The 57,671-nt window shown below is 44.3% G+C and carries 57 protein-coding genes (2 of these 57 running past the window's edge); 2 read left to right on the top strand and 55 right to left on the bottom strand.

The annotated features are described in order from the left end of the window. The 5 genes from infB to rimP form a co-directional block, all read right to left on the bottom strand. Positions 1-1,882: the 5' portion of a translation initiation factor IF-2 gene (gene infB, locus ACOJUR_RS07700; protein ID WP_420950521.1), read on the bottom strand. 980 nt of this gene lie to the left of the window's left edge; only the first 1,882 of its 2,862 coding nucleotides appear in the window; it begins with the start codon at positions 1,880-1,882; its stop codon lies beyond the left edge, outside the window. A 19-nt stretch (positions 1,883-1,901) separates the two neighbouring features. After that, complete coding sequence (locus ACOJUR_RS07695) at positions 1,902-2,261, bottom strand: L7Ae/L30e/S12e/Gadd45 family ribosomal protein (protein ID WP_420949647.1); 360 nt, start codon at positions 2,259-2,261, stop codon at positions 1,902-1,904. Further along, complete coding sequence (rnpM, locus tag ACOJUR_RS07690) at positions 2,242-2,535, bottom strand: RNase P modulator RnpM (protein ID WP_072874088.1); 294 nt, start codon at positions 2,533-2,535, stop codon at positions 2,242-2,244. Before rnpM ends, ACOJUR_RS07695 begins: the two co-directional genes overlap by 20 nt. A 78-nt stretch (positions 2,536-2,613) precedes the next feature. After that, positions 2,614-3,723: a transcription termination factor NusA gene (gene nusA / locus ACOJUR_RS07685; RefSeq protein WP_072874089.1), complete on the bottom strand. Its 1,110-nt coding sequence runs from the start codon at positions 3,721-3,723 to the stop codon at positions 2,614-2,616. Positions 3,724-3,831: 108 nt separating this feature from the next. After that, the gene (gene rimP, locus ACOJUR_RS07680; protein ID WP_306954589.1) at positions 3,832-4,305 is read right to left on the bottom strand and encodes a ribosome maturation factor RimP; all 474 of its coding nucleotides are present in this window, start codon (positions 4,303-4,305) and stop codon (positions 3,832-3,834) included. 232 nt (positions 4,306-4,537) lie between these two features. Here rimP and typA point away from each other — a divergent pair, with 232 nt between their 5' ends. Continuing rightward, positions 4,538-6,379, top strand: coding sequence for a translational GTPase TypA (typA, locus tag ACOJUR_RS07675; RefSeq protein WP_420949646.1), 1,842 nt, complete (start codon positions 4,538-4,540; stop codon positions 6,377-6,379). Between the two features lie 24 nt (positions 6,380-6,403). On the opposite strand, the gene ACOJUR_RS07670 is transcribed toward typA, so the two are convergent. From ACOJUR_RS07670 to ACOJUR_RS07425, 50 genes are all read right to left on the bottom strand, one after another. After that, a complete protein-coding gene (locus ACOJUR_RS07670) occupies positions 6,404-7,369 on the bottom strand; it encodes a prephenate dehydratase (RefSeq protein ID WP_420949645.1) in 966 nt (321 codons plus the stop codon). 71 nt (positions 7,370-7,440) lie between these two features. Further along, on the bottom strand, positions 7,441-11,871 hold the full coding sequence (locus tag ACOJUR_RS07665) for a PolC-type DNA polymerase III (protein WP_420949644.1): 4,431 nt from the start codon (positions 11,869-11,871) through the stop codon (positions 7,441-7,443). Positions 11,872-11,959: 88 nt separating this feature from the next. Beyond that, positions 11,960-13,225 carry an RIP metalloprotease RseP gene (gene rseP, locus ACOJUR_RS07660; RefSeq protein ID WP_129583567.1) on the bottom strand — a complete coding sequence of 422 codons (1,266 nt, stop codon included), beginning with the start codon at positions 13,223-13,225 and terminating at the stop codon, positions 11,960-11,962. 21 nt (positions 13,226-13,246) lie between these two features. Continuing rightward, entirely contained in the window at positions 13,247-14,419 is a 1,173-nt protein-coding gene (gene dxr / locus ACOJUR_RS07655; RefSeq protein WP_203114312.1) for a 1-deoxy-D-xylulose-5-phosphate reductoisomerase, read from the bottom strand. A gap of 37 nt (positions 14,420-14,456) precedes the next feature. Continuing rightward, positions 14,457-15,254: a phosphatidate cytidylyltransferase gene (locus tag ACOJUR_RS07650; RefSeq protein ID WP_420949643.1), complete on the bottom strand. Its 798-nt coding sequence runs from the start codon at positions 15,252-15,254 to the stop codon at positions 14,457-14,459. A gap of 4 nt (positions 15,255-15,258) precedes the next feature. Then, the gene (locus ACOJUR_RS07645; RefSeq protein WP_072874095.1) at positions 15,259-16,020 is read right to left on the bottom strand and encodes an isoprenyl transferase; all 762 of its coding nucleotides are present in this window, start codon (positions 16,018-16,020) and stop codon (positions 15,259-15,261) included. Between the two features lie 59 nt (positions 16,021-16,079). Then, positions 16,080-16,637 (bottom strand): ribosome recycling factor, encoded by a 558-nt coding sequence (frr, locus tag ACOJUR_RS07640; protein ID WP_072874096.1) that lies wholly within the window; start codon positions 16,635-16,637, stop codon positions 16,080-16,082. Continuing rightward, on the bottom strand, positions 16,634-17,368 hold the full coding sequence (gene pyrH / locus ACOJUR_RS07635; protein ID WP_072874097.1) for a UMP kinase: 735 nt from the start codon (positions 17,366-17,368) through the stop codon (positions 16,634-16,636). The genes frr and pyrH overlap by 4 nt, the downstream gene beginning before the upstream one ends. A gap of 156 nt (positions 17,369-17,524) precedes the next feature. Beyond that, positions 17,525-18,175 (bottom strand): translation elongation factor Ts, encoded by a 651-nt coding sequence (gene tsf / locus ACOJUR_RS07630; protein WP_306954581.1) that lies wholly within the window; start codon positions 18,173-18,175, stop codon positions 17,525-17,527. Between the two features lie 132 nt (positions 18,176-18,307). Next, positions 18,308-19,012 carry a 30S ribosomal protein S2 gene (rpsB, locus tag ACOJUR_RS07625; protein ID WP_072874099.1) on the bottom strand — a complete coding sequence of 235 codons (705 nt, stop codon included), beginning with the start codon at positions 19,010-19,012 and terminating at the stop codon, positions 18,308-18,310. A gap of 164 nt (positions 19,013-19,176) precedes the next feature. Beyond that, positions 19,177-19,830 (bottom strand): hypothetical protein, encoded by a 654-nt coding sequence (locus tag ACOJUR_RS07620; RefSeq protein ID WP_420949642.1) that lies wholly within the window; start codon positions 19,828-19,830, stop codon positions 19,177-19,179. A 445-nt stretch (positions 19,831-20,275) separates the two neighbouring features. Beyond that, the gene (locus ACOJUR_RS07615) at positions 20,276-20,788 is read right to left on the bottom strand and encodes a chemotaxis protein CheD (RefSeq protein WP_072874103.1); all 513 of its coding nucleotides are present in this window, start codon (positions 20,786-20,788) and stop codon (positions 20,276-20,278) included. Next, positions 20,781-21,401: a chemotaxis protein CheC gene (locus tag ACOJUR_RS07610; protein WP_072874104.1), complete on the bottom strand. Its 621-nt coding sequence runs from the start codon at positions 21,399-21,401 to the stop codon at positions 20,781-20,783. The genes ACOJUR_RS07615 and ACOJUR_RS07610 overlap by 8 nt, the downstream gene beginning before the upstream one ends. 5 nt (positions 21,402-21,406) lie before the next feature. Further along, positions 21,407-21,871, bottom strand: coding sequence for a chemotaxis protein CheW (locus ACOJUR_RS07605; RefSeq protein ID WP_420949641.1), 465 nt, complete (start codon positions 21,869-21,871; stop codon positions 21,407-21,409). A 77-nt stretch (positions 21,872-21,948) separates the two neighbouring features. Then, positions 21,949-23,991 (bottom strand): chemotaxis protein CheW, encoded by a 2,043-nt coding sequence (locus tag ACOJUR_RS07600; RefSeq protein WP_420949640.1) that lies wholly within the window; start codon positions 23,989-23,991, stop codon positions 21,949-21,951. 45 nt (positions 23,992-24,036) lie between these two features. Next, positions 24,037-24,924, bottom strand: coding sequence for a MinD/ParA family protein (locus tag ACOJUR_RS07595; RefSeq protein ID WP_420949639.1), 888 nt, complete (start codon positions 24,922-24,924; stop codon positions 24,037-24,039). After that, positions 24,921-26,189 carry a flagellar biosynthesis GTPase FlhF gene (gene flhF, locus ACOJUR_RS07590; RefSeq protein ID WP_420949638.1) on the bottom strand — a complete coding sequence of 423 codons (1,269 nt, stop codon included), beginning with the start codon at positions 26,187-26,189 and terminating at the stop codon, positions 24,921-24,923. Before flhF ends, ACOJUR_RS07595 begins: the two co-directional genes overlap by 4 nt. Beyond that, entirely contained in the window at positions 26,186-28,195 is a 2,010-nt protein-coding gene (gene flhA / locus ACOJUR_RS07585) for a flagellar biosynthesis protein FlhA (RefSeq protein ID WP_238413745.1), read from the bottom strand. Before flhA ends, flhF begins: the two co-directional genes overlap by 4 nt. 20 nt (positions 28,196-28,215) lie before the next feature. Continuing rightward, positions 28,216-29,331, bottom strand: coding sequence for a flagellar biosynthesis protein FlhB (gene flhB / locus ACOJUR_RS07580; RefSeq protein WP_420949637.1), 1,116 nt, complete (start codon positions 29,329-29,331; stop codon positions 28,216-28,218). A gap of 95 nt (positions 29,332-29,426) precedes the next feature. After that, positions 29,427-30,191, bottom strand: coding sequence for a flagellar biosynthetic protein FliR (fliR, locus tag ACOJUR_RS07575; protein ID WP_420949636.1), 765 nt, complete (start codon positions 30,189-30,191; stop codon positions 29,427-29,429). A 13-nt stretch (positions 30,192-30,204) separates the two neighbouring features. Further along, entirely contained in the window at positions 30,205-30,474 is a 270-nt protein-coding gene (gene fliQ, locus ACOJUR_RS07570) for a flagellar biosynthesis protein FliQ (protein WP_072874111.1), read from the bottom strand. A gap of 52 nt (positions 30,475-30,526) precedes the next feature. Then, a complete protein-coding gene (gene fliP, locus ACOJUR_RS07565; RefSeq protein ID WP_203114322.1) occupies positions 30,527-31,312 on the bottom strand; it encodes a flagellar type III secretion system pore protein FliP in 786 nt (261 codons plus the stop codon). Beyond that, complete coding sequence (locus tag ACOJUR_RS07560) at positions 31,309-31,806, bottom strand: FliO/MopB family protein (RefSeq protein WP_203114323.1); 498 nt, start codon at positions 31,804-31,806, stop codon at positions 31,309-31,311. Before ACOJUR_RS07560 ends, fliP begins: the two co-directional genes overlap by 4 nt. Further along, on the bottom strand, positions 31,799-32,161 hold the full coding sequence (locus ACOJUR_RS07555) for a response regulator (RefSeq protein ID WP_420949635.1): 363 nt from the start codon (positions 32,159-32,161) through the stop codon (positions 31,799-31,801). The genes ACOJUR_RS07560 and ACOJUR_RS07555 overlap by 8 nt, the downstream gene beginning before the upstream one ends. A 31-nt stretch (positions 32,162-32,192) precedes the next feature. Beyond that, complete coding sequence (gene fliY / locus ACOJUR_RS07550) at positions 32,193-33,329, bottom strand: flagellar motor switch phosphatase FliY (RefSeq protein ID WP_420949634.1); 1,137 nt, start codon at positions 33,327-33,329, stop codon at positions 32,193-32,195. Next, positions 33,292-34,308 (bottom strand): flagellar motor switch protein FliM, encoded by a 1,017-nt coding sequence (gene fliM, locus ACOJUR_RS07545; RefSeq protein WP_238413746.1) that lies wholly within the window; start codon positions 34,306-34,308, stop codon positions 33,292-33,294. Before fliM ends, fliY begins: the two co-directional genes overlap by 38 nt. 25 nt (positions 34,309-34,333) lie before the next feature. After that, positions 34,334-34,765: a flagellar basal body-associated FliL family protein gene (locus tag ACOJUR_RS07540; protein WP_072874117.1), complete on the bottom strand. Its 432-nt coding sequence runs from the start codon at positions 34,763-34,765 to the stop codon at positions 34,334-34,336. Then, entirely contained in the window at positions 34,762-34,992 is a 231-nt protein-coding gene (locus tag ACOJUR_RS07535) for a flagellar FlbD family protein (protein WP_129583568.1), read from the bottom strand. Before ACOJUR_RS07535 ends, ACOJUR_RS07540 begins: the two co-directional genes overlap by 4 nt. 38 nt (positions 34,993-35,030) lie before the next feature. After that, positions 35,031-35,993 carry a flagellar hook-basal body complex protein gene (locus ACOJUR_RS07530; RefSeq protein WP_420949633.1) on the bottom strand — a complete coding sequence of 321 codons (963 nt, stop codon included), beginning with the start codon at positions 35,991-35,993 and terminating at the stop codon, positions 35,031-35,033. A 91-nt stretch (positions 35,994-36,084) separates the two neighbouring features. After that, on the bottom strand, positions 36,085-36,537 hold the full coding sequence (locus tag ACOJUR_RS07525) for a hypothetical protein (RefSeq protein ID WP_420949632.1): 453 nt from the start codon (positions 36,535-36,537) through the stop codon (positions 36,085-36,087). Continuing rightward, positions 36,538-36,930, bottom strand: a complete 393-nt coding sequence (locus ACOJUR_RS07520; RefSeq protein ID WP_072874119.1) for a flagellar hook assembly protein FlgD — start codon at positions 36,928-36,930, stop codon at positions 36,538-36,540. 12 nt (positions 36,931-36,942) lie between these two features. Continuing rightward, complete coding sequence (locus tag ACOJUR_RS07515; protein WP_420949631.1) at positions 36,943-38,388, bottom strand: flagellar hook-length control protein FliK; 1,446 nt, start codon at positions 38,386-38,388, stop codon at positions 36,943-36,945. Positions 38,389-38,463: 75 nt separating this feature from the next. Next, positions 38,464-39,030 (bottom strand): magnesium transporter MgtE N-terminal domain-containing protein, encoded by a 567-nt coding sequence (locus tag ACOJUR_RS07510; RefSeq protein WP_072874121.1) that lies wholly within the window; start codon positions 39,028-39,030, stop codon positions 38,464-38,466. Then, the gene (locus ACOJUR_RS07505) at positions 39,023-39,466 is read right to left on the bottom strand and encodes a flagellar FliJ family protein (RefSeq protein ID WP_420949630.1); all 444 of its coding nucleotides are present in this window, start codon (positions 39,464-39,466) and stop codon (positions 39,023-39,025) included. The genes ACOJUR_RS07510 and ACOJUR_RS07505 overlap by 8 nt, the downstream gene beginning before the upstream one ends. Next, positions 39,463-40,782: a FliI/YscN family ATPase gene (locus ACOJUR_RS07500; RefSeq protein ID WP_072874123.1), complete on the bottom strand. Its 1,320-nt coding sequence runs from the start codon at positions 40,780-40,782 to the stop codon at positions 39,463-39,465. Before ACOJUR_RS07500 ends, ACOJUR_RS07505 begins: the two co-directional genes overlap by 4 nt. Then, the gene (locus tag ACOJUR_RS07495; protein WP_420949629.1) at positions 40,779-41,549 is read right to left on the bottom strand and encodes a FliH/SctL family protein; all 771 of its coding nucleotides are present in this window, start codon (positions 41,547-41,549) and stop codon (positions 40,779-40,781) included. Before ACOJUR_RS07495 ends, ACOJUR_RS07500 begins: the two co-directional genes overlap by 4 nt. Next, positions 41,542-42,552: a flagellar motor switch protein FliG gene (gene fliG / locus ACOJUR_RS07490; RefSeq protein WP_420949628.1), complete on the bottom strand. Its 1,011-nt coding sequence runs from the start codon at positions 42,550-42,552 to the stop codon at positions 41,542-41,544. The genes ACOJUR_RS07495 and fliG overlap by 8 nt, the downstream gene beginning before the upstream one ends. 21 nt (positions 42,553-42,573) lie before the next feature. Next, complete coding sequence (gene fliF, locus ACOJUR_RS07485; RefSeq protein ID WP_420949627.1) at positions 42,574-44,103, bottom strand: flagellar basal-body MS-ring/collar protein FliF; 1,530 nt, start codon at positions 44,101-44,103, stop codon at positions 42,574-42,576. 71 nt (positions 44,104-44,174) lie between these two features. Continuing rightward, positions 44,175-44,480, bottom strand: a complete 306-nt coding sequence (gene fliE / locus ACOJUR_RS07480; RefSeq protein WP_072874127.1) for a flagellar hook-basal body complex protein FliE — start codon at positions 44,478-44,480, stop codon at positions 44,175-44,177. A 31-nt stretch (positions 44,481-44,511) separates the two neighbouring features. Beyond that, complete coding sequence (gene flgC / locus ACOJUR_RS07475; protein ID WP_420949626.1) at positions 44,512-44,961, bottom strand: flagellar basal body rod protein FlgC; 450 nt, start codon at positions 44,959-44,961, stop codon at positions 44,512-44,514. A gap of 5 nt (positions 44,962-44,966) precedes the next feature. Beyond that, the gene (flgB, locus tag ACOJUR_RS07470) at positions 44,967-45,362 is read right to left on the bottom strand and encodes a flagellar basal body rod protein FlgB (RefSeq protein WP_083574205.1); all 396 of its coding nucleotides are present in this window, start codon (positions 45,360-45,362) and stop codon (positions 44,967-44,969) included. 296 nt (positions 45,363-45,658) lie between these two features. Next, complete coding sequence (gene hslU, locus ACOJUR_RS07465; protein WP_083574206.1) at positions 45,659-47,104, bottom strand: ATP-dependent protease ATPase subunit HslU; 1,446 nt, start codon at positions 47,102-47,104, stop codon at positions 45,659-45,661. After that, positions 47,070-47,609, bottom strand: a complete 540-nt coding sequence (gene hslV, locus ACOJUR_RS07460; protein WP_072874128.1) for an ATP-dependent protease subunit HslV — start codon at positions 47,607-47,609, stop codon at positions 47,070-47,072. The genes hslU and hslV overlap by 35 nt, the downstream gene beginning before the upstream one ends. 6 nt (positions 47,610-47,615) lie before the next feature. Continuing rightward, a complete protein-coding gene (xerA, locus tag ACOJUR_RS07455) occupies positions 47,616-48,539 on the bottom strand; it encodes a site-specific tyrosine recombinase/integron integrase (protein ID WP_072874129.1) in 924 nt (307 codons plus the stop codon). Continuing rightward, positions 48,532-49,854: a methylenetetrahydrofolate--tRNA-(uracil(54)-C(5))-methyltransferase (FADH(2)-oxidizing) TrmFO gene (trmFO, locus tag ACOJUR_RS07450; protein ID WP_072874130.1), complete on the bottom strand. Its 1,323-nt coding sequence runs from the start codon at positions 49,852-49,854 to the stop codon at positions 48,532-48,534. Before trmFO ends, xerA begins: the two co-directional genes overlap by 8 nt. A gap of 62 nt (positions 49,855-49,916) precedes the next feature. Next, positions 49,917-52,004 carry a type I DNA topoisomerase gene (gene topA, locus ACOJUR_RS07445; protein ID WP_420949625.1) on the bottom strand — a complete coding sequence of 696 codons (2,088 nt, stop codon included), beginning with the start codon at positions 52,002-52,004 and terminating at the stop codon, positions 49,917-49,919. Positions 52,005-52,250: 246 nt separating this feature from the next. After that, a complete protein-coding gene (gene dprA / locus ACOJUR_RS07440) occupies positions 52,251-53,324 on the bottom strand; it encodes a DNA-processing protein DprA (RefSeq protein WP_420949624.1) in 1,074 nt (357 codons plus the stop codon). 115 nt (positions 53,325-53,439) lie between these two features. Further along, positions 53,440-54,345, bottom strand: a complete 906-nt coding sequence (gene sucD, locus ACOJUR_RS07435) for a succinate--CoA ligase subunit alpha (RefSeq protein WP_420949623.1) — start codon at positions 54,343-54,345, stop codon at positions 53,440-53,442. Positions 54,346-54,357: 12 nt separating this feature from the next. Then, positions 54,358-55,512 carry an ADP-forming succinate--CoA ligase subunit beta gene (gene sucC / locus ACOJUR_RS07430; RefSeq protein WP_072874134.1) on the bottom strand — a complete coding sequence of 385 codons (1,155 nt, stop codon included), beginning with the start codon at positions 55,510-55,512 and terminating at the stop codon, positions 54,358-54,360. Positions 55,513-55,752: 240 nt separating this feature from the next. Next, positions 55,753-56,136 (bottom strand): hypothetical protein, encoded by a 384-nt coding sequence (locus tag ACOJUR_RS07425; protein ID WP_203114337.1) that lies wholly within the window; start codon positions 56,134-56,136, stop codon positions 55,753-55,755. Between the two features lie 197 nt (positions 56,137-56,333). Between ACOJUR_RS07425 and ACOJUR_RS07420 the strand changes: the two genes are divergently transcribed. Further along, on the top strand, positions 56,334-57,671 hold the 5' portion of the coding sequence (locus tag ACOJUR_RS07420; protein WP_420950520.1) for a YifB family Mg chelatase-like AAA ATPase. 99 nt of this gene lie beyond the right edge of the window; 1,338 of the gene's 1,437 nt are visible here — the first part of the coding sequence; it begins with the start codon at positions 56,334-56,336; its stop codon lies off the right edge, out of view.

Genomic DNA, 57,671 nt, shown 5'->3' with positions numbered 1-57,671 from the left:
CTTCCGGATTGGCTTTCAAATCCTGCATATCAGCAACAAGCAGGACCATTTCAAGCAAATCGTCAAGACCTTCTTTTTTCAAAGCGGAGATGTTGACAAAAATCGTATCGCCGCCCCATTCCTCAGAGACCAAACCGTACTGCGTCAACTCTTGTTTAATGCGATCAGGATTAGCATCCGGTTTGTCAATCTTATTGATGGCCACCATTATGGGCACATTGGCAGCTTTGGCGTGATCGATAGCTTCAATCGTCTGCGGCATGACACCATCGTCTGCTGCTACAACCAAGATGGTAATATCCGTGACCTGCGCCCCGCGAGCACGCATGGTTGTAAAAGCTGCGTGACCAGGGGTATCCAGGAACGTGATGAGCCTATTGTTAATTTCCACTTGATAGGCACCAATATGCTGTGTAATACCGCCAGATTCGGTTGCTGTTACACGACTTTGACGAATCGCATCCAGCAATGTGGTCTTACCGTGATCGACATGACCCATGATGGTGACAACCGGAGGACGGGTAATCAGATTTTCCGGTTTTTCTTCTTCCATCAGCATATCCAATGCTTCTTCATCTACTGGTTCAACCACACTGAGTTTAATCTGATATTCATCAGCAATCAGTTCCATAGCGTCTGTGTCAATTTCCTGGTTGATGGTAGCCATAATTCCCAGGAAGAGCAATTTCTTAATGATTTCAGACGCCTCACGACGAATCAATTTGGCAAAATCACCAACTGTCATTGGACCTTCTACCGTTACCTCGGTAGGAAGTTCCACCTTGCGCTGTTCGCGCTGACCTGTTTTGCGGCGCGCGCGCAATTTCTCCTCATTAAACTGTTCTTTTCGATCGCGATTAAAATCTGGACGATTTTTTTCCCGCTCTTTACGAGAAGGCGCCGCGCCTTTCTGAGGAGCAACTGCTGCTACTGTTGCGCTACCACCTGAACGGCCACCGCCAAATCCTCCACTGGGTCGACCAGCACCTGCAAAAGCACCAGGACGATCGGAACGATTGCCAGGACGAGCAGTTCCGCCTCCTGGAGAACGCCGATCGCTCGCAGAACGCTGATCTTTGTCGCGGCCAAACCCACCGGAGCGGTTGCCGCCACCGTCTCGCTGGCCGCCATAACCACCAGAGCGGTTGCCGCCGCCGTCTCGCTGACCTCCATAGCCACCAGAGCGGTTGCCGCCGCCGTCTCGCTGACCTCCATAGCCACCAGAGCGGTTGCCGCCACCGTCTCGCTGGCCGCCATAGCCACCAGAGCGGTTGCCACCTCCGTCTCGCTGACCACCATAGCCACTAGAACGATGTTCACTACGCGATGGAGCCGATTGGTTTTCAGAACTTTGAGCAGATCGCGAGGCAACTGCATTCCCATTCCTGTCGGAACGTTGTTCAGATTTCTCAGAGTTGTACGTATCGGTTGTCAAATCTCTACCTCTTGTTCCAGCATTTGCATTCCTGCCTTCGACACTGCGCTGAACGTCAGCGGATTGCCCACTTGCTTCAGTCGATAGCTCTCTTACAGTAGATTTAGCCACTGTTCCCGATTCAGCGTTAGGAGCATCTTTGTTGCTTGATTTTGGACGATCTGCACCAGAGATATGGGCAGAAGTGGATGTATGCTGATGCCTTTCATCCATGCGTTCCCTGCCCATTTCATTGGCAGAACTCGATTCCGCAGCGTGTTCTCGCTGTTTCTGCTTATCACGCAATTCTTTCTCAACTTCCGAAGCATGCCGTTTCGCAGCTCTCTGCTTGACATCCTGGAAGAATTGTTCTACTTTTTGCACCATTTGATCGTCCATCACACTCATGTGATTAGCAACCGGCTCGCCAACGCGTGATAGTATCGTTAAAATTTCCTTACTCGACATATTTAATTGTTTTGCATATTCATACACTCTCAGTTTTGTCAAACAATACACCCCCGTCTGATTCCCCTAACGCATTTTGTAAAGATGCTGCAAACCCGGGGTTGGTTACAGCAACGACAACAACTTGTGAACGCCCGAGCGCCTCGCCTAACTCTTTGCGACTTAACGATTGAACTAACGGTTTATGATAAAACGCGCATTTATCGCGTATTTTCTTTGTTACATTTGTTCCTGCGTCAACAGCCATCCAAACTTGCAAAGCGGAGCCCGCTGCCAAACCGGCAAGTACAGCATCCGTACCTACCAGAAGCGCACTTGCTCGTCTTGCAAGCCCTAATTGTTGTAAACAGCGATTACGGTCAAACGTCCGGTTTGGCAACAGACCCCGCCTCCCTGGGCATGCTTTCCTCTAACTTCTCGTATACATCGTCGGGAATGGAGGTTTTCAGCGCCCGTTCCAGCGATTTTCGTTTGCGAGCCGTTTGCAGGCAACTGAGCTGTCGACAGAGATATGCTCCTCGTCCATTCATTTTCCCACGCATATCAAGTTCGATATGACCTTCAGGCGTTAAAACCACACGCAATAAATCAGCTTTGGGAAAACTCTCCTGACAACCTACGCATTTTCGCAGTGGAACTTTCCGCACTTTCATCCACCATCACCTCGCGACTATTCCGACTTCTCTCGCATTTCTGCCCTTAAAAAATTATCCGCACCAAGCAGTTGGGCATCAGGGTTCTGTCAACCAATCATCGGACAGCGTAACCACAGATTCTTCTTCATCCAGTTCTGAAAAGAGACCGATATCAGAAGCCTGTTGCTCACTCTTAATATCGATTTTCCAGCCTGTCAATTTGGCGGCTAATCGAGCGTTTTGCCCCTCTTTGCCAATGGCCAAAGATAGTTGATAATCCGGAACAATAGTCCGGGCAACTTTTTCTTCTTCGATAATCTGAACATCCAACACCTTGGCAGGCGCTAATGAATTGGCCACAAACTCAGCTGGATCTTCACTCCATTTGACGATATCAATTTTTTCTCCATGCAGTTCATTGACTACTGCCTGCACACGCGAACCGCGGCTGCCAACACAGGCTCCTACTGGATCCACTTCAGGATTGCGGGAGTGAACCGCAATTTTCGAACGGTAACCAGCCTCACGTGAAATCGCACGAATCTCTACAATTCCCTCAAAAATTTCGGGAACTTCCAATTCAAAAAGCCGTTTCAGTAAACCTGGATGAATACGGGAGAGAACAATCTGCGGTCCTTTCGTCGTACGCTCTACACGAGCGATAAAAGCACGCACTCGATCTCCTTGTTTGAACTGGTCGGTTGGCATCACTTCTGTATGTGGCAATACTGCCTCTGTCTCGCCAAGATTAACATAAAAATTGCGAGCGTCTTGACGCTGTATGATTCCATTCACAATCTCTTCTTCTTTATCAGCAAATTTCCCGTAAAGGACAGTCCGCTCTGCCTCACGAATGCGTTGCGTAACTACCTGCTTGGCTGTCTGGGCAGCAATGCGTCCAAAATCCCGAGGTGTTACTTCAATCTCGACCACGTCACCCACTTGATAGTTGGGATTCATATCACGGGCAGCTTCAAGCGAAATTTCTAATCGACTATCCGTTGGTGATTCCACAACTTCCTTGCGAGCAAAAACACGAACTGTTCCTAATTCACGATGAATATCGACTCGAGCATTGGGAGCAGAATTAAAATTACGCTTATATCCAGAAATCAAAGCCGCCTCAATGGCCTCCAACAATATTTCTTTGTCAATCCCTTTTTCTTTGGCTAACTGATTCAACGCTTCTATAAACTCAGCATTCATTTGACACCAATCTCCCCCTGATTCGACCGCTTTGAGCCAACCAGTTCACATTCTCTTCATTTCCGGTATGGAGAGCGTTTATTGATACACTCACAGCAGCGGAATAAATTATAGCCAGACAGAAAGTCTGGCTGACGCCACTTTGGAAACCGGCAAAATAACACGTTTTGCTGCAGTTTTATCCATGTATTCCACTTCTAGTTCCTGCTCATTGTATGAAAGCAAGGTGCCGTCAAATGTTTTTTGACCTAGAAGAGGTTCGTATAGGCGAATATGCACACGCTCTCCAACAGCTTTATAAAAGTCGGCTGGCTTTTTTAAAGGACGCTCGGCACCTGGCGACGACACTTCCAAGAAGTACGAGTTAGGAATCGGATCAACCCTATCCAATTCATCCGAAAGCTGCTCGCTAACATGGCTACAGTCATCAATATCCACGCCGCCTTCTTTGTCGATATAGACGCGCAGGTACCAATTGGAACCTTCTTTACGGTACTCTACTTCCACGAGTTCCACGCCCGCTTGTTCCACAATCGGCAGCGCCAACCGCTCCACAATGTCGGTTACGCGTTCATTCGCCACATCATTTCCTCCTCCATCACGTCACCTGTGACGGTCACGCAAAAAGCCCGTTGCATAAGTCAGAGAGTGGGTTGCCCCACTCTCCGCACGAAAGCCTATACGAAGCCTAACATTCGCATTATATCACCCGTCAAATAATGCCGCAAGCCATTTTCATTGCAGTAAGTCACAGAGCATGGTATGTTGGAGAGCGGCAGAGACAGGAGTATGTATTAAGGAGAGAAATTTTAAAATGACGATACGTAACATTGAACATTTGCGAAATGTTGCCATTGTAGCTCACGTCGACCACGGCAAAACATCCTTGGTGGATCAGTTACTGAAACAGTCTGGACTGTTCCGGGCCAATGAGCATATGGCGGAACGTGCCATGGACTCCGGAGATTTGGAGCGCGAACGAGGCATCACGATTCTGGCCAAAAACACGGCTATTCCCTATCGAGATATACGTATTAATATTGTCGACACTCCCGGTCACGCTGATTTTAGCGGCGAAGTTGAACGCATTGTGCGGATGGTAGACGGTGTGCTATTGGTAGTAGATGCTTTTGAAGGTGTCATGCCGCAGACCAAATTTGTCCTGCAGAAAGCTTTGGAAGCTGGTTTGGCGCCCATTGTTGTTGTCAATAAAATGGATCGTGAAAATGCCCGCCCCGTTGAAGTCATAGATGAAGTCCTGGACTTGTTTATTGAACTTGGAGCTAGCGAAGAACAATGTGATTTTCCAGTCGTTTATACATCTGCGTTGCGAGGGACAGCAAGCGAGAGCATCGACCACCCAGGCGAAAACTTGCAGCCACTTTTTGAAGCAATTATTCAGCATATACCTGCTCCCTCGGGAGATCCTGAGGCTCCATTACAATGGCAGGTAACGATGTTGGATTACAACGAATTTTTAGGACGGATTGGTATTGGACGTGTAGCCCGCGGCCAAATTCATGTAGGTGACGCGGTCAGTGTGGTGCGCCGAAGTGGAGATGTTTCCAGGGCAAGAGTCGTGAAACTGTTCTCCTTCCAAGGATTGAAACGCATGGAAGTAGAAACCGCAGGCGTAGGGGATATTGTAGCTGTAGCTGGAATTCCAGAGCTGACAGTAGGAGAAACAATTTGTCCTGTAGACGCTCCTGAAGGACTGCCCACATTGCATATTGATGAACCAACTTTACAAATGACTTTTCGTGTCAACGATTCGCCGTTTGCTGGACGTGAAGGACAGTTTGTTACGTCACGCAAGCTTCGTGAACGCCTGTTTGCAGAATTAGAGTCGGACGTTTCACTGCGGGTAGAAGAAACTGAGGATACAGATGCTTTTTTGGTTTCCAGCCGCGGAGAGTTGCATTTGTCTATTTTGATTGAAACCATGCGTCGTGAAGGATATGAATTACAGGTTTCCAAGCCACGCGTTATTCTGCGAGAACAAAACGGTAAAATTCAGGAACCTATTGAACATCTGGTGGCCGACGTACCAAGCGATGCTGTAGGTTCTGTAATTGAAGCACTTGGATACCGCAAAGGCGAAATGGTCCACATGTTGACTTCGCCTTCTGGAGAATCTACACGCCTTGAGTTCCACGTTCCGGCGCGCGGCTTAATCGGCTTTCGCACAGAATTTTTAACACTGACACGGGGTTATGGCACCATGCACCATCGATTTTTGCAATATGATGAGTGGAAAGGTGACGTCATCACCCGACGACAGGGTGTCCTTGTAGCTAGCGAAAGCGGCACTGCGACAGCATATAGCATTCAAAACTTGGAAGATAGAGGTATTCTATTCATCACACCTGGTACAGAAGTCTATGAAGGAATGATTGTTGGCGAACATACACGTGAGAATGATTTGACCGTCAATGTCACCAAAGCCAAGCATATGACCAATGTTCGCTCCGCAACCAAAGAAGAAACGGTCCGGTTGAAAGCACCCCGCTTGCTCTCTTTGGAACAGGCTATGACCTATATCGAGGATGACGAGTTGTGTGAGATCACGCCTCAAAGCGTTCGCTTACGCAAACGCTATTTAAACAAGTCAGAACGCGATAAGATGGCCAAGCGAGGAAAAGAAGTCATGCAATAACAGCCTTGTCAGAACGGCAAACTATCAGGTTGAATGGTTTTCCAATAGACCAAATTGCAAATACTCACCAAGTATTTTTAACTGTATTCCGCGAGAGGCGAGCATGGAACAGACTATCCGCCAATTTTCCTGTACTTGCTCTGTCGACTCGCCCAGCGGAAAATCAACATCCATATAGAAATGATATTCACCGAGAATTCGACCTGCTGGCCTTGACTCAATACGTGAGAGATTGAGCCCAAAATAATGAAATGGTGTTAGTGCGCTCCACAAGCCACCAGGTTCATTGTGCACTCCTATTAAACATAAAGAAATGGTGCGCTCCTCAGGGCGGAAAGCTCCAGCAAATAAGCTTTCTGCCTTGTTTTTTGAAAGCAGCCCAAAACGCGTTTGGTTACCTGACGCATCTTCCACAGCACGTTTCGCAATGTGTAAACCATATAGTTCAGCAGCAATTTCATTGCCGAGCGCAATCTGAGGCTGTAACGAATGTTCAGAAACCATTCTCGCTGCTTGAGCTGAACTCGAAACTGGAATACATTCCGCCTTAGGCAATTCTCTTTGTATAAAATGCCGACACTGAGCAAGCACTTGCGGATGAGAGTAGACTTTTTCAGCAAGCGTCCAATCGCTCCCCGGGCTGCTTAACACATGATGATGAATAGGTAAGGTCCATGCTGCTACCAGTCGAGGATAATCCGTCTCTGCATTCGTGTCTTCAATCTCATCAGCTAACTTTTCTTGCGCAATCACCATTTCAATGAGTCCATCCCAAGCATAGGTGACTGAACCTTGAATACTATTTTCAAGCGGAAGACATCCGTGTACAGACCTGTCTTCCGCATGGAACACGGTATGAATAATTTCTGCTATGGAATCAAGCGGCCGCAAAATGGCGTTTTCCCATCCGACTCGTTTACAAAATGTGCGCAACGCAATATCGGAATGAGTTCCTTGGGGACCAAGAAAATAGATTGTCGGTTGAGCCATCCTATGCACGCTCCTTCGGTATGTTAAAAAGAACCAACTAACCATATACAATGGAATGGTAAGAGAGAAACTTAAATATTGAAAAGCGACAGCTGATTGGACTCTGGCATGCCTTGCAAACAACCTAATTGCTGCAAAATTTCTATGACGGTTTTCGAAACTCGGCTACGTTCTTGCAAATCTTCTATAGAAAGAAATGGACCATCCAATCTCGCTTGCGCCAAATTGCGGGCTGCAGCATCACCTACTCCAGGAATTGCGGCAAACGGTGGCAGAAGCGAACCATTCTGTTCATTCATCAGGAAGCGAGTGGCGTCAGATTGATAGAGTGAGATGCGCTCAAAGCGAAATCCACGTTCTACCATCTCCAAAGCAACTTCAAGTACGGTCAAGAGACTTTTTTCTTTCGGTTGAGCCGCGTTTCCTTTTTCTTCGATTTCTTCAATTCTTCTACGTATCGCATCTGAGCCTTTGATCATCAACTCTACATCAAAGTCATCAGCACGCACCGTAAAGTACGTAGCATAGAAAGCGAGTGGATAATGTACTTTAAACCAGGCTATACGAACAGCCATAATCACATAGGCAGTAGCATGAGCCTTAGGAAACATATATTTGATTTTTTTTCCTGATTCTATATACCAATCCGGTACGCCAAATTCGCGCATATACGCCTCATCATCGGGCTTGACTCCCTTGCCTTTCCGAATCGATTCCATGATTTTAAATGCGCGCGCTGGTTCAAGTCCTTTGTATATCAAATAGACCATGATATCATCGCGAGCACAAATAACTTCTGAAAGCGTCGCTACCTGGTTACGAATTAAAGTTTGCGCGTTATTTAACCATACATCTGTCCCGTGAGACAAACCGGAAATACGCACTAACTCGGAAAATGTGGTTGGCTTCGTATCTTCCAACATTTGTCGAACAAACTTGGTGCCAAACTCAGGAATGGCAAACGTCCCAGTATTGGAGCGAATCTGTTCCGCAGTAACACCCAGAGATTGCGTTCCACTAAACAGAGCCAAAACTTGCGGGTCATCAAAAGGAATGGTTTTAGGATCGACACCAGTTAAATCCTGAAGCATGCGAATCACCGTCGGATCGTCATGACCCAAGATATCTAGTTTCAACAAACAGTTTTCCAACCCTGAGTGATAATCAAAGTGAGTCGTCAGCGTCTCCGATTGTTTATCATCTGCAGGGTACTGAACTGGTGAAAAATCATATATGGAAACATGACTTGGCACAACCACTTGTCCGCCCGGATGCTGTCCAGTTGTTCTTTTTACACCCGTACATCCTTGTACAAGCCTTTCAATTTCGGCATTGCGCAGTACCAACCCTCGTTCTTCTGCAAATTTGCGGACATATCCATAAGCTGTTTTCTCAGCCACAGCTGAAATCGTACCCGCCCGAAAAACGTGATCGCGCCCAAAAAGCTCCTCTGTATAACGATGAGCACGCGGTTGATATTCGCCAGAAAAATTCAAGTCAATATCAGGAACTTTATCTCCTTCAAAGCCTAGAAACGTTTCAAAAGGAATGTCTTGTCCATCTCGTTCCATGGGTTCGGCACAATGTGGACAATCTTTCTTTGGCAAATCAAAGCCGGAACCAACACTTCCATCATCAAGAAATTCGCTGTGTTTGCAGTTTTGGCAGCGGTAATGGGGTGGCAAAGGATTCACTTCAGTAATATCCATCATGGTTGCAACCAACGAGCTCCCCACCGAACCGCGGCTTCCTACAAGATAACCATCCTGCAAAGACTTGGTGACCAACTTATGAGCAATCAAGTATATGACTGCAAAACCATGCGAAATAATGGAATGCAATTCTTTCTCCAGTCGTTCAGCAACGATTTGCGGCAGCTCTTCACCGTATAAATGTTTTGCTTTACTGTAAGTCAATTGCCGCACTTCATCCTCCGCCCCATCGATAATAGGCGTATATAGTTCATTGGGAATTGGCGGTACATCTTCAATTTGTTCAGCAATTTTAGCCGGAGCTTCTACCACCACTTCTATGGCAGCATCACCAAGAAATGAAAATTCTTCCAACATCTCCTCTGTGGTTCGAAAGTGCAATGGCGGCTGACGCTCAGCGTTCGATCCGTTATTTTGCGACTGCAGGAAAACCTCCCGGAAGATACCGTCCTGTGGATAAAGATAATGGACATCACCTGTAGCCACAACAGGCTTGCCGAGCCGTTGCCCTAATTCGACAATCTGCTGATGCACCTTTTTGAGACTGTTTGTCTGCCATATCCCTTCGCGAATGAGATTGTCATAGTGACTCAGCGGTTGAATTTCTAAATAATCATAAAAGCTGCATATTTCTTCAATTTCTTCAATAGATTTGCCGCGAATAAAACTCTCAATCAATTCACCTTGCTGACAGGCTGTACCAATCAACAAACCATCCCGCAAACGAGCCAATTCACTTTTGGGAATCCTCGGCGTTCGATAAAGATACTTGGTATGGGCAAGAGAAACCAACTCGTAGAGATTGCGTAGACCCTGGCGATTTTTAACAAGCACGGTCGCATGAAATGGACGCACTTTGCTCATATCGGCTGTAGATGAAAGATCATTTAACTCGACAAGATTCGTAATCCCATTGGTGCGAAGCGCCTTCTGCATATGAGCAAACAAACGTGCAGTTGCTTCAGAATCAGCCAAGGCGCGATGATGATTGACCAGCTCAATCTGAAGTTTTTGCGTCAACGTCTTTAAACGATAATTTTTTTCTCCTGGAAAAAGAATGCGGGCCAAAGCAAGCGTGTCAATAATGGGCTGCTCCCATTGCGGCATATCAATCCGCAGTGCGCACTGATTGAGAAAGCCGCTGTCAAACTCAGCATTGTGCGCTACCAATACCGCATCACCAACAAATTCTCGAAAACGCGGTAAAGCATCTGCCAATACAGGCTGTCCTTCCAACATTTCTGGTGTAATTCCAGTCAACTCCGCCACTTTCTGTGAATACGCACGCTCGGGCTGGATGAGCGTCGAGAATGTATCCACAATTTCAGTTCCCCGCATGCGCACGGCAGCAATTTCAATTAAAGTGTCTTCACGCGCATTCAGGCCTGTAGTTTCTGTATCAAACACCACAAATTCGCATGTATCGTCAAGCTCTATCGACTGTGGGCGAATGACCACGCGCGCTCCATCATCAATCACATAAGCTTCAACACCCAGTATTGCTCGAATACCGTGTTTCTTGGCCGCCCCATATGCTTCTGGAAACGCCTGCACTCCACCGTGATCGGTCACAGCTATGGCCTTGTGACCAAGCCTCGCTGCTTCAGCGATCAACTTGTCCACAGGAATGACTCCATCGAGCGGAGACATATTGGTGTGCGCATGAAGTTCAATACGTTTCTTCTCTGCAAAATCCATTGGCAACTGAGCTTCAATTGGCTGCATATCAGAAACCATAAAAACGATTTCTTTACTGAAAGTATCAAATTGTACTTGTCCGCCAATTCTCAGATAATCATTGTTTTTCAGTGGTTCAAGCACTTCGCGCTGACGTTCGTCACGAGCAAAACATTTAGCCGTGATGGAGTTGGTGCCATCCGTAATATTGAACTGAAGAAGAAAGCGACCGCTCGGCAAGACACGTTTATCTACACTGAAGACTCTACCCTGCACGACAGCGCGCCGCATCTCATCCTCAATTTCCTGAATCGATATGACTTCTTGCAAGTCTAATGGTTTACCCAATGTAAGAGGGGCTATGGGGGTTTCTTCTCGATTGCGTCGATTCCCGTAAGGGTACGATCTCGTTTCAGCAGGCGCCTGCTCTTGCTGACGCAATTTAGCCTTTTCTGCTTCCAGCCTTGCTTCTTCTTGCAAAATACGTGCAACCTCAGCTTGTTGCTGTTCAGCCAATTGCTCTCTGAGCGCCTCTTGATACTCTTTGTTTGCCAATTCTTCAATAAATCGAACCGATAGATCTTGTCCGAATAAAGTAGAGATGGCTTCCTGATAATAAATATCTACTTTCTTTTTTTGAAGCCATTCCTCAGCGCCAGCCTGTGCCAAATGAGCTACAGCAATCCAACGTTTTTCATCTTTAGAGGCTGTCTGTCCAGATTGCAACAACCAGCTTGCCTGCTGCAGAAACCGCCCGGCAAGCGGTTCTATGTGTAAATAGAGTGTGGTCAAAGCTTCTATGAGGGAAATAGCTATTTGTTCAAAATTTTGTGAAAGCCATTCATCCTCTAAAAATTGATATTGCACCCCTAAAGGAGTTAGTGTCTCATCTGTTTTGTGAAGCAATAGGAAGCCATTTTGCAAATACTCCACCAAAGATTGACGAACTTCATTTGGAGAGTCTTCAAGAAGGGATTGAAGAGAAGGCAATCGAAGTGCTAATTTTTTCTGTGATGAAAATACAAAAACGCGATCGACAAAGGAATGGAGAGAAGGGCTTTCCATCTCCATTCCTGAAGCAAATAGGGCGCAAAATGAGCGGATAAAATTCACTTGCTAGACTACCTCCTAGACATTGCTGTTCTGCTGAGTGAAAGGTCGTGGTCCGCAACGCCAGGTACAACACCCATCATCCAACCGTTCAGAAAAAACGTGTGACATCCCGATAGGTTATGACAACGGTCAAGAGCATTAGTAATCCAAAACCGACTAAATGAACCAACCCTTCTTTACGCGGGTCGATAGCTTTTCCACGTATCAACTCGACAAGCATAAAAAGCAATCTGCCACCATCAAGCGCTGGTATGGGAATTAAATTAAAGAGACCAAGATTGAGCGATAAGAGTGCAGTGATATACATCACCTGCCAAACACCTGTTTGTGCTTGCTGGGAAATGACATCCGCAATGCCGACAGGACCAGATAAATCGTTGAACTGATGACGTTCAATCACTTGAGCATAGAGATGAATGGCATTCACACTGTTGGTGTAAACAGATTTAAAGCCTTGGGCAAAAGCATCGAAAGGATTATGTGTCAAAGTACTGTCTATGCCTATAATGGGTGTGGACTGGTATAATTCCGGCCTCACCAGAAGCCATTTTTGATGCCCATCGCGCTCCACCAAAAGCGGGATGGGTTTGGGAGGATTCGATTTGTCAGCAACAATCACTCGCTTAAGATCGTACCAAGTTTGAATAGGCACTCCGTTAGCCTGAACAATTCGATCGCCTTGTTGCAAATGAGCTGCAGCGGCAGGTGTATTCGGTAGCACTGCACCCACGACAGGAGCGCTCGATGGAACACCTACATGCAAGAAAACAAGTGAGAAAAGAACTCCTGCCAACAAAAAATTCATCACTGGGCCAGCCAAAATAATCGAAGCACGCGCCCATAGGGACTTACCAATCATTTGCTCCCCTGGGGAGACTAGAGGAATGCTGGAACGGAGACTGGTCTGCAAACGAGCATGCGGTCTGACTGAATAGGAGCGAATACCGTCTGCTGTTTCCATGGTAATAAACATGTGCTTGGTCAAATCCAGATTAACCAACGTCCCCACGGTCCGCCCTGGCAGTGAGTCGGGCTCACCAATGGCGTCAATACGACCGCTGGAATCAAGCGAGAAAGCTAGCTGCTCACCTTTTTTGAAGTATGCATCCTGTGGCATTTCACCCGCAAGTTGAACAAAGCCGCCAATAGGAAATAGGCGTAACGAATACTCTGTACCGTTTTTGCGAAAAGCAAATAATTTGGGCCCCATACCAATAGCAAATACAGGCACGGCTACTCCATTACGTTTGGCAACATAGAAGTGGCCAAACTCATGCAACATGATGCATACCACAAAAACCAATACTATCGCGATGACCGAACGGAGCGTGTGCACCAACGGCAACCACCACATGGATACACCCTCCTTCCTTACTTAAACATCCTGCCCTAATTCTTCTTTTTGTATAAGAAGCCAGGCACGACGTCTTACATCTTCATCAATATGGAGCGCATCTGAAATCGACCGAGGTACCGCATAATCACTAGACTGCAACAGTCGCTCTACAATCTCCGCTATATGGAGATAGCCAATGCGCTGTTCAAGAAACGCTTGTACAGCCACTTCGTTGGCTGCATTTAACACGCAAGGCATGGCGCCTCCCGCTCGACCTGCTTCATACGCTAAACGAAGGGCTGGAAAACGTTCCAGGTCAGGTTCTTCAAACGTCAATTGACGCAGCTTGACAAAATCAATTCGTTCTAAATCCAGCTTTACTCTGGCAGGATACGTGAACGCATATTGAATGGGCAAACGCATATCATGGTTGCCTAACTGGGCAACAATTGAACCATCTACATACTCCACCATGGAGTGAATAATACTTTGCGGATGGACGAGTACCTTTATTTTATCATATGGCGCAGAAAATAAATGATGCGCTTCAATGACTTCTAAACCCTTATTCATAAGCGTGGAACTATCCACCGTAATTTTGGCGCCCATTTTCCACGTCGGATGCTGTAAAGCCTGTTCTAGGGTAACCGACTTCAATTGTTCCATGCTGTAAGTGCGAAACGGTCCCCCGGAAGCTGTTATGTAAAATGACTCTACTTCTTGACGTTTCCCGGCCAGAAGCGCTTGAAAAATCGCAGAATGCTCACTATCCACAGGAACTAGGCTCGATCCGTTGACAGACACGTGCTCCATGATTAAATCTCCTGCCGCCACCAACGTCTCCTTATTTGCCAGCCCTACCACAGCACCTTGAGAGATAGCGCGCCAAGTAGGAGCAATTCCTGCAGCACCGAGCACTGCAGAGATCACAAGATGGGCTGGAACGGAAGCAGCTTCTTCCAAGCCAGCCTGACCCACGCCCACATCACAAGGGAGTCTGCCATGAAATAGTTGAATCAGTTCTTGCCTCGAGTGTTCATCCTGTACAGAAACGTACTGAGGTGCAAACTCATCTATCTGTTGTTTGAGCAACCTCATATTCTTTCCTGCACTCAGAGCTACCACCTGCCATGCAGGAGAGAGGCGTCGAACAACATCTAAACTGTTACAGCCAATGACTCCAGTGCTGCCCAATATGCTGACCTTCGACACAGAATCACTTCTTTTCTTTCCAGTATGTTCAAAATTTCTAGGAAAAAGAAAACCACAACATACCATATGTATGGACCATATAAAACATAAACGGAGCAGCGAACAACAGACTATCTACTCTATCCAAAATGCCGCCATGTCCGGGTAACAAGGTACCCGAATCTTTGACTCCTGTACTTCGTTTGTAAGCTGATTCAATCAAATCGCCAAGCTGAGATAAAATAGAAATTCCAGCACCTAGCCCCAGTAAAGCGATCAGATGAATTTGTCCTACAGCTAAACCAAACAGAGCCGCACCGACTGCTGCACCCAAAATGCCGCCGAGAGACCCGGAAATAGTCTTCTTTGGTGAAATGTCAGGCCATAATTTAGGTCCTTGCAACCAACGTCCGACAAAAAAAGCAGCAGTGTCACTCATCCATACCGCGATTAAAAAGGACCAAAGAAAAAACCAGCCATGAGGAACCAATCTTAATTGAATCATGCTGTGTCCGCCAATGCCGATATACAGCATTCCAACAAAGATAGGAGCAACTTGAGCCAGATGGTTGCGATTTCGAGTCAAAACAGGCCACAATAGGCAAAGAGCAACCATGACTGCAAGAGAAATGGGGTGGTACCATCCAGCATCAAACTCTATATAAGTGACAGCTATTACAGCCAAATACATCAAAGATTGACGATAAGAAACACCAAACATCCGCACAAACTCCGTAACACCCGCGGCTGTCACCAACCATACCGCAATTTCCCATGGCCCAGCATTGGGCAGGAGCAAAACGATCAAGATTACAGCCACACCAATGGTCGCTGTAAGTACGCGCTGTTTGATCATTCTCTCACCTACCTATATCGCCAAACCGGCGCTGCCGGCCACTAAATTCTTGCAGAGCCCGGAGAAGATGCTGTCGATTAAAGTCAGGCCAGAGTACGTCGGTAAACCATAATTCAGCATATGCGGATTGCCAGACGAGAAAATTGCTGAGCCTTATTTCTCCGCTGGTGCGTATGATAAAATCGGGATCAGGCTGATGGGCGGTGGAGAGTTGAGCAGCCAAAGCACTTTCATCAATATCTTGTGGAGCTATTCGCCCCTCTGCCACTGCTTCGGCAAGTTTACGCACGGCGAACACAATATCCATACGCCCTCCATAATTGAGGGCAAAATTAACGTTCATCCCTGTATTTTGTTTGGTTCTCTCCAACGACTGCAATACTGTCTCACGTGTATCGGCAGGTAATTGTTCAGTATCGCCAATCACACGAATCCGCACATTGCGTTCCATTAATTCATCAATTTCCGTAATAAAAAACTGGCGAGGCAACTTCATGAGAAATTCCACTTCACGTTGTGGCCTCTTCCAATTCTCGGTAGAAAAGGCATAGAGGGTAAGATATTCAATACCTAAATCATCACAAGCCCGAATCGTCTCTTTCATAGCTTGCATACCTGCATGGTGACCAGCGATTCTCGGCAATCCACGACGCCGCGCCCAACGGCCATTGCCGTCCATGATGATACCAACATGCTTAGGCCGAACTGCAAGCGAATCGATGTCAGGATTCTGTCCTCGGTTGTCCCAACCCCATCTCCAGCGCACCGATCATCCCTCACAATCCGGCGACAGTTTGTTAAATCCAATACTTTCCAATCTTAAGCCTATACTTCAAGCAGTTCTTGCTCTTTACCAGTCGCAGCTTTGTCTATTTCACCAACGAACTTGTCTGTGAGCTGTTGAATCCGCTCCATCAATCTACGAACATCGTCTTCCGAAGCATCTCCATTCTTTTCAGCTTTTTTCAACTCGTCATTAGCATCTCGCCGAACGTTACGAATAGCCACGCGTGCTTCTTCAGCCATCTTTTTAACCTGCTTGACAAGCTCTTGGCGTCTCTGTTCCGTAAGGGCTGGAATAACTAAACGAATAACAGAACCATCATTGGCAGGATTCAGACCCAAGTCAGACTTCTGAATAGCTTTTTCAATCTCACTCAACATACTTTTCTCCCAAGGAGAGATAACCAACAAGCGCGGTTCTGGAGAAGTTACACTTGCAACTTGTGGAATGGGCATCTGTGAGCCGTAATATTCTACGGTTACTTTTTCAAGCATAGCCGGCGTAGCTCTACCCGCCCGAATTGACGCCGCATCCTTGCGAAATGCTGCTACAGCCTTTTCCATACGTTCTTCTGCATGCTTCACAATTTGCTCTGTCATACTTTCACTCTCCTGACCATTGTACCTACCGCTTCGCCCATGACTGCTCGGCGAATATTGCCCGATTCTCCCAAAGCAAAAACAAGCAAGGGAATATTGTTATCCATGCAAAGCGAGGTTGCTGTAGAATCCATAACACCAAGACCTTGATTTAAAACATCCATAAATTCTAATTCATCATATTTGACAGCTGTTGGATCTTTGAGCGGATCAGCCGTATAAACACCATCCACTCCATTTTTGGCCATTAAAATGACCTCCGCTTCAATCTCAGCGGCGCGCAGCGCGGCGGTTGTATCTGTAGAGAAATATGGATTACCCGTACCACCCGCAAAAATAACCACTCGTCCTTTTTCTAAATGACGAATGGCTCGTCGGCGAATATACGGTTCGGCTACCTGACTCATTTCCACCGATGTTTGCACCCGTGTATCGACACCCAATTTTTCCAAAGCATCCTGGAGCGACAAAGCATTCATGACGGTTGCCAGCATTCCCACATAATCCGCTGTTGCTCGATCCATTCCACGAGCACTGGCCGAAACACCTCTCCAGATGTTTCCTCCCCCGACCACAATAGCCATCTGCACACCTAAATCCGCAACTTCTCGAACCTGTAACGCAATGTTTGACATCATTTCAGAGTCAATGCCATATCCCTTATCCCCTGCCAGAGCTTCGCCACTCAGTTTGAGAATGATCCGCCTGTACTTAGGTTGGGGTGTCGTCATAAATTGAGAATGCCTCCTCATGATAAGAACTCATCCAATTTTGAGCCCTATGGCTTTATATATTGCGGGGACCAAGACAATACCTGGTTTGCAAAAGGGGAACACATAGTGTCTCCACGCCGTGTTCCCCTGCTTATACCGCAAAGGCCAGTGCCATTAAACGCGAACCTGCGACATGACCTCTTCAGCAAAGTTACTCTCTTTCTTTTCAATACCTTCACCAACAACAAAACGTGTGAAACGGCGGATGGAAATATTCTCGCCTATTTGGGCAATTTTCTCACGCACCAACATCTCCACTGTCTTATCTGGATCTTTGACAAATGGCTGGTCTAGAAGGCAAATTTCTTTCAAATATTTTTCAATACGTCCATCCACAATTTTATCCACAATATTTTCCGGCTTACCTTCATTCAAGGTTTGCGCCCGAAGAATTTCGCGTTCTTTCTCTATGAACTCACTCGAAACTTCATCGCGACGCACATAAAGTGGATTAGAGGCAGCAATATGCATAGCGATATCACGAACCAATTGACGAAAATCTTCGTTTTTGGCCACAAAGTCAGTTTCACAATTCACTTCAACCAAAACGCCAATCCGTCCACCGCCATGAATATAAGCTTCCACCAATCCTTCTGCAGCTACACGACCCGATTTTTTAGCAGCAGATGCCAGTCCGCGCTCGCGCAAAACTTCCATCGCTCTCTCCATATCCCCATCAGCTTCAGCTAAGGCGCGCTTACAATCCATCATACCCGCACCTGTTTTCTCACGCAATTCTTTGACCATTGACGCTGTAACTTCCATCTCATTTCCTCCTCAATTCAGCAAAAACTTAGAATGCCATTTGAGCACATACCTAACGAAGTTCTTTCAACACGCATTAGTACACAAAAAAGGTGACGAGCCACAGATGCTCCCGTCACCTACTAGCTCCAATCAGGCAGTGGTTTCTTCCCCTTGACCTTGAGCGCCTTCTAATACAGCATCTGCCAACTTGGCAGTCAACAGTTTAACAGCCCGAATAGCATCATCATTACCTGGAATCACATAATCAATTTCATCCGGATCACAATTGGTGTCGACGATGGCTACAATTGGAATACCGAGCTTACGCGCTTCTGCAACAGCAATCCGTTCTTTGCGCGGATCAATCACAAACATAGCGCTCGGCAATTTCTTCATACCTTTGATGCCGCCAAGAAAACGTTCCAAACGCTCAGCTTCTTTGCGAAGCAAGATAACTTCTTTCTTAGGCAAGCGTTCAAAAGTCCCATCTTCCTCCATACGCTCCAACTCCAGCAAACGCTGGATACGTTTTTGGATGGTTGGGAAGTTGGTCAATGTACCGCCCAGCCAGCGCTGATTGACATAAAACATGCCACAGCGTTCTGCTTCTTCTTTTACAGCTTCTTGAGCCTGCTTTTTAGTGCCAACGAACAGGATGGTTTCGCCATTCGCAGCAGTGTCACGAATAAAATTATAAGCTTCTTCAACTTTGCGAACAGTTTTTTGCAAATCGATGATATAAATCCCATTGCGCTCCGTAAAAATATAACGAGACATCTTGGGGTTCCAGCGACGGGTTTGATGTCCAAAATGAACACCCGCCTCCAACAATTGCTTCATAGAAATAATCGCCAAAGATAACTCCTCCTAAACGGTTTGTCCTCCGCCCTCGTCATATGAACCTGCGACCAGTTGGACCCGCAAGCCATCAGATAAGCGTGTGTGCTCCACTTCACTGTGGGCATTGCACCGCTCTCCAATATATCACAGCCTGCGTAAGACTGCAATGACCCGCTCTATCAATTCAGAGTCGGCGGCATATGCAAGGCTTGTTCCACACGTAAAACCTCAGCAACTGGTAAGGATAACTGTTGAGCAGCCTGTTCTGCAGTCAAGCCTTGAGTTAAAGCATCGAGAATCTCAAAGTAACGTGGAGAAAAGGAAGGAGATTCAACTGTTTCTGCAGCTTCAGGTTTCTGAGCATTCAATGCTGCACCAACCTCTTCTCGAGACATTTCTATTAACTGTTTCATCAACAGCTGTTCACCCGCCAATGACTGACCCACATCATCAAACCCCGAAACAACTTGCTCATTCTTTGAAAAAAATTTTATATGGTGAGGTTCGTCTTTTTGAAGCATCTCTTCCAATTGATTGAAACGTTCTTCTAATTTGCCAACACGCTCATCCATGGTTCGTTCTAACGCGTCTAAATTGGATCGCAATTCCATGTAAATATCTTCTAAAATTTTCACAACTTCTTCATTAACTGCGGAAATCATAGCTTGCGGACTTTCCTTTGCTTGAATGACTTGTGGATTGGCCAGAGCACCAGAGCGCAGCCAACGAAAAATACCTTTTAACCCACCATATTGTTTCCATCCCCCCGTAGAAGTATAGAGTACGACGACCATAGCCGCACAAAGTAGACCCATAGCTCCTGTCAACCACATATCTGTTCACCTCCTAGTATATTACCGAAGTACTGGCGGCCTTCATCGCTAAACACAGCCGGAATCGCCTGGGCCTGGATAATGCAGAAAACCTCAAGTCTGTTGCCGCCGCGCCACTGGGCATTGACACGGCAGTGGATGCGTACCGACTGCATTTGCGCCTGCTTCTCCAGCAAATTCGCTTCACAGAGTGGCCCTTAGAACGACTCCATGCCGAGATCGAAAAGCGCCTCAAAGCTGCTGTTGCGCGCAAATTGACATACATCATTCATGCCTTGTTGCGTAACAAAAAGCCATACGAACCAATCGCGTAAGATCATATATTGGACTGAATCTGCAAACCCGTCTGTCTCTGACAGGCTTATTTTGATACCCTCAAAAATCACTTCCCTTCATAGGTCTTAGAACTCAATAGAGTACTTAACATTAGATAGATGATCTTTCTTCAAATCGTATATGTACCCTTGATAGCAGTACGAATTTGTAACAACTCTGTCTGCAAATCAAACTCAATAGTTCGACCCGTATTGCCTCCAAAATCAGTTGAAACCAACTCTACTCCAGCGTCTCGCAAATAGTTTTCTACTGCTTCAGCATTACGCGGGCCCACCCGGAGAATATCGGAATTGGCCGATCCGCTAAACATTTGCGCACCACCCGCAGCTTTGGCTTTCAACGAACTGGGCCGCAAACCCTGCTTTGAAAATTCATCCAACAGCCAATCCAAAGCGAGATCGGCATATTTACAGACGTTTCCTGAAAAATTAGGTGGTGATTGAGGAAGCATAATATGAACCAAACCGGCTATATTTTTCCTTGCATGGTATAAAACCACGCCAACACACGAACCGAGACCCGTTGTCCCAATTCGATCTGGCCCTGAAACGATTGCCCCTTGAGCAATACCTACCCGAATCAGTTGGCTTTCTTGAATCGAGGGTAAGGTGAATTCACACATCATTATCCCACCCCAGCGCACTGAACAGCTTGACCATAGATTGTGGGTGAGGGAGAAGGAAGAAATGGCCATCGATGTTCATTTGTCCTTGCCAAATTTGCGTGTTAATCAAAATCGCTTGATCGGCTATATCACCAGAGAAAGCAAGGCCGATGTCGAGAATGGCACCAGCCATGTCCACAGCAATCGACGGTACTGAAAGAGTAATTTGCAGCGACGCGAGTTCACTGATGGCGGTGACATAGCTACCAGAAAGAATATTTCCAACTTCCGCCAGCGCTGAAAGCTGCAATTCTTCAAAAAGAAGCCCTTCATGACCTGTCAAATTCAGCTGATGCAATAGATGTTCCGCACTTTGCATGGGTAAAAGCAGAAACATGCTTCCATTCATCTGCCCCCCAATTTGTAAAAAGATGCCGACAACAGGCGCCTCTGGACCGCCAGCAATATCTGCAATCTCGTCAAACGGGCATAATCTAGCAGCTGTGACGGACATTTGTACACTTTCTTGCAACAATACAGACAACGCAGTAGCAGCATGACCAGCGCCCACATTGCCGACTTCACGGAGAATATCTTGCTGTCGATCATCCAGATTATAGAATACACTCATGTTTCTTAACGTTCCTCCCGCTCCCGCAACTCCTTGAGCTGCAACTGTTCAGCATGATTAAAAAGGCGAGGCAAATGGAGGAGAATCAGCACTTGTTTCTGATATTCTGCAATCCCCTGCAAAAATTCTGCGGAAAGTCCACCTACCATCGAAGGAGCAGGTTGAATATCCGAATCTGCAAGTGTCACTACATCTGTAACCGCATCCACTATCATACCTACCATCATATCTTCCACTTGTACAATGACTATACGGGAATCATCTTGCTGCAAGGAAGAAGCCAATCCCAGACGCTCACCGAGATCGACCACAGGCACAATGGTGCCGCGCAAATTCACAACACCTTTGATAAATGCGACCGTACGCGGTACACGTGTAATTTCCATAGGCTTCTCAATAGACAGTACCTGGGTTACTGAGGCACCGTATTTTTCCTGACCTACAGCCATGACGACAAATTGTTGCTCCATGTCTATCACTCCTTACCCCGAATTTTTCGACTGCCAAAATATAAAAATCAATTCAAGTCTTTGAGAGGTTGTTAACTTCATGCTGATAGCCAGGCATCGAGATCGAGAATGAGTCCCACCGTACCGTCGCCGAGAATGGTCGCTCCAGAAAATCCTCGCACGGACTGCAGATATTTCCCCAATGGTTTGTTGACAATTTCCTGCTCTCCAACAATATCATCGACAAGTATCGCCAAACGACGATTGCCTTCTTTACAGAGAATGGCTGACCAAGGAAATTGAATGGCCGACGATTGTTCGTAAAAAGCATCCCCCGCATCCAGCAGCGGGATGAGCCCATCTCGATGGCGCAAAAAACGTTCTCCACCAATGGCTTCTAAATCTGTTTCGTAGACTTGCAATACTTCTTCCACACTGCCAAGAGGGACAGCAAAAGATTCGTTACTCACCATAAACAGCAAGGCAGGTAAAACAGCCAAGGTCAGAGGCAACTGAATACGAAAAGTAGTCCCCTTCCCCTTTTCCGAGAGAATTGAGATTTTACCGCCCAACGATTGCACTTTATTACGTACCGCATCAAGCCCAACACCACGTCCGGAAATATCGGTGATTTTTTCAGCAGTAGAAAATCCGGAGGCAAAAAGAAAATCATAAATTTGTTCAGGCTTAAGCATAAGTGCAGATTTCTCATCGACTAATCCGCGCGCAATGGCTTTGTTTAATACTGCTTCCGAATCAATACCTCCGCCATCATCAGCAACTTCTATGTAGACGTTTTGTCCGGAAGAGAAAGCAGAAATTTTTAATGTCCCTGCCTCTGGCTTGCCCGCCTGGCGACGTATATCCGCTGACTCAATACCGTGATCGGCCGCATTGCGAATAATATGCACCAAAGCTTCACCCATCTCATCGACAACAGTCCGATCGAGTTCTGTTTCTCCCCCTTCCATAAGAAAATGAATTTCTTTTTGTAATGACTTGGAGAGATCTCTAACTAAACGAGGAAAACGTTGAAATAACATATCTACCGAAACCATGCGTAAGGACATGAGTCCAGATTGTATATCGCCAGAGATACGACCAAGTCTATCGACCATTTCTCGAATGACAGCCGTATGTCCAGCCTCAGTAGCACTGGCTAGTTGAGAGCGAGCAATCACCATCTCACTGAGACGATCGAGTAGATGATCGATTCTCTCGATGGGTACACGCAATGTCCTCTCTACCTTCATGGGTGCAGCAGGTTGCTTGGCAGATTCTTTCTGCGAATCCACCTGATCTGCTGTAAGACTCGGGGTTGGTGAATGGGCTGCCGCAGAAGTTGTAGTTGGATCTGTCCGATGTGTCGAAAAATATTCTATAAGCGGTACAAAAGTTACATTGACCACTTCAGAAATATTAGAGAGATTGCGCATAGCCTCTTCAGCAGAAATTTCTCTTAAAACAGCAAGAAAGGCAATGTTTTCAGAATACCGGCCATCCTGTAAATGTTCTGCACTTGGTGAACATTCAAGAATATCTGACCACTGCTCCAATTCTCGCATGACAACCAATGCGCGGACTGATTTCATCTGACAGTCTGGAGCAATATTCACAGTCAGAACTCCAGCCAAGAGTCCCGCTTCTGCAGCTTGAGATGCAATGTGCAAAGCAATATCGGTGAAATGTCCTTCTGTGGTATCCACTGTCGCCGCAACCTCTGGATGAGGTGACACTGCTGCGTTTGTTAGACGTTGATAGAGTTCCTGCAACGAATGAATAATAGCATCGTCTGAACCCGTTTCATCTATCCCACTGTCGATAATTCGTTCTAACTGAAGAGAAAGCTGATCAATCCCCGACAATAGAATATCGGGACTATCTGTGGTCAACCGTCCTGGATTTTCTCGAAACACGCCAAGTACATCTTCAAGGCGATGAGTCAAAGTGGCCATTTTTTGAAATCCCATGCTTGCGCTCATTCCTTTGAGTGTATGCGCTGCACGAAACATGGCCGCAAACAATTCATCCGACGAGCCCTCAGATTCAAGACGTAGACAGAGATCATTCAGAAGTTGCAGATTATCGCTTGTTTCTTCTATAAAGGCTTGTAAATACTCAGCGTTTTGCAAAGCTGGCATACCCTCCCGCCAATTTCTGTTTTTATCCTTATGTTTAGGCTGGCTTTATCCAGTTGAAAAAAACGACTTTCCAGGCCAAAACCGATGCAGAAAACCTCTCCACCCGCCTCGATTCGGCTCATTAAGGCGCAGAAAATTAGCCGCTATCTGCTCCATACAGCGCGAGGCCGTACTGTTGGGAAACGATATCAATACTGGCACTTGACGCATCACTGCTTGCGAAACCAAATCATCCTCCAAAATAAATCCAAGTGTTTCCAATTTCCACTCCAAAAATCTCAATGCCGCGGCAGACAATCTTTCAGATGCCTCTCGTGCGTCAGTCAATTTCAATGCGCGATTAATCACCAAACGAACAGCCGGCAATTCGTCAAGAGGTCTTTCCTCATACAGCAGCTTAAGAAAAGCATAGGCATCAGAGATTGCCGTAGGTTCTGGCGTCGCCAGTAAAATCAATTCGTCCGATCCGGCAATCCACTGAGCTGATTGATGATTGATGCCTGCACCAAGATCAATAATCACTGTGTCAAAATGGTTGGATAAATTCGCTAATTGTTCCTTAACTCTGACCATAGCCGCATCGTCCAACATATCGGAGTGCAAGCCGCTACCTCCAGATAAAAAAGAAAGGCCATGAGGACTAGTAGAGATGACATCAAAGAGTTGTACGTCTTTCGCTAAATCAAGAACTGTGTGAAAGGGTCTAGTATTGAGCAAAAGTTCAATGTTGGAAAACCCTACATCAGCATCCACGATGAGCGGCGTCTTCCCTTTTGCTTTTAATGCCAGCGCAAAATTGACACAGAAATTGGATTTACCCACTCCTCCCTTACCACTGGCAACAGCAATGACACGTGTTTTGGCAGGCAGTCCCCCATTATCCATGCTTCTTTCTCTCATTTTGCTGCGCAGGCTTTCGGCTTGATCGCTCATGGATGCCCCTCCCCGAAAACAGATTTTAAAACAAAATCTTTTGTGCTCGGTGAGATATCATCAGGTACATTCTGTCCAGTCGTAATATAGGAAAGCGGCTTTTTAGCCTTCCAAATCAATTCTGCCGCCACACCATAAGAAGAAGTTTCATCTAATTTAGTAAATAAAAATTTATGAAAAGGAATGGTAGAAAACGCCTCTAACAATCTATTTAAATCTTCAGCTTTGGAAGTTAGCGAAAGCACAAGAACAATCTCATCAATTGGCGCTATAGAAAGTAACGTCTGAACGTCTTGCGTCGAACGTTGGTTAAAGTAATTTCTTCCTGCCGTGTCCATCAGTAATAAATCACAATGAGAGAGTGAATCAACAGCTTTGTTTAAAGAAACAGCGTCTGATTCGGCCACTTCCAAGGGAATGCCAAGAATTTGCGCATAGGTTCGCAATTGCTCAATAGCTGCAATGCGATAAGTATCACAAGTAATTAATCCAACTTTTCGTTCACCTGAAAGTACATGCAGGGCTGCCAATTTGGCAATTGTAGTCGTCTTGCCCACTCCAGTAGGACCGACAAAAGCAACAATTCGCGATGTGGATTGAATAGGGGATGGTACAGCGAAAGTCTGAAACTGTTGAATAAACCAATTACGAAAAGATTGAAGCAAAAGTTGGTAATCCCCAACTTTAGGCATAGATAGCACACCGGACTCCTGCATCCATTCTCGAACAGTGTCAACGGAAATACCTTGTTGGACCAAAAGTTGCTGCAATTGAAAATGCTCTTGATTCATTCCGCCTACAAAGACAGTATTTTGGGAAGACAATTGTTGTAATCGATAGGTTAACTTTTTCATTTCGTCGAGGATAGGCAACAAAACTTGCCTTGTATCCTCTTGAGCCGATGTTATACCTTTAGTAGAATTTGCAGAATGAACCTGAACGTCCCCTATTGACTGCATAGACATTGTTGAGGACATATTGGATGTTTCCCCTCGCAAAATGCGTTTCTGTTCCTCGGCTTTTTCTGAAACATTCTCTGGTTTGGCAGTAGCTTGTCCAAGAGCAGGTGGATGATAGGCTGGAATTTTAACAGGTAAATCACCTGCTACCGCAGCCATTACTTCAATACGCTTACTCCGCCATATCAGCCATTTGCGAACATGAATACGTTTGCTGCTTAAAATGACAGCATCTTTCCCCAAATCAGAGCGTATACGCAATAAAGCTTCGGGCATGTCACGAACCACATAGCGTTTAACCATCATAGATTAACCACCCCGCCACTCTCAACTTCAAGCGTCGGATCCAACTCACTGTAAGATAACACCGTCAACTCCGGTAAAAATCTTACCAACCAGCGTCTAACAGCTAAACGCAATGTAGGATGAACCAAGAGTATAGGTGATTTGCCTTGCGCAGAGAGACGATTCGATTCTTCCCGCAGTTTTTTGTAAATTTTTTGCGACAGTGCAGGATCGAGTGCAACAAACACACTTTCCTCTTGATGAATCAATGATTCTTGGATCTTTTCTTCCACACTCGGAGAAAAAGTAAGTACTGTTAATGGTTGGCCTGGCACTCTGAATTGATGACAAATTTGCCTGCCCAATGCCTGTCTAACCTGTTCGGTCAACATATCGGTATCTTTGGACTGGCGACCAACATCCGCAAGAACTTCTAAAATAGTCGATAAGTCACGAATGGATACTTTTTCATGTAGCAAATTGCTCAATACTTTTTGCACTTGACCAAGTGTTAAATTGTTATTCAACACATCATCAACAACCGCAGGAGCTTCCGTCTTTAAGTGATCCAACAATTTCTTAGTTTCCTGTCTCGTCAACAACTCATGGGCATGTGCACGCAATGTTTCTGTCAAATGAGTTGCCATAACGGAGGACGGATCAACCACTGTATATCCAGACATCTCTGCCTGTATTTTCATTTCCGAATTGACCCATAAAGCAGGCAAACCAAAAGTAGGTTCTTTGGTAGAAATCCCAATAATAGTTGGATCTTCAACTCCAGGAGATATCGCTAGCCAATGCCCAAGCAAAACTTCTCCTCGAGCAATCTCCAACCCTTTTAAGAGAATGACATATTCCGTAGGTTTTAATTGCATATTGTCGCGCAAACGGATAGCAGGAATGACCAACCCAAGTTCAAGTGCCAATTGCTTTCGAATCATGATAACTCTTTCTAACATGTCGCCGCCCTGTTTAGCGTCCACCAACGGCACAAGACCGTAGCCAAACTCCAGTTCAATAGGCTCAACATGGAGCAGAGACAAAGCATTCTCTGGTTTTTTGTTGTCTTCTGTACGGCTCTTGAGCAATTGTTCTTGCTCTTTTTTTGCCGATCTTGCCGCATTTACCTGTACACGCCAACCAGTCAAAAAAGCGAGTGCAGAAATAGGAATCACGGGGATGACTCCAATTGGAGTAAATACACCCAGCAATAAAATAGCTGATCCAACCATATAGAGGGCACGCGGGAATTGAAAAACCTGGCCAAAAATATCCGCTCCCAAATTTGCTTCAGTAGCAGCTCTAGTCACCATTAATCCAGTGGCTGTCGAAAGCAACAAGGCTGGAATTTGACTGACCAGCCCGTCCCCAACTGAAAGTAAAGTATACTGGTGGAGCGCTGTTGAGAATGAATCTTTGTGAATGACCATACCGATAATAAAACCACCAACAATATTGACCGCTACTATTAACATAGAAGCAATGGCATCGCCTTTCACAAATTTAGAGGCTCCATCCATAGCTCCGTAAAAATCCGCTTCCCGTTCAATATCTGCGCGTCGCTTGCGCGCAGTGGCTTCGTCTATCAGGCCAGCGTTTAAGTCCGCGTCGATAGCGATTTGTTTTCCAGGCATTGCATCCAAGGTAAAGCGCGCCGCTACTTCAGCAACACGTTCAGCGCCGCGAGTAATAACAATAAATTGCACAATAATAATGATAATAAATACGATAAACCCCACAACTGGGTTACTGCCTATTACAAAAGACCCAAATGTATTAATGACAGCTCCAGCATTACCCTGCCCAAGAATTAATCGTGTGGTGGAAATATTCAGAGAGAGTCGGTAGAGCGTCATAATGAGTAAAATTGAAGGGAAGACAGAAAAATCAAGTGGTTCTTTCGTATTGATGGCCACGAGAAGAATGGTCATGGAGACGAAAATATTGACTAACAACAGTACGTCAAGTACAGGCCGACTCATGGGTATAATCATCATGACAATTATCCAGAGCAAAGCTGCCATGATTCCTAAATCTGAACGTTTCACGAATTCACCCCATTGCCTGTAAAGACTTTTTGTTGTTTCATAGCGTAAACATAAGCTAAAACTTCTGCGACTGCCTGATAAAGCTCCGCAGGAATCACTTGGCCAATTTCCACATCGCGGTACAGCGTTCTTGCTAGTGGTGGATTTTCTACAATTGCCACATGATGTTGTTCCGCTAGTTCACGAATTTTTTGGGCAGTATAATCCTGCCCTTTCGCCAGAACTTGTGGCGCTTCCAATTGGTCTGGTCGATACCAGATAGCTACCGCATAATGAGTCGGGTTTGTAATCACTACATCTGCTTTCGGTATATCCTGCATCATTCGACGCATGGCCAAAGCCCTAGCCCGCCTACGAATATTGGATTTAATCTGTGGATCTCCTTCAGTTTGGCGAAATTCTTCACGAACTTCATGTTTGGTCATGCGTAATTTTTTTTCATACTGACTCTTTTGAAAATAAAAATCCAATGCAGATAAAAGAATCATCAATACAGCAACTGTTATGGATAACCGAAAAACAATACTGCCAAGCCAAGCGATGAGCGAATTGACGGAGAGAAAAGATAATTGACCTATACTTTGTGTCACTTGATGCAGCGACATATAGGCTGCGGCAACCACAATCGCCAGCTTGAGAATCGACTTTAATCCTTCCATAGCTGTCTGCGGTGAAAAGAGACGACGTAGTCCAGCGATAGGTTGGATTCTCTCCCATTTAGGTAACAATAACTTGGGAAGGAATAACGGGCCAACCTGTACAAAACCAGTAAAAGCAGCCGCAAACCAAAATACAAGTAGCAAGGGTAATAAACTACCCGCCAATGCAAGAAATTGACCACCAAACAAACCAGGAACATTTTGTGCAGTCAATGAGATGGAGCCTGCATAGGTAAGGTCTTTGTGAGCAAGAATTTGCCAGGCCTCCCAAACCTTTGGTCCTAAAATTCGCAGGGCTGCCAAAGCGCCCAAAAGCATAATCGACGAAGTTAATTCGACACTTTTCGGCACATTTCCTTCTCTTCTTGCTTCCTGTCGTCTGCGTGGTGTTGCCTTTTCAGTCTTGTTTCCTGAGTCGCTCTCTGCAAATCTTTGCAGTTTAAGAATTAACATGGCTCTGTGACCTATCTCTCCAATACATGAAATAACTTATTTTCGGATTTGATTTTAGAACTTTTATAAAACGTTAAATATTAGAAAACCATATATCATCCTGTTAATTGCATAAAAGCAGTGACTTGACTGAATAGAAAGGTAAATAGAACATGAAATATAGACACAAACGCTGGAACTGATGCAGCAAAAACAGATAAACCAATAAATAATTGAATCGGTAACCCACTGAAATATACATTCATTTGAGGAACCGCTTTGGAGAGCAACGCAAACGTGACGTTGGTCAGCAGTAAAGCAACCAACACGGGAGCAGCCACTTGAACAGCATCTGCCGTAATCAGGTCCATCAATTGCTCAAAAGCTAAACCGAAAGTTTGCGGCAAATGAAATTGCCCTAAAGGAATGAGCTTATAACTATCCATTCCAGTTAAAGCCAACCCATCCAATCCATCAGCACCTAAAAAAAACAGAGTAAAAATCATATTGAAAAATGTACCTGAAAGTCCTGTCACAAATGAGCTTTCTGGATTAAACAATTCTGCAGATGCAAAGCCAATTTGTACATCAATGATTTGACCCGCTAAATTTAAAATTGAAAAAATAGAGGTTGCTATAAATCCCATAAACAATCCTGTAACCAATTCCAGAACCAGCAAACCAACATATAAACCTGTTTGTTGAAAAGGAGAAGGTACTTTGGCTTGAACAGTAGGTAAAACCCAAAGAGCTAAAAAAACTACTAGACCAATTTTTACTGTTCTCGGCACAGCAGTCATGGAAAATAAAGGTGACGCTCCAATAAAACCTGCCATTCTAGCCATAATAAGAAAAAATAACGGGTATTGCAGGACAGCCAAGTTCAACATATGATCACTGCACGTACTGCATAAGATGACCGAGAATCGATTGCGTAAAATCTAACATGCTGGTAATCATCCATGGCCCAAAGATGAGCAAAGCCACGATGACAGCAGCAATTTTTGGAATATAGGTTAGGCTTGGTTCCTGGATTTGCGTAGTAGCTTGAAATACAGAGACGATTAACCCAGCAGCCAGTCCTAAACCAAGAATCGGCCCTACCAACTTAATAATCAACCACATGACCTGGGAACCTAAACCGACAATAAATTCTGCATTCAATCTTATTCAACTCCTACTCTCGTTTCATCGGCACTCCATACAACAAATCCAATTAGCTATAACCAGACAGAAGTGATTGCACAACCAAGTGCCAACCATCTACCATGACAAACAGCAAAATTTTAAATGGCAAGGAAATGATAACAGGTGGTAACATCATCATGCCCATAGACATTAATGTCGTAGAAACGACCAGATCGATAACTAGAAATGGTAGATAAATCATAAATCCGATCTGAAAAGCTGTTTTCAATTCACTGATGGTATAAGCAGGTACAAGTGCCGACATTGGAATTTGATTGACATTTTTAGGAGTCTGCATGTGCCTAAATTGCAGAAATAATTGTAAGTCATCAGGTCTCGTCTGTTTAGCCATAAATTGCTTAAACGGTATTTCCGCCTGACGCAAAGCAGCGCTTTCTGACAACTTACCTGCTAGAAAAGGCTGTAATGCATGCTGATTGGCTTGCTGAAATGTTGGTTCCATAACAAAAAAAGTAAGAAAAAGCGCTAAGCCAATCAGAACCTGATTGGGTGGAGATTGTTGCAAAGCCAGCGCACTTCGAACAAAAGAAAGCACCACAATCATCCGAGTAAAAGAAGTCATTAACAGCAAAATTGCCGGCGCAACCGACAGAACGGTCAGTAACAAAACAATTTGAACCGTACTGTCTACTGATTGGCGCGAATTAGATGTTCCCAACGACAAATGAAGACCCGGCAAAAAACTGTTGGTCTGATTGGAAGCGGTTGCTGCATATAAATTGGGATGATAAGCAAAAAAACAGATACAGACGGAAAGCAGCAACAAAGTGATTTGCCAATGTCTTTTTTTCATGATTTTCTCTCTTTGCTGTCCTTTCCCTTGGATTCCGCATAACGTTGACGAGCGTTTTCGACAGCACTCGACAACGAAGCGGCAAACGACTGTCTCGAAGGTTGGAGAGTAGCTTCCGATTCATCCCACGGTTCGGAAATCTGATCGAGCAGTGTAATATTTTCTCCAACCCCAAGCACATAGCGTTTTCCAGAGATTTCAACTACCTGTATAGAGCGATTTTGAGCTAATTGGCGGGCTGCAAGTACCTTAATCGTTCCGCGTTCAGCCACTGACGTCCGTCTGGCTAAAAAACGAATAACAACGATAATCAATGCAATAATAATCACAAACGAGAGTACAAATTGAAAATAAGTCATTAAAGGGGGACCGGCATTGGGCAAAGGCGGGCTAGAATTCTTGCTAGCTGCATATGCTACCACAGGCAACATGCCCATCTCATTAACGAAAGCTAGAAAAAAACTTCCCGCCATGACTGTAATTTTTCTACGCAAGTGCTTTTCGCACCGCTTCCACAACGCGATCGGCCTGAAACGGTTTCACAATAAAGTCTTTTGCTCCGGCTTGAATAGCATCGATGACCATAGCCTGTTGTCCCATAGCCGAACACATAATCACTCGAGCGTTCGGATCAATGGAGCGAATTTTCTTTAAAGCTTCTATGCCATCCATTTCAGGCATGGTAATGTCTAAGGTAACCAAATCCGGAGTTACTTCTTGGTATTTTTCTACTGCTTGGTTGCCATCCGCCGCTTCTCCGACTACTTCAAAATTGTTCTTAGTAAGAATGTCCTTAATCATCATTCGCATAAATGCTGCGTCGTCGACAATCAAAATCCGGTTTGCCATGTTATTATTGACCTCCACATTTTATCTAATTTTATAAATTCCTCACTCGTTCAGAGGGGCTAATGATATCCGTAACCCGGACGCCAAAGTTTTCGTCAATGACCACAACTTCTCCTGTCGCGATTTTTTTATTATTTACAAGAATATCGACAGGTTCGCCAGCCAGTTTGTCCAATTCAAAGATTGAACCAGGTGCCAAATCGAGAACTTCGCGTATCATGCGCTTCGTTCTGCCGAGTTCTACTGTGATATTGAGTGGAACATCAAACAACAGTTCTAAATTTCGCGGTTGTCCATGAGAAGTTACTTCCAATCCGCCAAAATCCACAAATTCCGGACGTTGAACGGTGGTTGACGGACGATTTTTTAACGCTTCTGCCGAAGCTGCAACCTCTTTTTTTGCTGCATTTGGGATTTCTTCTTGTATCCCTGCAGTCAGATTTGCTGAAGGTTGTGAAGAAACCGTGTCGGTAATTTCCAGGCTCATATTTTCAGTTGATGAATTAGATGCATGAAATCCTAGTTTATTCAGTAATTCATCTGCAAATTGGAGAGGCATTAACTGCATGATGCGCGAATCAATCAGCTCCCCGACTTTCAAGGCAAACTCTACGTTGACCAACCACCCTTTAAAGCCAAGGTCGATACTGTCATCACTTGCCAAATCGACTACTCTGACATTCGGTGGCGAGATATCAATACGACTGCCAAAAATCTGTGACATAGAAGTAGAGGCGCCGCCCATCATTTGATTCATGGCCTCACCCACGGCACTTAGGTGGAGTTCATTTAATTCACCTGAAATATTCGTTCCATCTCCACCAAGCATCAAATCGGCTATCGTTTTGGCATCATCCAGTTCAATGGCCAGTGCGTTCGAACCTTTTAATCCCACTGTATATTCTACAGTAACTAGCACATATGGTTTGGGAAACTGATTAGGCAGTTCTTGAGCATTTATAATAGAGACACTAGGAGTAGTAATCTCCACCCGTTGTTGCAACAAGGTTGACAATGCTGTGGCAGCTGAGCCAAAAGAAATATTGCCAATTTCCCCAAGGGCATCCGCCTCTTCATTGGTCAATGCCTGATTTTTCTCGGATGTTTGATTTCCTCCTCGAAAGAGTGCATCAATTTCTTCCTGGGAGAGTGCTTGTTGATCGCTCATGATCCGCCTCCTCCTTCCATTCTCTCAGTATGCGGATGGCCATTTTTCCGCGCATTTTGCCAATTCTAGCTGTAAATGTGGGCACTTCGTCTACGTAAACCGTGACAGGCGCAGAAATTGGATGATTGAGGGGAATCATATCCCCCACCTGTAACTCCAAGACATCACGCACTGTCAATTCAGCCTGACCCAGAGCGACAGCCATAGAAACTTCCATACCTTGCATATGGTTGGCGAGTTTCATTTGTTCGGCTGAACTCGATTCCCTGTCGCGTAAACCATCCATGAAAAACTGGGTGGAAAGATTATGCATAATAGGCTCTATCGTCACATGCGGAACACAAAGATTGATGAGTCCTGTGACTGGTCCCACTCGGGCACTTAAAGTAATCACAAGCACCGTTTCGTTAGGTGTAGAAAGTTGCAAAAATTGCGGATTACTTTCCACAGAAAGAAACTCAGGTTGTAAATCAACCACATTGTGCCAGGATTCGCGAAAAAACTGCTCAGTCTGTTCAAGAAATGGTCGCATCAGAGCTTGCTCAATCTCTGTTAATTCTCGTTCTTTGTAAGGCCCTTGCACAACACCGCCCATCATCCTATCGATGATGGCAAAGACAATTTGCGGGTTGATTTCCATCACAATTTTTCCTGGCAACGGATGAAACGCCAACAGTTCTATCACTGTTAATATCGGGATCGAGCGAATAAATTCCTCATAGGGAACTTGATCGACCGACTCCACTTGAATCTGCACCACACTTCGCAACTGTCCGGATAAATATGTGGTCATCAACCTGGCAAAATGTTCATGAATGCGCGAGATAATGCGAATGTGATCTTTCGAAAAACGCATAGCACGCCGAAAATCATATGTTCGTACACGAGTAGAAGCTGCCTCTTCACGAATGTCTTCTGCTTTGACTTCGCCTTTCGTAAGCGCTGATAGCAATGCGTCAATCTCAGATTGAGAGAGCACCTCCGACAACCGACTCTCCCCCTCTCTATTGAACGACAATTTGCGATAAATAGACTTTTGTCACATCGCCATGCGGTAACTCTGCATTAACGGTCTTTTGAATGGCTGTACGCAATTGATTAAATCCCGAGACCTGCTGTAGTTCACTAGCGGTAAACTGACGCATTAACCCATTCACGGAGTTCTCAATTTCTGGCATCATGACATTGATTTCATTCTTGGTGCTGCTTGAATCCGCCTGTAAAGTCATGGTGAATTGAATCAGTCCACTTGACCCTAAATTTGTTGTCATTTGTGGAAATGAAACCTGCAACTGGGCTTCTTGTTGAGGAGTCAAAGCAGGTTTGGCGGCAGGAGTGCGTGGGTGCAGCAAAAACAGATAAGCCCCTACGCCGAGCACACATAATATAGCAATAATCAACAAAATGATGACCATCCAAATCAGCGGCTTTTTCAAACGCTCTCTCCTCTCCTTGCCACCATGCCCAGCATACCTACCTGTTGCAAGAAAGCGGCAACACGCTGAGTCACTTCTTCTGGGCTCTCATGAATGACGTATTTGTGGCCATTTGTCAGAGTAATAATGGTATCGGGCGTTTTCTCAATTGATTCAATCAGAATAGGATTCAACCATAGATCTGAACCATTGATTCTCTTTAAGGCAATCAACTCTACCGCCTCCATTGGGCGGCCACCCAGAAGGTGGCCGCAGCGAAAAGATATCAGACGTTATTCATCAGCGTCTGAAGAATCTGCTTGTCCGTAGAAATGACTTGTGAATTTGCAGCATAACCATTCTGGGCGACAATCATTTCCGCAAATTCTTGAGTTAAATCCACGTTAGACTGCTCAACAGCACCAGACTGTAAAGTACCACTAGTAGAGCTCGGCGTGCCAAAAGTGGCCTGCCCTGAATTGCCTGTTACGCTCCACTCTGAATCGCCAATTTTTTGTAATCCACCATAATTGGGAAATGTAGCAAGCGCCAGGTAGCCAATTACGTGAGTATTTCCACTCATGTCAGTGACCGTAATGGAGCCATCTGAACCGATGGTGACGTTTGGATTAGATGCAAGGGTCCAAGAACCAGTGGTCGAGCTTGAATTGGTTTTGCCTCCAGCCTGGGTTACTAATGTATTAATATTAATGGGTACTAGACTACTTGTATTGGCGGAAGAATCGCTAGAACTGGTTACCTCGTAACCCAACACCACATTGCCATTAGGCAAAACTAAATTGCTGTTGGCGTCCAGTGAAAAATCTCCTGCACGCGTATAGTAGACAGAGGAATTAGAACCAGATAACTGATTGTTGGTAAGAGCTATGCTGCTATTCGGATCGGGTGTTACAGCAAACAACCCTGCACCATTGATGGCCACATCCAAAGGATTGCCCGTCGTTTGATCCGCTCCTTGCGTCCATTCATTTTGAATGGCTTCAATTTGTGTCCCCAGTCCAACTTGCTGTGCGTTTACACCGCCCGATAAATTGGTGCTAGTAGAGGTAGTACCTGGATACGTTGGCGCAGTCGCACCTGACAAAGTTTGACTCAGCATGTCAGCAAATACCGCACGTGCCGATTTATAACCAATGGTATTGACGTTCGCAATATTGTTGCCAACTACATCAAGGTCAGTCTGAAACGCATCCATTCCAGACACAGCAGAACCTAATGAGCGTAACATGGTTCATCCTCCTCGTTGTCCACAGAATTTTATCCTAATATTTTTCAAGATCTCTTTGCTTTTCATTGAAACGGTTCAGTCGCTCCCCGTTTCACAGTCTCCCTTGCGGGTCCAACTGCGGAACCATGACCACACTGTCGATTTTGGTAATCACTTCATTGGATAGTTCAGACCAGGAAGTAATGACCGTACGACTTGGCACGTGCACTAGGAAACCATTTTTCCCATACATCAATAAAGCTTCCTTACCACCTTTGGCTGCAACGCGATCGACCCCTTGCCCAATCTGCTCCCAATCTTTTTTAGAAAGCTCTATACCCCTTTCGCGCAATCTCATTGCAGCATGACCACTGATTTTCAAATTGGTCACCGATTCGCTCTGCTTGTTTTGAACCGATTCAGCCTTCTGTAAAAAATTCGCAAAAGGTGAGACAGATGGAGCTTGGGAAGTTTGATTGGCCGTTGAAGAAGTATTGTACAACTTCGCATTGGCACCAGACTGCAACCGGCCGACTAAGGAATACGGCAACGGCTCGCCTTTCATTTAAGAGTTCATCTCCTCAACATCAGACAACGGGTACGCCTGTTGATTAATCAGCACTTCAGGACCGTTTTGTCCCATCTGTACTCCGCTCACCTGACCAGTCACTGTTTGACTGCCGTTTTTGATTTGGACAGTGGTACCAAGTAATTGATGAGCCAATAGCATACTGATATCCGTCACTAAATTTTGTACTTCTGTCTGAGTACTACTTGTGGATTGAGCTACAGCAGTCATTTGCTGAAGCGCTGTAAATTGGGCAAGTTGAGATAGAAATTGGGTATTCGACATAGGGTTCAGTGGATCTTGATATTTCATTTGTTGAACCATCAGTTGCATGAATGAGTTTTGACTCAACTCCTGATTGCTCAGTATGCTCGATCCATTGACTGACATGATATTCCCTCCTTAAACTTTGATGTCAATACGAGAAATTTGAGCCTCATGACTACCCCGCTGCTCGATGGACCATCGGGTTGCAGTACTCGATACAGCCAGTTCTGCAGATGGCACACTTTTGCTAGAACGGCTAAAGGGTCGACCTGAAGATTGCTGCCCACCCGTAAAGGACTGGCCATTTTGCAATCCCACTGCTAAACCACTCAGTTGAATTCCGCTTCCTTGCAAGCTCGTTTGTAGTTCGGAAATTTTGGATTGGAGCCATTGCAAAGTAGCGGACTGTGAGGCCAACATTTGTATTTGGATGCCCGCATCCGTTTTTTGAACTTGAATGGAGATACTCCCCAACCCTTCCGGATGAACCTGAACGGTCAATTGCTGAAGATTTTTTTGTTTACCAAGCACGATAAACTGATTCATCATCTGCACGGCATCAGGATGCTGCAAATGAAACTGCAGTTGCCCAGATGTACTGCCCGAAAATGGATCCAAAGACATTTTCGTGATTTGTGCACTAGTTGGTTCAATCCATAGATTTTGTTGCGAACTAGGAGATGCGGTTTTCACAAGCAATTTTTTGAATGATAGAGTAGAAATGCTCGATTTTCCACGATTACGGGAAACATTCTTTGCTGAATTGGACAACCCGGTAGACTGATTCACTTTCAATAGCCTCTGTCGATGGCGGATGGAACGACTTAACGTAAGACGAACATCCGTTCGAGACAAATTTGTAACAATAGCTTTAGCAGATTCAGCCTCCATCGATGATTGTTGCAATATCCCTCTTTTGATTAGGGGTTTTTGGGCTGAACTGCTTTCGTCAGCATTGACAGTCTGGTTCCATAAGGATTCCGGTACCGCCGTTTTTTTATCCTTATTGGATCCTTCAACAGAAATCTTCCCATCCGCAAGATAAGAGGTTCTAGAAACCGCAACACTTGAAAACTTTTGAGCAGTAAGCAATTTGTCGGATCGAACAGACAAGTGTTTAACTTTCTTTACTAGACTTGAAGGTAATGTTAAGGGTTCTTCACTCATTGCAAAAAAATCTTTTGGCTTTTTTCCATTTGCATGTATTTGCTCTGTAACGGCTCCATGCGCTGGATGAAACGAATTTTTGTTCAACATCCTCTGGGTTTGCACCGGAACTGAAAAAGGCACAGACGCAGAAACAGGTTCTTGTTGAACAGAAGAACTTGCATGCTTTGCTGCTCTGGTTGACTGCCCATGCAGATCATTGGCATTGCCTTTCTGTCGTAAATGTCCCTTAGCCTTTCGGGATAAACTATTGTTCGCATCTAACTTTTCCATCCCGTTACCCAGCAAATGGTGAAAAGAGATTTGCGAAAGTCTATGCGATTGGGAAGATTCGTTCGATTTTATCTTCTCTGCAGAAAGTTGGCTTTCAGAAGTCCCCTGTTGGAATAAAGCATTCATATGACTCATCATCATGTTCGTAATCACCTCCTTTCAATGTCTTTGAAAACAAAGTTTGTTATCCGAAAGATTTCATTGTCCTCACTTCAATTAAGATTGATTCTGCGGTGCAAAACTTGCTGCCATACTCAACAGTTCACTTGCCAAGTTTGGGGGAACATCGGCTAAAATCGCTCCCGAATCACTTGCAGGCATTTGCGCAATCGTCCTGGCTGCTTCTTCGGGAGTCATTTTTTCCAAGACTGCCGCAGCACTTTGGGGATCCATTTGAATAAGGATATTACTTTCTGCTTTAGCGGTTGCATTGGCAGAAATTTGTGATTTCAACTGACTTTGTAATTTATCAATTTCCTGCTGCAGCACATGTATTTGTTGAATATCCGAGTCCACCGAAGCTTGCAGCCGGTTATCGGTCGATCGCGCTACAGACAGTTGACTTTGCAAAGATACAACTTCCTGTTGCGCAGCAGTTGAATGAGATGTTTGTGGCTTCCCTTGAAATAGCCGCTGAGCGGTTTTCATCACTGGAAATCCCACGAAAGACAGTGCTCCACCAATTAATCCAACTGCAATGAGCACAGTCAGTATCAAGAGCAATCCCCATATTAAAATGCGCTTCACTATGGAATTGGACCCCGCAGTCATATCCTTAGCCACCGGCAGTTTGACTCCTTCCAAAGCGAATCATTGCAACTTCATCTGCTTCACGCTGCACACTCGCTGCAACTTGAGCCTGCCACTCCTCGTCCAACTTACCCACAATAGATTTCCATTTCTCAGATTGTTGATGAGCTTTATGGAGTTGAGTACGTTTTAGATTGGCTTGACCTTCCAATTCAGAAAGCCATTCCTGATACCTCATGAGTTGCTGTTGTAAATATCGAACACGCTGTTCCCATAAGGGCCAGTCTTGAAGCAAAGAAATATCGGCCCGATTGTGCATCGCCATCGTCAGTTCATCTTTCAAAGACGCCATTTGCTCGGTGACAGATACGATTTGAGAAAGCGCATACGCATACTCTCTTTCTGCCTGTTCTTGCAATTTGCCTTGAATCTTTCCAAAACGTTTGGAAAATCTATGAAAATCATTCATGTCGTTACCCCCACCAACTCAGCTAATCTGCGCATTGTTGTGGAATAGTCTTCTTTTTCTTCTTTGTCCTGGCGTAGAAACTTTACAATCTCAGGCATTTTTCGAATAGCCATGTCAGCATCAGGATCGGATCCTGGTTGGTAAGCTCCTATACGGACTAAATCTTCCACATCTCGATAACGCTGTAGCCAACCTCTCAAAACACGTGTCGCTTCCAACTGTTCTGAACTAGCAAGAGTCGGAAAAAGTCTGCTAATACTAGCTAATACATCAATTGCCGGAAAATGTCCCGAATGAGCAATTTTTCTTGAAAGAACCACATGGCCATCTAGAATGCCGCGGACAGCATCGGATATCGGATCATTTAAATCATCTCCGTCCACAAGAACAGTGTAGAAAGCGGTGATGGTACCACGATGACCAGCTCCAGCACGTTCGAGAAGCTTCGGCAAAGCTGCAAAAACAGAGGGAGTATAGCCTCGACTGGTTGGTGGTTCTCCAGCGGCCAGCCCCACTTCACGTAAAGCCATGGCAAAGCGAGTAATCGAATCTAACATGAGATTGACGTGTAAACCTTCATCACGAAAAGACTCTGCAATCGCTGTAGCCACATGCGCCGCTTTTAATCGGACAAGCGCAGGCTGATCTGATGTGGCCACTACTACAACACTTCGCGACAAGCCTTGCGAACCGAGATCGTGCTCTAAAAACTCCCGAACTTCTCTTCCCCGTTCACCAATGAGGGCAATGACACTCACATCCGCTTCTGCATGTCTTGCAATCATGGAAAGAAGTGTTGATTTGCCAACGCCGCTCCCAGCAAAAATCCCCATTCTCTGCCCACGTCCTACCGTCAACAGCGAATCGATTGCACGTATGCCTGTAATAAACGGTTTATCAATCATCAATCTCTGCAACGGATGAGGAGAAGAAGTCTCCAGCTTAGCTTCTCCCTCTTGATCATCCAGACTGGGTCCATCATCCATCACTTGACCCAAACCATTCAACACGCGTCCTAACAATTGCATGCCTGAGGGAACCACAAGTGAACTCCCGGAGACAATGACATCCGCTCCAGGAGCTACTGCGCGAATTTCACCCAACGGCATTAAGACAAGGCGCTCATCGCGAAAACCGACAACTTCAGCCAGGCACTCTGTTCCCAGTTCAGATACAATTCGACAAACATCACCCACCATAGCACGAGGACCGATAGACTCAATGGTCATACCTACAACTTTCGTTACTCGACCAGTCAAGCGAAACAACCGTGTTTCAGATAATTGTTGAAGAAATTTATCCAACGGCTGACTCATGGCAAGACACTCCGTTCAATGAATTCCTTGAACAAAGGGTGTAATAGCTCTATTTTTGTCTCAACCGTTGCATCCACACGCCCCACATTACTGCGTATTTCAAAACCACCTTGAGTCACCGTTTCGTCTGTAATCACGATTATTTCTTGTTGTAGACCTTGTTGATGAACGCGATCTAAAAACCACTCAGGTAGACGCCGATAATCATCTGGATGAAGATGAATTTCAATTTTTCCAGCATCAAGTACGACACGGAGTGCTGATTTTATTTCCTCTTCAATTTCTGCAGGTTGCAAATGCAATTCTCTATCCAAGAGGCGACGCAAAGATTCCATTACTGCTGTCGATAAAGGTTCAATGACATGACCAGCAATCTTCGCAGGCAACTGACTACATTCCATCATCAACTGAATGAATTCATCCAAATATTTTTGATACTGAACCTCAAATTCTTGATAAGCCTGCCATTTTCCCTCTTCATAACCACTCTCATAACCAGCCTGACGAGCCGACTCAGTAATACTGGCAGCATCCAATTTCGCTTTTTCCAAAAGCCGTTGAGCGGAACGTTCCGCCTCAATGAGCAAAGCTTCTACTTTTCTTCGCTCAGCTTCCCAAAATTCAGCTAATCCAAACTGATGTGGTTCACAAGTATGATGAGCAACCAATTCACTGACTGATTCTGTCGATCGCAATTCTGGCGCTGGAATTGCAGTTGAACCACTGATATGAATATTTTTAAGGGTGTGCTTCATAACATTAGACAATGATATCGTCACCCCCGCCCCGAGCCACAATGATTTCTCCAGATTCCTCAAGTCGACGAATGACACCTACAATACGTTGCTGGGCATCTTCTACATCCCGCAAACGGACAGGCCCCATAAATTCCATATCTTCCTTAAAGGTCTCGACCATCCTCTTTGACATATTTTCAAATACAATATTCTGAACTTCTTCACTGGAAACTTTGAGCGCAAGTTGTAAATCTTTTGGATCGACATCGCGAATAACGCGCTGAATGGAACGTCCATCCAAAAGCACAATATCTTCGAAAACAAACATTTTACGTTTGATTTCATCAGCCAATTCTGGATTTTCCAATTCAAGAGTCTCCAAAATAGCTTTTTCTGTACTGCGATCTACACCATTCAAAATTTTAACTACCGCATCCACACCGCCTGTTTGCGTACTGTCAAACGAGGCCATAGTCGATAATTTTTCTTCTAAAACTTCCTCGACATTCGCAATCACATCAGGAGAAGTGCCAGACATCAAAGCTATTCTGCGAGCAACGTCTGCTTGTAAATTGTGCGGTAAAGCCGAGATAATAAGGGATGCCTGAGCCGGTTCTAAATAAGTAAGCACCAAAGCCATAGTTTGCGGGTGCTCATCTTGCAAAAAACTCAACAATTGGTTTGGATCGGCTTTTCGGGCAAAATGAAAGGGACGAACTTGCAGGCTTGCCGTCAATTTTTGCAAAATACTCTCTGCTTGCTCCGCACCCAGAGCTTTTTCTAATGCTTCTCGAGCAAACGAGATACCACCTGTTGTGATATATTCTTTAGCCATGGCTATATCCCGAAACTCTTTCAGAACAGACTCCCGTTGTTCCAAATCCACTTTACTCAAGTTGGCAATTTCAAAGGTCAGTTGTTCAACCTCTTCAGGAGCCAACTGCTGATAAATTTTGGCTGCCACTTCATGCCCTAACGAAATCAGCAGAATCGCTGCTTTCTGTCGTCCAGAAATTTTTCGAGCCTTTTGCACAGAAAAGCACCCCCTTCCTCATCAGGAATCCATTAACCAAGAGCGAAGCAAACTAGCGAATTCTTCAGGCTTTTTACTTGCCAAAGTTGCTAACTGTTCTTTCATTTTTTCTTCATCACGTAAAGGCAAATTTCCCAGTTCTTCAACCGCATCATTAGCAAAAACAAGTTGTTCATCCATCTTAAGTTTTGATCTTTGATTGCGCCTGTATAAGAAAAAGCCCCCACCAAGAACAATTAATGCCAACAAACCAAGACCAGCATAGAGTAAACTGTTGTTTTTCTGCGGAAATTGTACGGGCTGCTGTTTATTGAATGGCATAACCGCAACTGAGATAGAATTTCGATTACCAGGCGCAGCTTGTCCAACTGCGTTTGCAACAAAATTTTTAATTTGATTTAAAGTGGATGATGGAATCGACTGACTAGTCCCATTGAGAAACACAGCCACCGAGTATCCATTGATTTGGACCGGATCGGCAACCTTTGTCGTATTGACATAACTGTTTGCATAATTCGTTGTGGACTGTGAACTAGTGGAAGTGCTATTGCCAGTCGAACCGTTTGCCGCATAAGTAGACAACCCTGGATTTGTGCTCGCTTGTCCAGCCGGTCCACCTGCTGCACTGCCATTTGTCGAAGAACTGCGTATTGTCTGAGTACTGGTTGGCAGACCTGTAGTTTGGCCTGGGGCAAGCTGTAGAATATGTGATTTAGTAGTTACCTGATTAAAAGAGATATTCGCATGAACCATAACCACCGCGTTGCCAGTACCCACTATTTGATCCAATCCTGCTTGCAATTGTTGAGTCATACTTTGATCAAGCTGTTGACGAATAGCGATTTCAGAAGATGTCGTAGTGGAAAGACCCAATGCTCCATTAGCCGAATCAGAAGAGGATAGCGTAATTCCGTTTTGATCAACCACCGTAACATTATTGACACTTAATCCCTTGACTGAATCAGCGACCAATTGCTGTATCCCAGCCACTTGTGCAGGTGACAATTGAACTCCTGTCCCTAACTGAAGGAAAACGGAAGCTTTAGCTGTACCCTCCGGCTGCGAGATGAAAATTTGCTGCTGAGGCATAACAATGTAGACTTGAGCACTCTCTACCCCATTGATACTTTCAATAGTATTGCTCAGATTTTCTTGAAGCGCATTTAAAACTTGTAAGTTGAACTGATCCTGCGTCATTCCAAACGAGGATGAAACCGAACTGTATCCTATGTAACCCGATTTTGGCAATCCCGCCATAGCGAGCTGAATCCGAGCTGTATTGGCATCGTTTTGCGGAACCAATACAGACGAACCCTCAATCTCGGAAGGAATTTTTAAATTTTCTAATTGCGTTTGGACTTCCCCCAAAGATTGATTGTCAAGACCAGACATTATCGTAACGTAGTTTGGACGCAAAGCAATCCAAAGGATTGCTATGAGCGCTACCAAAAAAGCCACTATCGCAATCAGTATGTTTCTCTTTTGATTAGGAGTAAACGAAGACCATCGACTTCGGATCCTCAATGCGTAACTCTTGATTGTCTCGCCCAAGTTTGCCCACCTTGTCCTTTATCTAGCTGACCCTTGCCCACATGAGGTAGAGGAATACTGCGGCAATCTCACTACACTTGCATATTCATGACTGTGTTGTAAGCATTAACCACACGATTATTGACCTGAACCAGCGCATCCAAGGCAATCGACGCCTTTTGTTCAGCAACCATAACTTGATCAATAGAAATATTGCCACCTTCAGCATAATCGATTGCTGCTTGGTCGGCATTCTGAGACAGTTGATTCACTTGTCCCAACGCATTCTGAAGATATTGCAGGAAATTTTCACCTGAAGTATGGTGAGCTGAAGATTTGGACGATGTTTGTAAAGAAGGGATGATTTGAGAAAGGCCAAATACAGGATTTACCGTCATCACTTACCCCTGCTTTCTCTATAAAATCTAACTATTTACCAAGATTAATAGCAGACATCATCATACTTTTAGTAGCATCAAACGCTGTAGCATTTGCTTCATAGGCACGACTGGCGGACATCAAGTCTACCATTTCAGCGCTTATATTTACATTAGGCATTTCCACATAGCCATTTACCGCATCTGGAGAAGAAGGATCGTAAACGAGCTTAAATGGACCAGGTGCCTGTACAATCGCAGATACTTGAACACCGTCCGTAGCGTTCGATACATTTTGAACACCAGCTTGTTGCAAAGCGTCAGCAAAACTACCCGAAGCAGCAATGGGTTGCAATATAGCAATCTCTTTACGATAGGGGCCACCTTGAGGAGTACGAGTAGTATCTGCATTCGCGATATTATTAGAGACAATATCCATGACCAAACGTTGCGCGGTCAGCCCAGAAGCACTGATGGATAAACTCCCCATCCATCCCGCCATCTTCATCAGCCTCCATTGATTGCAGTTTGCAATCTTTGAAATCTCATTTGCATATCTTGAACTAACGCATTATAACGAATTGCATTTGCTGCCATTTTGGCCATCTGACTATCCAGACTCACATTGTTACCATTATTTTCAATACTAGTATTCGAGGTTGTAATAACTGGATTACTTTGTAAAAAAGACGAAACATTGAGATTCGCAGTGTCTGAAGAGATTGGAATATATTTTTGCTGCATGAGTTGCGAGGATTGATTTAGAACATTCGAGAAAGTCACATGCTCGGTTTTATAACCCGGAGTATTCACATTAGCAATATTATTGGCATACACCTGTTGGCGTAAATCGGCAATCTGCAGCGCTTTATCCAAAGCGTCCATTGCTATTCCATCAAGCACATAAACTCCTCCAAACCTTTTCACACATCACACAGTAAATATCAAGCTTTATTTCTTCAGTGAACGCTACTTTATTCGTCAATAACCGACAAATTCCTGCACAAAAATCCATTATCTCAAAACAAGTGGATAAGAGTTTTTCACTCCAGTTTTGAATCCAGCATCGAGAATGGCAAAAAAATAAAGCGCCCCAAATCCGGGACGCAAAAACAACTCGAGAAACTTGCTTATATTTACTGAGTATCTATGAATCAGATTTCACTTGGATTGAAAAAATCATCGTTTACGCTAAAGACTTATAGAATATATTGACTCAGATCACGATTAACAACAATATTTTTCAATTTTTCATCCACATATTCAGGTGTAATTGTCACTTGTCCCAGATGAACCTCAGGAGCTTCAAAAGACAAATCCTCTAGTACTCTTTCAAGTAAAGTATGCAAACGTCGGGCTCCAATATTTTCAGTTTCCTGATTGACTTTTTCCGCCATCTCAGCAATACGCAGAATCGCTTCTTCTGTAAATTCAACATGAACCCCTTCAGTTTCCAGAAGAGCGGCGTACTGTCTAAGCAGCGAATGTTTAGGTTCTTTTAAAATTCTCACGAATTCTGCAGCGGTCAATGGTTCTAATTCAACACGAATAGGAAAGCGTCCCTGTAATTCCGGAATTAAATCAGACGGTTTAGCCATGTGAAATGCTCCTGCGCCAATAAATAAAATATGATCTGTTTTGACTGCCCCATATTTAGTGGCTACAGTAGAACCTTCAACTATTGGAAGTATATCTCTCTGTACTCCTTCCCTTGATACATCCGGACCACGAGAATCTTTGCCAGCAATCTTATCTAATTCGTCTATAAAAATAATGCCTCGATTTTCTGCACGAAAAATGGCTTCCGATGTTACTGAATCCATATCGATTAACCTTTGGGCTTCTTCTTGAGCAAGAACTTCTCGAGCTTCCCGTACGGTCATTTTTCTTCTCTTACGATTTTTAGGTAGTAAATTTCCTAAGGCTTCCTGTAAGTTGCCAAGCCCTTCCGCTCCAATTCCCGGCATAAAACCAATCGGAGCCTGAGTTTGTTCTTCAACATCTATTTCAATCAGGCGTTCTTCCAATATCCCCATATCCAGTTGTTGTTTCATCCTTTTTCTCTCATTACGAACCGATTCAGAAGGTTGATGGTTATGCTGTTGACCACCAGCAAACAGCATCTCGAATGGATTGACACCTGATTTTTTAGACTCCGGATCGGGAACAAGCGCCTCCAAAATCCGTTCGTCAGCAGCTTTGCGCGCTTCATCTTGCACACGTTGCATTTGTTCAGATTTGACCATGCGTATAGCTGTTTCAACGAGATCTCGAATCATCGCTTCAACATCTCGTCCAACATATCCTACTTCCGTGAATTTTGTCGCTTCAACCTTAATAAAAGGCGCGCCAACCAATCGACTTAAGCGTCTCGCGATTTCTGTCTTACCTACGCCTGTTGGTCCAATCATTAGAATATTTTTGGGTGTGATTTCTTCCTGCCATTCCACATTGAGACGACCTCTTCGATAACGATTACGCAATGCAACAGCAACAGCTCGCTTCGCCGCCTTTTGACCGACAATATATTTATCAAGTTCTTCAACTATCTGCTTTGGGGTCAAATCCTTGTCCAATCCAATTCCTCCTGTATGAGCTTTATTGATTTTCTCACTCTCCAACTGATTCCACGATAATATGATCATTTGTAAATACACATATTTCGGAAGCAATTTGTAATGCGTTTCTGGCGATTTCCGCTGGTTTCATGGAAGTATTACGAGCCAACGCACGTCCAGCTGCTAGCGCATAAGCTCCCCCTGAACCAATGGCACAAATACCATCATCAGGCTCAATCACTTCGCCGTTTCCTGAAACAATAAAGAGAGCGTCTTTATTCATAGTCAATAACATCGCTTCTAAATTTTTTAAAACTTTATCGGAACGCCACTCTTTGGCCAGTTCCACTACAGAACGGGCTAAATTACCATGAAACTCTTCCAATCGCGCTTCAAATTTCTCAAATAAAGTAAATGCGTCTGCAACCGAACCAGCAAAACCAGCTACAACGGAACCATGGTAAAGACGACGAACTTTGCGAGCCCCTTGTTTCATGACCATACTATTCCCCAGAGTGACTTGGCCATCTCCAGCCATGGCACCTTGGCCATCTTTTAATATGGCAAATATCGTTGTTGCATGCATATTCATCAATTATCATTCTCCTTTAGATAAAGCACGGGGATGCGTTTCTTGATAAACTTTTGAAAGCCGTTCACGTGAGGTATGCGTATAGATTTGAGTACTGGACAAACTTTCATGACCTAATAATTCTTGAACTACCCGTAAGTCTGCCCCCCCGTCCAGTAAATGAGTAGCAAAAGAATGGCGAATCTTATGGGGACTTAAGGGCTTCATACCATATTTCATTTGTTCGACTCTCTTTTTTAAAATTCTCCTGATACTGCGATCTGTCAGTCGAGTCCCGTCTCGCAAATTGACAAATAACGGGTCACTAGATGTCAAATTTTCACTTCGTTTTTGAAGGTATTTTTTTAAAGCAGACACAGTTTGAGAGCCAAACAAGACATACCGTTCTTTCCTGCCTTTACCTCTGACAAGTGCCAATCCCTCATTCAAAGAAATATGGCCAATATTTAAATTCATGCATTCAGATACTCGTACACCAGTAGCATAAAGGAATTCCAACAAAGCCCGATCTCGTAAATCTGCCAGAGTATCCCCATGAATAGAATCGAGTAACTCATTCATTTCTTCTTGATAATAATACTGAGGAAGTTTTTTTTCCAAACGAGGCGCGGAAACTCCATCCATTGGATTGTGCTTGATCATAGAACGATCAACGAGGAATTGAAAAAATTTTCTATAGCAAGAAATTCGACGAGCCAACGTAGTTTTGCTCATACCATCCTTTCGTTGAGCAGCAAGAAATGTCCGAATATCCAAACTGTCGATATCCGACCATTTTTCAATTCTCTGCTGAAAAAAATCAAGAAGATGGACTAAATCTCCAGCATATGCACGCAATGTATGATTGGATAAACGCATTTGAAATTCTAATTGAGTTAGAAATTCATCTATTGCTAGAGACAACCTGCTATCATTTTTCAGTTTAGACATAATGTCCCACTCCATGCAAAAATTTCTGCAAGTCATATAAAGCTCTCTCTGACAATTTTTCGGCTCGCTTTTTTTTATCAACAATTTTTTCATCGAGAGGAGGGAGCAGCCCAAAGGTAGCATTCATCGGTTGAAAATATTTAGAATCCGTTTGGGTGATATAGTGAGCCAGACTCCCAATAGCTGTAGTTTGGGGGAAAACGAGAGGATTTAAATTTCGGGCTAGTCGACCCGCATTAATTCCAGCTACCAGTCCAGCCGCAGCTGATTCCACATACCCTTCTACTCCTGTCATTTGGCCCGCAAAAAACAAATAGGGATTCATCTTGGCTTGATAAGTAGGGTTGAGTAATTTAGGACTATTGATATATGTATTGCGATGCATCACACCAAAACGAACAATTTCCGCATTCTCGAGACCAGGAATCATTCGAAATACCCTGGTTTGTTCTCCCCATTTAAGATGTGTCTGAAAACCTACCATATTTAACAAAGTAGCAGCTGCATTGTCCTGTCTAAGCTGCACAACAGCAAAGGGACGCTTGCCTGTCCGCGGATCAGTCAAACCCACAGGTTTCATAGAGCCAAACAGAAGTGTCTGTTTTCCTCTTTTCGCCATAACTTCTATAGGCATACACCCTTCAAAATACTTCTCTTCTTCAAACTCTTTAAGAGGTGCTGTCTCAGCATGAACAAGGGCGTCATAGAAATCATCAAATTCCTGTTCTGTAAAAGGACAGTTTAAATAATCTGCATCTCCTTTGTCATAACGAGATTGCGCAAACACTTTATCCATATTGACTGATTCTCGCGTTAATATTGGCGCAGCAGCATCGAAAAAATACAAATAATCTTCTCCCATTAAACGGGCAATCTGCTCCGACATGGCTTGAGATGTCAAAGGCCCAGTGGCAACGATACAAAGTTGATTTTGTGGTAATGCCTTTACTTCTTCCCTATAAATTCGAATAAGCGGATGATTTTCTAAAGTTTTGGTAATATCTGCAGAAAATTGTTCACGATCGACCGCCAGCGCGCCCCCCGCTGGAACCGCTGTAAGATCAGCTATACGAATAATGATTGAGTCTAGCCTTCGCATTTCTTCTTTAAGTAGTCCCACTGCATTTGTCAAGAGATTCGAGCGCAGAGAATTAGTACAAACAAGTTCAGCAAAGTACGGAGTATGATGGGCAGGAGTACTTTGTGTCGGCCGCATCTCATACAAATCCACTTCTATTCCGGCTTTAGCTAATTGCCAAGCGGCCTCTGAGCCAGCCAGCCCCGCTCCGATCACAGTAACCCGAGGCACCTTCATCTTCCTCTCATTATCCACATAGATAGGTTATTTCTGTTATATTAATTCGCTATAGTCTACAATCATTTAGGAACAGAGCCAACAATCTCCACAGAAGGATGCGCAGACTCATTACTACAAGTTATCCACGTCTTACCCTTCGATGTTTTTTCAATCATTGGATATCCACAGACAGGACAATCCTGACCCGTTGGTTTATTCCAAAGAACATAATCACAATCAGGATATCCTGTGCACCCATAAAAAACTTTTTTCTTACCTCGCCTTTCTACAAGCGGTTTGCCACACTTTGGACAATTAACCCCAACTTCTTTCACCAGCGCTTTGGTGTTACGACATTCAGGGAAACCAGGGCAAGCTAAAAACTTACCGTATCTCCCCGTTTTATACACCATCATTCGTCCACATTTATCACACTGCACATCTGAAACTTCATCTTGAATTTGTACATGTTCAAGAGAAGCCTCTGCTTCAGAAAGTTCTTTCTCAAATTCTTTATAGAAATTTTCCAGTAGATTGACCCATTCCGCTTTACCTTCCTCAACCAAGTCCAGTTCAGACTCTAATTGAGCAGTAAAATCCACGTCAATTAATTGTTGAAAATTCTTCATCAATAAATCAACCACAATTTCTCCTAATTCCGTAGGTACAAACCGTTTATTTTCCAAAACAACATAACCACGTTTTAAAATGGTATCCATAGTTGGAGCATATGTGCTCGGTCTACCAATTCCTAATTCCTCCATAGCCTTGACTAAGCTTGACTCAGAATATCGCGGGGGTGGTTGAGTAAAATGCTGTTCCGGAACATAATCCGGTTTATCAAAAGATTGATTTTCTTTTAAGGCTGGTAACATCTTCATTTCATCTTCAGATACATCATCTTGCCCTTCAGTATATAAAGCCATAAAACCAGGAAATCTTACAACCGAACCAGTTGCCCTAAAAACAGCTTCTCCAGCCAAAAGATCTACAGAAGTAGTCTCAAGTTGAGCAGAAGCCATCTGACTGGCTACAAATCGCTCCCAAATTAATTTATAAAGCTTCCACTGTTCTTTAGAAAGATAAGGCTTAAGAGACTCTGGATCACGTAAAACAGACGTAGGTCTTATCGCTTCATGCGCATCCTGTGTAACGCCTTTGGATGTATACTGCCTTCTCTCAGAAGGAACATAATCTTTTCCGTAGCGCTGCTCAATCCAATGAGCAGCCTCATTCTGCGCAGATTCAGCAACTCTGGTTGAGTCAGTTCTCATGTAAGTAATTAAACCAACTGTACCTTCATCTCCAACATCTAAACCTTCATAGAGTTGTTGGGCAATAGCCATAGTTCTATAAGCCCGAAAACCGAGTTTGCGAGCTGCTTCTTGCTGTAAGGACGAGGTAATAAAGGGTGCACTTGGATTGCGCTTTCGATCTGTTTTTTTAATGCGTGAAACCACCAAAGGTAGATCTTTAACATGTTCAAGCAATTTCTTAACTTCTGCTTCATTTTGCAAAACAGTTTTTTCATTCCCGTAACCATAAAAACGAGCAATAAATTTTTGTCGACCTACCGTTAGATTGGCATCAACCGTCCAATACTCTTCAGGTTGAAAAGCGCGAATCTCGCGCTCTCTATCTACAATGAGTCGAACAGCAACCGACTGTACTCTTCCTGCAGACAATCCTTTTTTTACTTTTCTCCACAGAAGTGGACTCAGTCGATATCCTACCAATCTATCAAGTATCCGGCGAGTTTGCTGCGCATGAATTAAATCTTTATTCAATTTTCTTGGTTCCTGAAAAGCGGCCTTGATAGCATCTTTGGTAATTTCATGAAAAACAACCCGACAAGGAGTATCTTCTGGGATATCCAGAATGTTTTGAAGATGCCAGGCAATCGCTTCACCTTCTCGATCCGGGTCGGCAGCCAGAAAGATTTTTTTTGCTTTTTTTCCGGCATCCCTTAAACTCTTAATGACATCTCCCTTTCCACGAATAGTAATATAATGCGGTTCAAAATGATGTTCTACGTCAACACCAAGTTGACTTTTCGGCAAATCTCGAACATGTCCCATTGAAGCTTTCACTGTATATTTTTTGCCAAGATACTTCCCAATTGTTTTCGCTTTGGCTGGCGATTCAACAATGACCAAATAATCCGCCAAACCGTTTCCTCCTTCGTGGGCCAACTACAATACTTTATCCAAACAAGTATCTGCAAAAATGACTAAAGTAGCATCTTTTATAAATCTAAGACAAAACACGAAAATGTATTTTACTAGATAGATGGATAGTAACCTATTTTATTGAAAATTCTTGAGCGTCTTGGTTCACCCATATTATCATCCGAGGAAAATTGTTTGCAAACGCATTCTACTGAACTGATTCACCAAATCACGTCATCCATTGATTTACTGAATATTTTTCCGAATGAATCTTCCTCCAGGGAGACGTTCCACCCACCCAGACAATTCCGTTTCGAGCAGTATGGCATAAATACTCTCTTTTGGCCAACGGAGAATCCTCATCAGTTCATCTATGCCAAGCGGTTCCTCTAGTTGTTGAAGAAGGATTTTCCAATTTTCTGGTAACGAATGAAGACTGCTCTTGTTCTTTTCTATGCCCATTTCGAGCAAAAATTCTTCAGGATGAATCAGTGGTTTAGCTCCATCATATAATAATTGGTTACTTCCTTGACAATGCACACTCGTAATGGGTCCCGGAACCGCATAAACTTCTCTGCCAAGATTGAGTGCTAATTCAGCAGTTGTCAACGCTCCAGAATGATGTCCTGCTTGCACTACAATCAGGCTTTCCGAGAGAGCTGCTAATATCCTATTGCGTTCAATAAATTGATATTTCTTCACCCTTACATTGGGTGCGTATTCGGAGACACAAAGCCCCTCTTCACTTATCTTTTTTTGAAGACTGGAATGCGTTACGGGATAGGAGATATTTAAACCCGAAGCCAGTACAGCAATAGTTTTGCCCGGACCTTGCAAAGCCGCTTGATGAGCTTCACCATCTATTCCTAATGCCATCCCAGAAACAACAGTAATATGTGCGAAAGAAAGCACACCAGAAATCCATCGACACGCTTCTAGTCCATATGGAGATGCTCTGCGTGTGCCAACCACACCAACATTTTTTTGATTTAAAAGTTTTTTGTTTCCTTGATAGAATAGCCATATAGGAGGCGAGGAGAGATTGAGGAGACGCATAGGATAATCCCTGCTAACTTTACAAATAAAACCAATATTTTGTTTCTGTAGCTTTTCCTCAATCTTTTCGATTTCTATGCTCCTTCTCCAGAAACACCATTTTTCCAATTTGTATGAATATCGAGGTATGAGAGATTGAAGTTCTTGTATATCTGCTCGCCATAGATAGGTGACATCCGGAACTTGCTCCAGCCAATGACGAGTTGTACTTGGCATTAAGAAAGGAGCACAGGCAAGTCCTAGATACATTTGACTTACATCCAATTCTCTATCCCCTCCTCAAGGTTTTATCTTGTCCCTGCTAATATTTTTTGTCGATAATAAAAAAGAGAATTCTACTCCTTAAAGTAGAATTCTCAAAAAATATCGATATAGTTCATTAACGTTTTATTTTACAGCGCTCCAACAATCCCTTCTCTTCCAATACCGAGTAGAGCGTAGAACCCATCTCCGACGGTGTAGGAGCAACACGAATTCCACATGATTCCATAGTTTTAATTTTTGATTCCGCTGTACCACTGCCTCCAGAAATAATTGCACCAGCATGCCCCATACGGCGTCCAGGAGGTGCAGTTGCACCTGCAATAAAGCCTACTACAGGTTTGGTCATGTGATCACGAACAAATTCAGCGGCCTGCTCTTCAGCTGTACCACCAATTTCACCAATCATAATCACAGCTTCCGTATCGGGATCGGCCTCAAACATTTTCAAGACATCAATAAAATTCGTTCCGTTTACCGGATCGCCACCAATACCCACTGCAGTAGATTGTCCAATATCACGCACTGTCAATTGATACACTGCTTCATAGGTAAGTGTTCCACTGCGAGAAACAACGCCTACTTTTCCAGGTGTGTGAATATATCCTGGCATAATACCAATTTTGCATTCTCCAGGAGTGATAACACCAGGACAATTAGGACCAATTAAACGAGTATGACGCCCTTCCATAAAGCGTTTAACTTTAACCATATCCAGTACAGGAATCCCCTCGGTAATACAAATCACCAAGTCTAGCTCAGCATCAACCGCTTCCATAATAGCGTCAGCCGCAAACGCAGGCGGTACATAAATTACAGAAGCATTAGCGCCCGTTTCACGCACAGCTTCAATGACCGTATTAAACACAGGGATTCCTTCAACAGTGCTTCCACCTTTTCCTGGAGTCACACCGCCTACCATTTGAGTACCATATTCAATAGCCTGTTGAGTATGAAATAAACCTTGCGAGCCGGTAATGCCTTGCGTAATAACGCGTGTATTTTTATTCACTAAAATACTCATTCGGTTTCCTCCTTAAACCAGAGCAACCATCTTCTGAGCTGCATCGGCCAACGAATCGGCAGCAACAATATTCAGCCCGGATTCGTTCAAAATTTTCTTACCCAACTCTACATTTGTCCCTTCCAAACGCACAACCAACGGTTTATCAAGACCAATTTGTCTAGCTGCTGCTACCACACCATTGGCAATAATGTCACATTTCATAATCCCGCCAAAGATATTGACCAAAATCCCTTTGACCTTACTGTCGGATAAAATAATTTTAAATGCTTCTGTAACCTTTTCTTCACTTGCTCCGCCGCCAACATCCAAGAAATTGGCAGGTTCCCCACCATAGTATTTAATGGTATCCATAGTAGCCATGGCCAACCCAGCGCCATTTACCATGCAACCAATATTGCCATCTAAAGCAATATAGGAAAGTCCAAATTTAGAAGCTTCCGTCTCTTTGGGATCTTCCTCATCTAAATCGCGCAGCTCCTGAATCTCAGGATGGCGATACAAGGCATTATCATCAAAATTCAACTTTGCATCTAGCGCCATAATCTGCCCATCCCCTGTTTCAACCAAGGGATTGATTTCTGCAATTGAACAATCTTTATCCACAAATGCGTGATAAAGAGCGGTCATAAATTTGACGGCTTTATTAACCAACTCGTTAGGAATACCAATAGAAAATGCCAAATTTCTTGCTTGATAGGGATTGAGTCCCGTTGCCGGATCGACCGTTTCTCTAAAGATTTTTTCCGGTGTCTTAGCGGCCACTTCCTCAATTTCCATACCGCCTTCTGCCGAAGCCATCATGACAACGCGTCCACTTGCACGATCGAGAACCACGCCTATGTAGTACTCTTTTTTGATATCGGTCAATTGCTCAATCAATAATCTTTTGACCACCTTGCCAGTTGGTCCCGTCTGATGGGTAACGAGTACCTTCCCCAACAACTCTGAAGCATGAGCCTTGACCTCATCTAAAGATTTGGCCAGTTTGACGCCCCCTGCTTTACCGCGTCCTCCCGCATGAATCTGAGCTTTTACGACTGCTTTCCCACCAAGCGCTTTGGCGGCCTCTACTGCTTCTTCCACTGTAAAAGCGACACTACCCTGTGGAACAGCAACGCCATACTTGGCGAGCACAGCTTTCGCTTGATACTCGTGAATGTTCACTCTCCACGGCCTCCTTAACATTCAAACAAAGCGCGCGCTGAACTGATGTCAGTGTTTGTTCAGCACACGTCCAACCTCTAGCATAGAACAGCAAAAAAGGAATTACAACTTTCCGATCACGATGTCTGTGAATCCAATGAAAAAAGCTGCACTAAAGGCAGCTTACATGGTATTTTTCAAGAACAAAACTTTTCTGACCGAGCCATCTTGTTCCATGAGTAGTTACCCAGTTAACCAATCTTACAACTGATGCGCCTGAACAAGCGAAACAATATAGCCGAGTAACATACAAAGGGCAAGTACAGCAAAAGAACGGGATGATGAACGGGCAGTATGAATAAAAGAAAGCCAGAATGCTGGAATAAAACCAATACTGGCGAAAAAAATAGCTAATATGACCCAGCGTTCAGCATGAGGTAGGACAAAAAAAGTTGCGATAGAACATATAGCAGAAATGGCGCAACAGAGATATGCAAGAAGCGTAAGGACAAAAGGTAATTTTAAATACGATTCTCGCCAAGTGGTAAGACGTCGCTTTTGACGAAATGTTCGCAAATCCACCACTTGGCTGCGTTGACCCTCTGCTTGCCTCGATTTAGCCGTTTTCTTGTTGGGCTCTTGCATAAGCTCACCTCGCTGCACCAATATTGTTGCTCTGATGGTATCTCTCCGGTGTCTTTCTTGCAATAGTTATTCTGGATAATTTGAAACTATCCGTTACATGATGGCAAACCATTGCACTTTTGATATATGAAATATACACAGAGTGTAGACAGAATTCACAAAGTCCATATATCGGTTGTGGAGGTTAACCCAAATTGATGGGAAAAACGTATAGTGCAGTTTTAGATGGAATTGATAGTTTACCGGTAGAAGTAGAAGCAGATGTATCCAGAGGATTACCTTCCTTTCAAATTGTTGGGCTACCAGACTCAACTGTGAGTGAGTCTAAAGCCAGAATCCGTTCTGCTATTAAAAACTCCGGAATTGAATTTCCCAACAAAAGAATTACTGTCAACCTCAGTCCTGCTGGAATTCGTAAACGCGGGGCAGGTTTAGATCTGGCCATTGCTTTGGCTATTTTGCAAGCAGCAGGACATGTTGAACATTTCCCTCAAAAAACAGCCTGGATTGCTGAACTAGCTTTAACAGGTGAACTTCGACCTGTACCTGCCGCATTGAGGTTGACACAAGCTTTTTGCATTGATGAGTGGCATCATGTTGTTGTTTCTAAACATCAGCATGATGCAGAGTGGTTACCAAATCCAAAAATTTGGCTATCCGCCGACAACTTGCGGCAAATATTAGCATGGTTTCAAGAAAAAATCCAACTCTCTAGCCCGGATGTACTTGCTCCAATTCAATCTTTTTCATCAAATAATGATTTTTCACACATTCACGGATTGGATTGGGCGAAAAGAGGCTTGGAGATTGCTGCTTCCGGCAGAATGCATACCTTGCTGATCGGGCCACCGGGCAGCGGTAAAACAACATTAGCACAGCAAGCAGTCTCTATTTTCCCTTCATTGTCTATGTCACAAGCTCAGGAAGTCATATCAATTCACAGAGCCTATTCACGCGAGATTAACAATTCACTTATGGCACCTGTAGTTCAGCCCCACCATTCATGTTCTGTGGCTGCTATGATTGGTGGAGGCAAACCTATTTATCCTGGAGAAGCCACTTTTGCACACCATGGGATTCTGATTCTAGATGAATTGCTTGAATTTCCCTCAACAACCTTGCAAGCTCTTCGCGAGCCTCTAGTTGAAGGGACCATTCGTTTAGCCAGAGGAAATGGAGTTAAATTGCTACCAGCCCAATTTACACTGATTGCAACTACTAATCCTTGTCCGTGCGGAGAGTATGGATTTGGAGAATGTTCTTGTACTTCTCAACAACGAGAGAAATATTGGAAAGCGGTACGTGGTCCGCTTTTAGACAGATTTGATCTGTGTATCAGTGTAGGACGTCAAACATATAAAGAAAATGATGCGTATACTATAGAAACCTCCAAAACCATTCAAAAACGAATTGTTAAAGCCAGGGAATTACTTGATAAAAACATACAAATACCCTGGGAGAAAACTACCAAGAAGCTTTTAGACAAATGGGCCGAGCAACTGCGTTTTTCTTATCGAGCCGTCCTCAGTGTTCAA

The organism is Alicyclobacillus tolerans, from assembly GCF_048984885.1.
In the GTDB taxonomy this organism is placed as follows: Bacteria; Bacillota; Bacilli; order Alicyclobacillales; family Alicyclobacillaceae; genus Alicyclobacillus_I; species Alicyclobacillus_I tolerans.
The sequence above is the reverse complement of the archived record's forward strand: the minus strand, read 5'-3'. Positions and strand labels throughout refer to the sequence as shown.

Coding starts and splice junctions, on each gene's coding strand:
- nusA (WP_072874089.1), bottom strand. CDS start 3,723: ATGAATGCTGAGTTTATAGAAGCGTTGAATCAGTTAGCCAAAGAAAAA.
- ACOJUR_RS07505 (WP_420949630.1), bottom strand. CDS start 39,466: ATGAATGATTTTCATAGATTTTCCAAACGTTTTGGAAAGATTCAAGGC.
- ACOJUR_RS07610 (WP_072874104.1), bottom strand. CDS start 21,401: ATGAGTGTATTCTATAATCTGGATGATCGACAGCAAGATATTCTCCGT.
- ACOJUR_RS07620 (WP_420949642.1), bottom strand. CDS start 19,830: ATGTGGTTGACAGGAGCTATGGGTCTACTTTGTGCGGCTATGGTCGTC.
- fliE (WP_072874127.1), bottom strand. CDS start 44,480: ATGACGGTAAATCCTGTATTTGGCCTTTCTCAAATCATCCCTTCTTTA.
- fliY (WP_420949634.1), bottom strand. CDS start 33,329: ATGAGCGATCAACAAGCACTCTCCCAGGAAGAAATTGATGCACTCTTT.
- frr (WP_072874096.1), bottom strand. CDS start 16,637: ATGACAGAGCAAATTGTGAAGCATGCAGAAGAACGTATGGAAAAGGCT.
- ACOJUR_RS07425 (WP_203114337.1), bottom strand. CDS start 56,136: ATGCAAGAGCCCAACAAGAAAACGGCTAAATCGAGGCAAGCAGAGGGT.
- xerA (WP_072874129.1), bottom strand. CDS start 48,539: ATGTCTAAACTGAAAAATGATAGCAGGTTGTCTCTAGCAATAGATGAA.
- ACOJUR_RS07515 (WP_420949631.1), bottom strand. CDS start 38,388: ATGATGATGAGTCATATGAATGCTTTATTCCAACAGGGGACTTCTGAA.
- ACOJUR_RS07520 (WP_072874119.1), bottom strand. CDS start 36,930: ATGTCAGTCAATGGATCGAGCATACTGAGCAATCAGGAGTTGAGTCAA.
- flgC (WP_420949626.1), bottom strand. CDS start 44,961: ATGGCGGGATGGATGGGGAGTTTATCCATCAGTGCTTCTGGGCTGACC.
- sucD (WP_420949623.1), bottom strand. CDS start 54,345: ATGAGTATTTTAGTGAATAAAAATACACGCGTTATTACGCAAGGCATT.
- flhF (WP_420949638.1), bottom strand. CDS start 26,189: ATGATGGTTAAACGCTATGTGGTTCGTGACATGCCCGAAGCTTTATTG.
- hslV (WP_072874128.1), bottom strand. CDS start 47,609: ATGAATATGCATGCAACAACGATATTTGCCATATTAAAAGATGGCCAA.
- ACOJUR_RS07555 (WP_420949635.1), bottom strand. CDS start 32,161: ATGGCAAACCGGATTTTGATTGTCGACGACGCAGCATTTATGCGAATG.
- ACOJUR_RS07530 (WP_420949633.1), bottom strand. CDS start 35,993: ATGTTACGCTCATTAGGTTCTGCTGTGTCTGGAATGGATGCGTTTCAG.
- ACOJUR_RS07600 (WP_420949640.1), bottom strand. CDS start 23,991: ATGCCAGCTTTGCAAAACGCTGAGTATTTACAAGCCTTTATAGAAGAA.
- pyrH (WP_072874097.1), bottom strand. CDS start 17,368: ATGACGACACCCCAACCTAAGTACAGGCGGATCATTCTCAAACTGAGT.
- ACOJUR_RS07650 (WP_420949643.1), bottom strand. CDS start 15,254: ATGATCAAACAGCGCGTACTTACAGCGACCATTGGTGTGGCTGTAATC.
- ACOJUR_RS07500 (WP_072874123.1), bottom strand. CDS start 40,782: ATGAGTCAGCCGTTGGATAAATTTCTTCAACAATTATCTGAAACACGG.
- ACOJUR_RS07605 (WP_420949641.1), bottom strand. CDS start 21,871: ATGGAGCAACAATTTGTCGTCATGGCTGTAGGTCAGGAAAAATACGGT.
- trmFO (WP_072874130.1), bottom strand. CDS start 49,854: ATGAAGGTGCCTCGGGTTACTGTGATCGGAGCGGGGCTGGCTGGCTCA.
- hslU (WP_083574206.1), bottom strand. CDS start 47,104: ATGATCATATTATCGTGGAATCAGTTGGAGAGTGAGAAAATCAATAAA.
- fliP (WP_203114322.1), bottom strand. CDS start 31,312: ATGAAAAAAAGACATTGGCAAATCACTTTGTTGCTGCTTTCCGTCTGT.
- ACOJUR_RS07525 (WP_420949632.1), bottom strand. CDS start 36,537: ATGAAAGGCGAGCCGTTGCCGTATTCCTTAGTCGGCCGGTTGCAGTCT.
- flhA (WP_238413745.1), bottom strand. CDS start 28,195: ATGGCAGCTTTGCTCTGGATAATTGTCATGATGATTATACCCATGAGT.
- ACOJUR_RS07615 (WP_072874103.1), bottom strand. CDS start 20,788: ATGTGTGAATTCACCTTACCCTCGATTCAAGAAAGCCAACTGATTCGG.
- ACOJUR_RS07595 (WP_420949639.1), bottom strand. CDS start 24,924: ATGAGCGATCAAGCCGAAAGCCTGCGCAGCAAAATGAGAGAAAGAAGC.
- typA (WP_420949646.1), top strand. CDS start 4,538: ATGACGATACGTAACATTGAACATTTGCGAAATGTTGCCATTGTAGCT.
- ACOJUR_RS07670 (WP_420949645.1), bottom strand. CDS start 7,369: ATGGCTCAACCGACAATCTATTTTCTTGGTCCCCAAGGAACTCATTCC.
- rseP (WP_129583567.1), bottom strand. CDS start 13,225: ATGTGGTGGTTGCCGTTGGTGCACACGCTCCGTTCGGTCATCGCGATA.
- ACOJUR_RS07535 (WP_129583568.1), bottom strand. CDS start 34,992: ATGGAGGCGGTAGAGTTGATTGCCTTAAAGAGAATCAATGGTTCAGAT.
- tsf (WP_306954581.1), bottom strand. CDS start 18,175: ATGGAAGTTACAGCGTCAATGGTCAAAGAATTGCGTGAGAAAACAGGT.
- rnpM (WP_072874088.1), bottom strand. CDS start 2,535: ATGAAAGTGCGGAAAGTTCCACTGCGAAAATGCGTAGGTTGTCAGGAG.
- flhB (WP_420949637.1), bottom strand. CDS start 29,331: ATGTTAATTCTTAAACTGCAAAGATTTGCAGAGAGCGACTCAGGAAAC.